Origin of the sequence: Kineococcus sp. TRM81007, assembly GCF_022669155.1 — a bacterium.
In the GTDB taxonomy this organism is placed as follows: Bacteria; Actinomycetota; Actinomycetes; order Actinomycetales; family Kineococcaceae; genus Kineococcus.
In genome coordinates this window covers 1-57401 of the sequence record NZ_JALBVB010000041.1, presented here as the reverse complement: position 1 = coordinate 57401, position 57401 = coordinate 1, and the positions used below count along the sequence as shown (strand labels likewise).

52 protein-coding genes, 1 tRNA gene and 3 pseudogenes (1 of these 56 running past the window's edge) are annotated in these 57401 nt (G+C 70.0%); 24 read left to right on the top strand and 32 right to left on the bottom strand.

Annotation, left to right across the window (positions count from 1 at the left end):
- The 3 genes in view from MN205_RS06395 to MN205_RS06385 are tightly spaced (each overlapping or abutting the next) and all read left to right on the top strand, a layout consistent with a single transcriptional unit that may run on beyond the window.
- Nucleotides 1-190, top strand: the 3' portion of a protein-coding gene (locus MN205_RS06395; RefSeq protein WP_242125434.1) for a hypothetical protein. The gene continues 329 nt to the left of window position 1, outside the view; 190 of the gene's 519 nt are visible here — the last part of the coding sequence; its start codon lies beyond the left edge, outside the window; it ends in the stop codon at nucleotides 188-190.
- Nucleotides 187-1050 (top strand): DUF2637 domain-containing protein, encoded by an 864-nt coding sequence (locus MN205_RS06390; protein WP_242125432.1) that lies wholly within the window; start codon nucleotides 187-189, stop codon nucleotides 1048-1050. Before MN205_RS06395 ends, MN205_RS06390 begins: the two co-directional genes overlap by 4 nt.
- Entirely contained in the window at nucleotides 1047-2405 is a 1359-nt protein-coding gene (locus MN205_RS06385) for a hypothetical protein (RefSeq protein WP_242125429.1), read from the top strand. The genes MN205_RS06390 and MN205_RS06385 overlap by 4 nt, the downstream gene beginning before the upstream one ends.
- A 186-nt stretch (nucleotides 2406-2591) precedes the next feature.
- Here the strand turns inward: MN205_RS06385 and MN205_RS06380 are convergent, their stop codons facing one another.
- From MN205_RS06380 to MN205_RS06330, 11 genes are all read right to left on the bottom strand, one after another.
- Nucleotides 2592-3407: a hypothetical protein gene (locus MN205_RS06380; protein WP_242125428.1), complete on the bottom strand. Its 816-nt coding sequence runs from the start codon at nucleotides 3405-3407 to the stop codon at nucleotides 2592-2594.
- Nucleotides 3328-9609: a hypothetical protein gene (locus MN205_RS06375; RefSeq protein ID WP_242125425.1), complete on the bottom strand. Its 6282-nt coding sequence runs from the start codon at nucleotides 9607-9609 to the stop codon at nucleotides 3328-3330. Before MN205_RS06375 ends, MN205_RS06380 begins: the two co-directional genes overlap by 80 nt.
- Nucleotides 9609-9833 carry a hypothetical protein gene (locus MN205_RS06370; protein WP_242125422.1) on the bottom strand — a complete coding sequence of 75 codons (225 nt, stop codon included), beginning with the start codon at nucleotides 9831-9833 and terminating at the stop codon, nucleotides 9609-9611. The genes MN205_RS06375 and MN205_RS06370 overlap by 1 nt, the downstream gene beginning before the upstream one ends.
- Before the next feature lie 90 nt (nucleotides 9834-9923).
- Nucleotides 9924-10373, bottom strand: coding sequence for a DUF4913 domain-containing protein (locus MN205_RS21655; protein WP_242125420.1), 450 nt, complete (start codon nucleotides 10371-10373; stop codon nucleotides 9924-9926).
- A complete protein-coding gene (locus MN205_RS06360; protein WP_242125418.1) occupies nucleotides 10370-12154 on the bottom strand; it encodes a type IV secretory system conjugative DNA transfer family protein in 1785 nt (594 codons plus the stop codon). The genes MN205_RS21655 and MN205_RS06360 overlap by 4 nt, the downstream gene beginning before the upstream one ends.
- The gene (locus MN205_RS06355) at nucleotides 12151-13536 is read right to left on the bottom strand and encodes a hypothetical protein (protein WP_242125416.1); all 1386 of its coding nucleotides are present in this window, start codon (nucleotides 13534-13536) and stop codon (nucleotides 12151-12153) included. Before MN205_RS06355 ends, MN205_RS06360 begins: the two co-directional genes overlap by 4 nt.
- An 83-nt stretch (nucleotides 13537-13619) precedes the next feature.
- Entirely contained in the window at nucleotides 13620-15155 is a 1536-nt protein-coding gene (locus MN205_RS06350) for an SCO6880 family protein (RefSeq protein ID WP_242125587.1), read from the bottom strand.
- Nucleotides 15152-16213, bottom strand: coding sequence for a hypothetical protein (locus tag MN205_RS06345; RefSeq protein ID WP_242125585.1), 1062 nt, complete (start codon nucleotides 16211-16213; stop codon nucleotides 15152-15154). The genes MN205_RS06350 and MN205_RS06345 overlap by 4 nt, the downstream gene beginning before the upstream one ends.
- A 113-nt stretch (nucleotides 16214-16326) precedes the next feature.
- Nucleotides 16327-17184 carry a hypothetical protein gene (locus MN205_RS06340; protein WP_242125414.1) on the bottom strand — a complete coding sequence of 286 codons (858 nt, stop codon included), beginning with the start codon at nucleotides 17182-17184 and terminating at the stop codon, nucleotides 16327-16329.
- Nucleotides 17184-17486, bottom strand: a complete 303-nt coding sequence (locus MN205_RS06335; RefSeq protein WP_242125412.1) for a hypothetical protein — start codon at nucleotides 17484-17486, stop codon at nucleotides 17184-17186. The genes MN205_RS06340 and MN205_RS06335 overlap by 1 nt, the downstream gene beginning before the upstream one ends.
- Nucleotides 17486-18082: a hypothetical protein gene (locus tag MN205_RS06330; RefSeq protein ID WP_242125410.1), complete on the bottom strand. Its 597-nt coding sequence runs from the start codon at nucleotides 18080-18082 to the stop codon at nucleotides 17486-17488. The genes MN205_RS06335 and MN205_RS06330 overlap by 1 nt, the downstream gene beginning before the upstream one ends.
- 270 nt (nucleotides 18083-18352) lie before the next feature.
- Here MN205_RS06330 and MN205_RS06325 point away from each other — a divergent pair, with 270 nt between their 5' ends.
- Complete coding sequence (locus tag MN205_RS06325) at nucleotides 18353-18655, top strand: hypothetical protein (RefSeq protein ID WP_242125408.1); 303 nt, start codon at nucleotides 18353-18355, stop codon at nucleotides 18653-18655.
- Nucleotides 18652-19680 (top strand): hypothetical protein, encoded by a 1029-nt coding sequence (locus MN205_RS06320; protein WP_242125406.1) that lies wholly within the window; start codon nucleotides 18652-18654, stop codon nucleotides 19678-19680. Before MN205_RS06325 ends, MN205_RS06320 begins: the two co-directional genes overlap by 4 nt.
- 835 nt (nucleotides 19681-20515) lie before the next feature.
- On the opposite strand, the gene MN205_RS06315 is transcribed toward MN205_RS06320, so the two are convergent.
- The 7 genes and pseudogenes from MN205_RS06315 to MN205_RS06285 all read right to left on the bottom strand — a co-directional run bounded on the left by MN205_RS06315 (nucleotide 20516) and on the right by MN205_RS06285 (nucleotide 25902).
- The gene (locus tag MN205_RS06315; protein WP_242125404.1) at nucleotides 20516-21745 is read right to left on the bottom strand and encodes a competence protein CoiA family protein; all 1230 of its coding nucleotides are present in this window, start codon (nucleotides 21743-21745) and stop codon (nucleotides 20516-20518) included.
- A gap of 218 nt (nucleotides 21746-21963) precedes the next feature.
- A pseudogene (locus tag MN205_RS06310) lies at nucleotides 21964-22203 on the bottom strand (transposase); the annotation flags it as partial.
- A 244-nt stretch (nucleotides 22204-22447) separates the two neighbouring features.
- On the bottom strand, nucleotides 22448-22888 hold the full coding sequence (locus MN205_RS06305; protein WP_242125401.1) for an excalibur calcium-binding domain-containing protein: 441 nt from the start codon (nucleotides 22886-22888) through the stop codon (nucleotides 22448-22450).
- Complete coding sequence (locus tag MN205_RS06300) at nucleotides 22885-23175, bottom strand: hypothetical protein (protein WP_242125399.1); 291 nt, start codon at nucleotides 23173-23175, stop codon at nucleotides 22885-22887. The genes MN205_RS06305 and MN205_RS06300 overlap by 4 nt, the downstream gene beginning before the upstream one ends.
- Nucleotides 23176-23394: 219 nt before the next feature.
- Nucleotides 23395-24552 (bottom strand): DUF1524 domain-containing protein, encoded by a 1158-nt coding sequence (locus MN205_RS06295; protein ID WP_242125397.1) that lies wholly within the window; start codon nucleotides 24550-24552, stop codon nucleotides 23395-23397.
- A 336-nt stretch (nucleotides 24553-24888) separates the two neighbouring features.
- Entirely contained in the window at nucleotides 24889-25221 is a 333-nt protein-coding gene (locus MN205_RS06290; protein ID WP_242125395.1) for a hypothetical protein, read from the bottom strand.
- 216 nt (nucleotides 25222-25437) lie between these two features.
- A complete protein-coding gene (locus MN205_RS06285) occupies nucleotides 25438-25902 on the bottom strand; it encodes a restriction endonuclease (RefSeq protein WP_242125393.1) in 465 nt (154 codons plus the stop codon).
- Nucleotides 25903-26164: 262 nt separating this feature from the next.
- Here MN205_RS06285 and MN205_RS06280 point away from each other — a divergent pair, with 262 nt between their 5' ends.
- Together MN205_RS06280 and MN205_RS06275 are read left to right on the top strand one after the other, a co-directional pair.
- A complete protein-coding gene (locus tag MN205_RS06280) occupies nucleotides 26165-27076 on the top strand; it encodes a hypothetical protein (RefSeq protein ID WP_242125391.1) in 912 nt (303 codons plus the stop codon).
- Nucleotides 27063-28619 (top strand): DUF262 domain-containing protein, encoded by a 1557-nt coding sequence (locus MN205_RS06275; RefSeq protein WP_242125389.1) that lies wholly within the window; start codon nucleotides 27063-27065, stop codon nucleotides 28617-28619. The genes MN205_RS06280 and MN205_RS06275 overlap by 14 nt, the downstream gene beginning before the upstream one ends.
- A gap of 150 nt (nucleotides 28620-28769) precedes the next feature.
- On the opposite strand, the pseudogene MN205_RS22300 reads toward MN205_RS06275, so the two are convergent.
- Nucleotides 28770-29616, bottom strand: a pseudogene (locus MN205_RS22300) (transposase family protein); the annotation flags it as partial.
- Between the two features lie 190 nt (nucleotides 29617-29806).
- On the opposite strand from MN205_RS22300, the gene MN205_RS06265 reads away from it, so the two are divergent.
- Nucleotides 29807-32008, top strand: a complete 2202-nt coding sequence (locus MN205_RS06265) for a hypothetical protein (protein ID WP_242125384.1) — start codon at nucleotides 29807-29809, stop codon at nucleotides 32006-32008.
- Between the two features lie 185 nt (nucleotides 32009-32193).
- Here MN205_RS06265 and MN205_RS06260 read toward each other — a convergent pair whose 3' ends face one another.
- Nucleotides 32194-32361 (bottom strand): hypothetical protein, encoded by a 168-nt coding sequence (locus MN205_RS06260; RefSeq protein ID WP_242125382.1) that lies wholly within the window; start codon nucleotides 32359-32361, stop codon nucleotides 32194-32196.
- A gap of 107 nt (nucleotides 32362-32468) precedes the next feature.
- Nucleotides 32469-32732 (bottom strand): hypothetical protein, encoded by a 264-nt coding sequence (locus tag MN205_RS06255; protein ID WP_242125381.1) that lies wholly within the window; start codon nucleotides 32730-32732, stop codon nucleotides 32469-32471.
- Between the two features lie 253 nt (nucleotides 32733-32985).
- Here MN205_RS06255 and MN205_RS06250 point away from each other — a divergent pair, with 253 nt between their 5' ends.
- Complete coding sequence (locus tag MN205_RS06250) at nucleotides 32986-33567, top strand: hypothetical protein (protein WP_242125379.1); 582 nt, start codon at nucleotides 32986-32988, stop codon at nucleotides 33565-33567.
- Here the strand turns inward: MN205_RS06250 and MN205_RS06245 are convergent.
- A complete protein-coding gene (locus MN205_RS06245; protein WP_242125377.1) occupies nucleotides 33546-34136 on the bottom strand; it encodes a TetR/AcrR family transcriptional regulator in 591 nt (196 codons plus the stop codon). The genes MN205_RS06250 and MN205_RS06245 overlap by 22 nt on opposite strands.
- A gap of 97 nt (nucleotides 34137-34233) precedes the next feature.
- On the opposite strand from MN205_RS06245, the gene MN205_RS06240 reads away from it, so the two are divergent.
- From MN205_RS06240 to MN205_RS06230, 4 genes are all read left to right on the top strand, one after another.
- Complete coding sequence (locus MN205_RS06240) at nucleotides 34234-35154, top strand: alpha/beta fold hydrolase (RefSeq protein ID WP_242125375.1); 921 nt, start codon at nucleotides 34234-34236, stop codon at nucleotides 35152-35154.
- Nucleotides 35155-35332: 178 nt separating this feature from the next.
- A complete protein-coding gene (locus MN205_RS22295; RefSeq protein ID WP_374115857.1) occupies nucleotides 35333-35836 on the top strand; it encodes a transposase family protein in 504 nt (167 codons plus the stop codon).
- Complete coding sequence (locus MN205_RS06235) at nucleotides 35742-36650, top strand: ISL3 family transposase (RefSeq protein WP_242125373.1); 909 nt, start codon at nucleotides 35742-35744, stop codon at nucleotides 36648-36650. Before MN205_RS22295 ends, MN205_RS06235 begins: the two co-directional genes overlap by 95 nt.
- The gene (locus MN205_RS06230) at nucleotides 36647-37042 is read left to right on the top strand and encodes a transposase family protein (protein ID WP_242125371.1); all 396 of its coding nucleotides are present in this window, start codon (nucleotides 36647-36649) and stop codon (nucleotides 37040-37042) included. The genes MN205_RS06235 and MN205_RS06230 overlap by 4 nt, the downstream gene beginning before the upstream one ends.
- Before the next feature lie 533 nt (nucleotides 37043-37575).
- Here MN205_RS06230 and MN205_RS06225 read toward each other — a convergent pair.
- Genes MN205_RS06225 through MN205_RS06210 form a run of 4 tightly spaced genes read right to left on the bottom strand, consistent with a single transcriptional unit; the run spans nucleotide 37576 to nucleotide 40377 of the window.
- On the bottom strand, nucleotides 37576-38124 hold the full coding sequence (locus MN205_RS06225; RefSeq protein ID WP_242125369.1) for a hypothetical protein: 549 nt from the start codon (nucleotides 38122-38124) through the stop codon (nucleotides 37576-37578).
- A 56-nt stretch (nucleotides 38125-38180) separates the two neighbouring features.
- Nucleotides 38181-39335, bottom strand: coding sequence for an MAB_1171c family putative transporter (locus tag MN205_RS06220; protein ID WP_242125366.1), 1155 nt, complete (start codon nucleotides 39333-39335; stop codon nucleotides 38181-38183).
- Nucleotides 39335-39865 carry an ImmA/IrrE family metallo-endopeptidase gene (locus MN205_RS06215; protein WP_242125364.1) on the bottom strand — a complete coding sequence of 177 codons (531 nt, stop codon included), beginning with the start codon at nucleotides 39863-39865 and terminating at the stop codon, nucleotides 39335-39337. Before MN205_RS06215 ends, MN205_RS06220 begins: the two co-directional genes overlap by 1 nt.
- Complete coding sequence (locus MN205_RS06210) at nucleotides 39862-40377, bottom strand: hypothetical protein (RefSeq protein ID WP_242125362.1); 516 nt, start codon at nucleotides 40375-40377, stop codon at nucleotides 39862-39864. The genes MN205_RS06215 and MN205_RS06210 overlap by 4 nt, the downstream gene beginning before the upstream one ends.
- Before the next feature lie 238 nt (nucleotides 40378-40615).
- Here MN205_RS06210 and MN205_RS06205 point away from each other — a divergent pair, with 238 nt between their 5' ends.
- The 4 genes and pseudogenes from MN205_RS06205 (at nucleotide 40616) to MN205_RS06195 (ending at nucleotide 43228) form a co-directional block, all read left to right on the top strand.
- On the top strand, nucleotides 40616-41707 hold the full coding sequence (locus tag MN205_RS06205; RefSeq protein ID WP_242125358.1) for a transglycosylase SLT domain-containing protein: 1092 nt from the start codon (nucleotides 40616-40618) through the stop codon (nucleotides 41705-41707).
- Between the two features lie 22 nt (nucleotides 41708-41729).
- The gene (locus tag MN205_RS06200) at nucleotides 41730-41939 is read left to right on the top strand and encodes a helix-turn-helix domain-containing protein (RefSeq protein WP_242125356.1); all 210 of its coding nucleotides are present in this window, start codon (nucleotides 41730-41732) and stop codon (nucleotides 41937-41939) included.
- Nucleotides 41936-42127 (top strand): annotated as a pseudogene (locus tag MN205_RS22290) (Arm DNA-binding domain-containing protein); the annotation flags it as partial. The gene MN205_RS06200 and the pseudogene MN205_RS22290, both read left to right, overlap by 4 nt.
- Before the next feature lie 51 nt (nucleotides 42128-42178).
- Nucleotides 42179-43228: a site-specific integrase gene (locus tag MN205_RS06195; RefSeq protein ID WP_242125355.1), complete on the top strand. Its 1050-nt coding sequence runs from the start codon at nucleotides 42179-42181 to the stop codon at nucleotides 43226-43228.
- On the opposite strand, the gene MN205_RS06190 is transcribed toward MN205_RS06195, so the two are convergent.
- Both MN205_RS06190 and MN205_RS06185 read right to left on the bottom strand, forming a co-directional pair.
- Nucleotides 43202-43274: transfer RNA gene (locus tag MN205_RS06190), tRNA-Thr, on the bottom strand. The two genes, MN205_RS06195 and MN205_RS06190, sit on opposite strands and share 27 nt — an antisense overlap.
- 90 nt (nucleotides 43275-43364) lie before the next feature.
- On the bottom strand, nucleotides 43365-44171 hold the full coding sequence (locus MN205_RS06185) for a formate/nitrite transporter family protein (RefSeq protein ID WP_242125352.1): 807 nt from the start codon (nucleotides 44169-44171) through the stop codon (nucleotides 43365-43367).
- A 170-nt stretch (nucleotides 44172-44341) separates the two neighbouring features.
- Here MN205_RS06185 and MN205_RS06180 point away from each other — a divergent pair, with 170 nt between their 5' ends.
- Complete coding sequence (locus MN205_RS06180; protein WP_242125350.1) at nucleotides 44342-45868, top strand: mannitol dehydrogenase family protein; 1527 nt, start codon at nucleotides 44342-44344, stop codon at nucleotides 45866-45868.
- Complete coding sequence (locus tag MN205_RS06175) at nucleotides 45865-46608, top strand: HAD family phosphatase (RefSeq protein ID WP_242125347.1); 744 nt, start codon at nucleotides 45865-45867, stop codon at nucleotides 46606-46608. Before MN205_RS06180 ends, MN205_RS06175 begins: the two co-directional genes overlap by 4 nt.
- Before the next feature lie 52 nt (nucleotides 46609-46660).
- On the opposite strand, the gene MN205_RS06170 is transcribed toward MN205_RS06175, so the two are convergent.
- Nucleotides 46661-48199: an alpha-N-arabinofuranosidase gene (locus tag MN205_RS06170; RefSeq protein WP_242125346.1), complete on the bottom strand. Its 1539-nt coding sequence runs from the start codon at nucleotides 48197-48199 to the stop codon at nucleotides 46661-46663.
- A 44-nt stretch (nucleotides 48200-48243) separates the two neighbouring features.
- On the opposite strand from MN205_RS06170, the gene MN205_RS06165 reads away from it, so the two are divergent.
- Both MN205_RS06165 and MN205_RS06160 read left to right on the top strand, forming a co-directional pair.
- The gene (locus tag MN205_RS06165; RefSeq protein ID WP_242125343.1) at nucleotides 48244-48591 is read left to right on the top strand and encodes a GNAT family N-acetyltransferase; all 348 of its coding nucleotides are present in this window, start codon (nucleotides 48244-48246) and stop codon (nucleotides 48589-48591) included.
- 28 nt (nucleotides 48592-48619) lie between these two features.
- Nucleotides 48620-49717, top strand: a complete 1098-nt coding sequence (locus MN205_RS06160; protein ID WP_242125341.1) for a LacI family DNA-binding transcriptional regulator — start codon at nucleotides 48620-48622, stop codon at nucleotides 49715-49717.
- A gap of 42 nt (nucleotides 49718-49759) precedes the next feature.
- On the opposite strand, the gene MN205_RS06155 is transcribed toward MN205_RS06160, so the two are convergent.
- Nucleotides 49760-51715 carry a serine/threonine-protein kinase gene (locus MN205_RS06155; RefSeq protein WP_242125339.1) on the bottom strand — a complete coding sequence of 652 codons (1956 nt, stop codon included), beginning with the start codon at nucleotides 51713-51715 and terminating at the stop codon, nucleotides 49760-49762.
- A 241-nt stretch (nucleotides 51716-51956) separates the two neighbouring features.
- Between MN205_RS06155 and MN205_RS06150 the strand changes: the two genes are divergently transcribed.
- On the top strand, nucleotides 51957-53414 hold the full coding sequence (locus MN205_RS06150; RefSeq protein ID WP_242125337.1) for a trehalose-6-phosphate synthase: 1458 nt from the start codon (nucleotides 51957-51959) through the stop codon (nucleotides 53412-53414).
- A complete protein-coding gene (otsB, locus tag MN205_RS06145; RefSeq protein WP_242125335.1) occupies nucleotides 53411-54202 on the top strand; it encodes a trehalose-phosphatase in 792 nt (263 codons plus the stop codon). Before MN205_RS06150 ends, otsB begins: the two co-directional genes overlap by 4 nt.
- Before the next feature lie 24 nt (nucleotides 54203-54226).
- On the opposite strand, the gene MN205_RS06140 is transcribed toward otsB, so the two are convergent.
- Together MN205_RS06140 and MN205_RS06135 are read right to left on the bottom strand one after the other, a co-directional pair.
- Nucleotides 54227-55414 (bottom strand): cation:proton antiporter, encoded by a 1188-nt coding sequence (locus MN205_RS06140; protein ID WP_242125333.1) that lies wholly within the window; start codon nucleotides 55412-55414, stop codon nucleotides 54227-54229.
- A 60-nt stretch (nucleotides 55415-55474) separates the two neighbouring features.
- Entirely contained in the window at nucleotides 55475-55957 is a 483-nt protein-coding gene (locus MN205_RS06135; RefSeq protein WP_242125331.1) for a cation:proton antiporter regulatory subunit, read from the bottom strand.
- Between the two features lie 385 nt (nucleotides 55958-56342).
- Between MN205_RS06135 and MN205_RS06130 the strand changes: the two genes are divergently transcribed.
- A partial coding sequence (locus MN205_RS06130) for a sn-glycerol-3-phosphate ABC transporter ATP-binding protein UgpC (RefSeq protein WP_242125580.1) occupies nucleotides 56343-57401 on the top strand: 1059 nt, incomplete at its 3' end.

Below are 57401 nucleotides of genomic sequence, written 5' to 3'. Positions count from 1 at the left end.
CGCCCAGCTCAACGGGCTCGGCGAGCCGCCGGTGTGGCTGGCCGACGCGGTCGCCCTCACCAGCCGTGCGGTGCAGCGCCTCGACGAGAGCGCGCAGCAGCTCGCCGCCGCCACCCGCTCCGCGCAGCGCCCGGCACGCCGGCGCACCACCCCCGATCAGCCCCGTCCGCAGGAAGGACCGACCTCGTGAGCACCGCGAACGCCGACGACTGGCTCACCCACCGCGCCTCGGCGTCCCGTTCCCCGGCCGCGTCGTTCGACGTGCTCGCCGAACGCGCCGCCGGCGTCGGGGTGGCGGTGCTCATCGTCACCGGGTTCGTCTCCAGCTACACGACCCTGCGCGACCTGGCCGTCGAGGTCGGGCAGTTCCCGGGCTGGCTGGCGCCGGTCGTCCCGCTGTCCTTCGACGTGGGGATCGTCGTGCTCAGCTTGAAGGTGCTGCTGGCCGCCCGCGCCGGGCGCACCGCGCCGGTGCTGCGCGCCCTCGTCCTGATCCTGTCGATCGCCACCGTGCTCGCCAACGGCGCCTCCTCCCCCCACCTCGTCGGCCGGCTCCTGCACGCGGTGCCCTCGGCGATGTTCGTCGTGTGCTTCGAGACCGTCGTCACCGCCGCCCGCCGCCAGGCCCTGCGTGAGCGCGGCAGTGACGCCACCGACGCGCGCTTCCGCCCCGTGCGGTGGGCTCTGGCGCCCCGGCAGACGTGGACGACCTGGCGCACCAGCGTCCTCACCGACCCCGCGGAGCCTGCACCCGCCGTTGCGCGCCCCGAGCCCACGCCGCTACCCGCCGCAGAGGCAGCGCTGCCGCGCCCGCTCCCTCAGCCGACAGCACCGGAACACCCTTCCCGCCCGCGACCCAGCACATCCGGGAAGGCGGACCGCCTCTCCGTCGCCGCGGCGATCGTCCGCGACCAGCCGGACGTCACCGCGGCCGCCCTGGCGCAGGCACTGGACGCTGCCGGTTTCCCCGTCTCGGTGCGTACCGCCCAGCGCATCCGGCAGGAGGCCCGCGAGCAGCTCGCCGTGCCCGACGAGGCAGCCACGCCGTGATTGGCAAGGTCACCAAGGGCAACGGCGTCCGCAAGCTGCTGTGGTACCTGTACGGCCCCGGCCGCACCAACGAGCACACCGACCCGCATCTCGTCGCCGCCTGGAGCGATGACCTGCAGGCGCTGGAACCCGCTTTCCGTGGCGGCCGGCACGACGTCCGCCCGCTCGCCGACCTGCTCGACCAGCCGCTGGCCGCCCTCGTGCGCCAGCCGTCGACGAGCGTGTGGCACTGCTCCCTACGTCTGGCTCCAGAGGATCGCCAGCTGAGCAACGCCGAGTGGGACCACGTCGCCCGCACCGTCCTCGACCGCGTCGGCCTCGCCCCGCGCGACGACGCCGACGGGTGCCGGTGGGTCGCCGTCCGCCACGCCGAGGACCACATCCACCTCGCCGTCACCCTCGCCCGCCAAGACGGCCAGCCCGCGCGCACCCGCAACGACTTCTACGCCGTCGGTGCCGCCTGCCGAGACCTCGAAGTCCACTACGACCTGCGGCGCACCGCACCCCGCGACCGCACCGGCCCCCGCCTTCCCACCCGCGCCGAGACCGAGAAGCACCAGCGCGCGGGCCGGCGCGAGACCAGTCGCGACTTCCTGCGCCGCGAGGTCCGCCTCGCCGCGGTCGCCGCCGACGGTCCCGCGGACTTCTTCGACCGACTGCGCCGCGTCGGTCTGCTCGTCCGCCCCCGCTACAGCACCCAGGACCCCGGCCAGGTGACGGGCTACTCCGTCGCCCGCCCGGGCGACCACAACAGTTCGGGCGCGCCGGTGTGGTTCGGCGGGTCCAAGCTCGCCGCCGACCTCAGCCTGAGCCGCCTTGAGCAGCGGTGGACGAAGCCGCCCGGCGTGAGGAGAACCGCCAAGGGAATCACCACTGACTTCAGCAACGAGGACTTCGAGCGGCACGTCGTGGCGCTTCGCTCCACGATCCGCCGACTGCGCGCCGGTCACTACGCGCCGAACGACATCCAACACATCCGCCGCTCGGCGATCACCCTGGCACTCGTCCTTGCCCGCTCTCTCGAAGGAATCCGGGGAGGGCCCTTGACGCAGCGAGCCGATCACCTTGATCGCGTGTCACGCGCTTCGCGCAGACCCAAGGCCGCGAGACACGATCATGTGATAGTTGCAGCGCGTGCCCTCATCAGAAACCCGATCAGCCGAGCGAACGACCTCACCTCGATTGTCGTCGAGGTACTCGACACCGTCGAGCACCTGGTCGATACCCGAAAGAAATTCGACGGGAATAATCAGCGCCATCTTACATCTTCACTCCAGGACAAAAATGCCACACGCGCTCGCCGCAACTCATTCCTTGGCGAAAAGGGTCACAAGATTAGCAGCATAGGCAAGTAGCAGAGTGAGGAACTGTCAATAGCGGCTGATCGCGCCGCTACTGACAACGCCTCAGTGGGCCATCAGCTTGGTTCGAAGCAACCGACGTCGCCATCGGAAGGTTGGCGCTCCATCCTTGGCCATGGCCGCAGCCTCGAGCCACCGCGACTACTCCGCAGGCCGTAATGAAAAGAGCCTCAGGCATGCCTACGAGGCCGTATCAGATACGGTGGATCGCAGCTGGCTCAACGTCTCGATCACTTGGTCGAGCGCTTCCATCAAGGCTTCTTTCCTGGCGGCAGTGTTCTCCTGGTCCAGTTGCTCGTTCGCTGATTCATCGACCAATGCCTCGTCGGTGGCCGCCTCGTCGGCTGGCGCTATTCCAGCTGTGTAGGTGTCGAGAGCCAGCGGCTGTTCTCGTGTCCCCAGATGACTGCGGCGGACCATCGATCTCAGCTTGCGTAGGGCTAGCCTTCGCTGGACCTCCTCGAGCTCTACCGCGGCCGGCACCCAGCGTGCCTCCGCGTTCTCCGCGGTGGCGGCCGCTTCAGCAATCAAGCAGGCGATGACAGCGCTGATTTCTTCGTCGAGGTGGACGGCGATCTCTAAGAGCGGCGTCATCCTGAGGTCAGCCTCACTCGGCGCATCGTCACCGAAGTAACGTCTCAAAGGGCTTCGGGCCGTGGGATCTTCAAGATGGTCCAAAGCAGTGAGGATTCGATCAAAGTTCTCCATCGGGTAAGGTCGGCGCATCGCTGCACGGTGGGACCATAGTAAGCGGATCTCCTGAGCTGCTCGGGATTTCGCTGCTAGAGCTTCGTGCTCGCCGCTCGCTTCATCCGCAGTGACGATCAGTTCAGCGACGTAGTGCGCCATCCAGCGCCCCAGGACGTCCCAATCCTCCATGGCAGCGGCCAGTTGCTTGCCGAGTTCAAGGATCTTGTCAGTCGACGAACTCAACGTCGGTCCCGTCTGCTCGAAGGAGGAAGAACTTGATGTGGGGTTGGCGAGCTTGCGTGGCATCGTCCTCGTCCGCGGGTCGGTACCTGCTGTCGATGCTTCTGCTGATCCTGATCGAGACGATGAGAGCGCGCTGCTCGCTGGTCAGCAGTTGCGCTAGCGCTGAACCGCGGATCTGGATCCGGTGTCCGGAGGAACCCCGCTCGGACCCGGTGCTCCACACTGATGTCGTGACCTGATGTCCTCGTGCGTTCCCCCATTCGCGCAGGTCGCGATCCGCGGTGAGCTCCAGCGCTGCGACGACCGTGCCGGACGGCCGCGTGGGGGGCCAGTTGATGCCGGCCGCGTTCGGGTCATGGGTGTCGATGCCTGCACCCGGGTGGCTGTCTTCGACGGCGTCCAAGACGCAGTAGTGCTTAGCAAGATCAGTAGGGATGTCATCGTGGTCGGATTCGCTCGGCAAGTGGATGGCGTGCAGGTCGGGTGCGGTGCGAAGGGCGGCCACGAGAGCGCGAGCAACACCCTGCTCGACGAGTGCGCTGCGTACCGTCACCGTTTCGTAGCGGTCCCAGAAGGTCGCGGTCCAGTTCCCGTCGAGGGTCACCCACCCGTCGCTGGGCGCGAGAATTGGGGTGAACCGAGACGCAGGGACGTCGCAGAGCCACTCACTCCTGCTCAGCTCGGAAGAACCGGCCTGCGAGGAGGGGTCGGTGCGCGCGAGATGGGCCGGCACGGGGTCGCGGCGGTCGAAGACCCACCGTCCGTCGTGGCGAGTGGGGACGTGGTCGTCGAGCCACTGCGCGAAGTCGTCCCGGTCGTCCTTCGACGACCGATAGACCGGGTAGTGGCGTGCGAGGTGTCCGGCGACTTGGTAGAGGGCGTGAAGGGCGAGGTAGAAGTCGAGATCTTCCTCTTCGGGCCAGCTGAACTTGTGCACATACGTGCCGCCGTCGCCGTACAACTTCAGCCCATGGCGGTGGTCGTCGTCAATGCCACCCCTGAACGGCGATCTCCACCTGTCGACGATTACCTCGTCGACCAGCTGCAGGACGCGCTGGCCGGTGACGCCGAAGGCACGACCCAGCTGACCACACCAGTGATCTTGGAAGTCCATGAAGAACGAGAAGCGCGTGTCAGCCTCCGACCTCCCTGACAGTTGTGGTTTCTCACCGGCTAACGACGGGTCCGCGGCGGTGCTAGGTCCGTCCAGCCGCACCGACGTCGCCATGGGTCGCGATCCATACTGCTCTTCGACGATCACAGCAGGACGATTGATCGTAATCAGGTGCTGGAGCTCTTCCGGTGTCAGGGCGATGTCACCGACCTCGTGCAAGCGCCTTAGCACGTCGCGAGCGCTGTGCTGCAACACAGCGTTCGGAGGATCAGTGAAAATGATGCGGTGCAGCAAGGGAACCAGCGGTGTCACCTTGATCAGACTGGCGAGGGACCGGTGATCATCACAGGCGCGCGCCAGGGCCATTACGGTCCACATCAGCGCGTGCTTGTCGTAGAAGACGAGACCTGACCCGACGAACGCAGTCACGTCCACGTCACCGATGGCGCAACGCACCAGCGACTCCACCAGGTCCGTACAGCCAAGGGCCACCCAGAGCCGGATGGTGTGCGCAGCGTTCCAGCGCGTGGTCTTCGCGGGGTCGCCAGCGGCGCACCACACGAACGCTGCGATGCACACGGCCAGGTCTTCAGGAGGAACAGGTAGGTGCTCGAAGGATCCGTCGCACGCGTCAGCGGCTGCGACCTGCGAAAAGCTCTCGAGCGCATCGGTCAGAACCGCAGCGTTGTCTGACGGGTGTGCCCGGCTAGTCAACCGGGCGACGAGCTCGTAGCACTCGCGCGAGGTGAGCAGCTCGGGCACGGAGCCGAGCTGGCGGAGCGCCTCCGCACCCACCGAGGCAGGCGTACGGCCACACAGCGACTCGACAGCCTGAAGATCGATCGGGTCGTACCCGCTCGCGGTCATCTTCTTGGCGAATCGCTCGACAAGCCGGTCGATCAGCTGTGCAACTGCTCCACGCGCTGCTTGCGGCAGTCGGCCAGGTCGCGCGGCGAGCCGCTCGATGACCCCGTTGTAGTCATGGGGCTGCATCAGGGATGAGTCCGCGGCTGCCTCAAGCACCGTCCTCAACCTGTTTAGCGGACATCTCGCGGCGTGGTCCAACAGCAGCTCCTTACGAAGCCACTCGCGCCTACCATCACCGGCCACGCGTACTGCAGCGTCCCAACTGGCGGGTGTGGTCAGGTCGAAGTCGGCGAACAGCTCAGCAGTCAGAAGCTCCTCGGGATCCGATCTAAAAGCATCCGCGGTGATGTGAGATGAGTCGGCGGTTCCGCCGAGTGCAGTGGAGCTCATCGCTGATCCACTGGACTTGAGGGGCCGGAACCACTCATCGATCACAGCCTCAGCATCCGCGCGTGCTGCACTCCCAGGCGGGCCAAGTCTGTTGAGGTGGGCGTGGCTGACTTCAGCTCCCATCGGGAGCATGCCCAGGGCCCACCGCGGGTCAGCGCTGGTGGGAGCAGCGTCACTGCTGGTCAAAGCGCGCGCGAGCTGGCCAAGGGATGCCACCCGGCGGTCGCGCCAGCGTGCGGCTATCGCGACACCGGCGGCAGCGCTAAACCCCTGAATCTGGGGGAGCACGTCGATCGCGACGGTGGAGTCCCCACCCAGGTAGGACTGCAGGCTTTCAGCGACTTGCGCCAGGCGGTAAGCCTGTGCCGGCTGCTCCTGGGAACCGCACGCGTGCTCGGCGATGCGCCCCAGAGCCCTCCAGCGGTCGTGCACGTCCTCCCCGAGGCGGGAGGTGATCTCCAGCGCCCTGTCGAAGTCGGCACGCGACTCCTCCGGATCGAACGCGTAGGTGGCTCGCGCGAGGGACACCAGCGCTTCATAGCGTTCTTCGGCCGGTGAGTCATCTCTCTGCAACGCGTCGCGCAGCAGAGCAGCCAGCTCCACGTTCAGCTCGTGCAAGTCCTCGCAGCGTGAGCTGATGCGCACCACGTCAATGACCGTGGCCCAGGTGAGGTGCCGGAAGTTTTCAGTCGCCCAACGATTGAAGAAGTCATTGCGCTCGACGCGTACTGGCAGCTGGGACAGGAGACGGACAGCGAGGCGGGCGATGCTGTTGATCAGCAGACGCGGAGTCTCGTAGTCACCGTAGGTCTTGAAATCAGCCCCGGCGAGAGCGTCGAACTGGCTTGAAAGTGCAGCTGCGTCGGGTGCCTCTCTGGTGACCGCTTCCACGTACAGCCTCATCCACCGAGTGAGAGGAAGGACGTTGGAGGTGAAGTCCGCCAGTTGGCGGGTGCGGGGTGCTCCGCTCGCCTTCCAATCCTTGCGCACGCCTGGCGGGGCGATGGATGAGACATCGAGCTCTTCATCGCGCAGCACCGAGTCGAGGGTGAAGGCGAACAACAGGCCTCGTGTTCCTGCACCGTGGTCGAACCAGCTACCGGCATCGTGGCCCAAAGTCGCGGGCAAATACCGCATTATGATTCTACGGGCTTGCGTCATGTCCACCACACCGTGGCGCGTACCTAAACTCAAAACCCATGCGATGGGGAGTGCGCCCATGCCAGCGCGGTGGCCAGCACCGAGTCCGGTGAGCTCCTCGGCGCCGAGGTTGATCGGAGCGCGGTGCTTCTTGAGCATCCGGATCGTGCGCCGAACCGCTGCGGGTCCCAGCAGGACGCCTGCTTCGAGCGCGACACTGACCACCGCGAGCTGCAGGCGCTCGACCTTGCCTGCGGCGACGGCGAGCTCCTCGAGCTCTCCGACCTTGTTGCGATCGACGAGGCGGCCCGCAACTCGCCGTCCCACTTGATACGCCACCCACGAGGGGGACCAGGCGCCCAGGAAGTCCACACACGCAGCTGCACCGGAGACGGTTAGGATTCCGTAGGCGAGCTCGGCGATGTCGTCGTCGGAGACTTTATGATCTTCGCCCCTGGCGACGGCCTGCCGGATCCACTGCCGCATCCAGTCCTGAGCGCTGCGCAAACGGTTCCTGGCCAGGTGTACATCACCGGTGGCGGCCAGCAAGGCTCCTTCCATGTGCAAGTGCGAGCCCGGCCACTCGCCAGCCAGCGCTCGGCCTGCCAGGAGGGAGTCGATGGTCTCCCCGTCGAGGAACTCCCCAGCCAGGTCCGTGTTGCCCCTGATGAGCTTCACGCGACGCGTCTCCCCGGCGTGCAAGCCACCAGCGGTCCATGCAAGTCGGGCGGCATCAACCTCGCGGCCGTCGCGCAGCGCGGCCTTGAGGGCGAACTGAGCGCGCTGGTGAGCGATCTCGCGTTGCTCTAAGTCACTTGCGGCGGCCAGACCGTCGGATGACAAGGCTAGATCCACGAGCTCTCGGACCAGACCTGCCTCGTAGAGCAACTGAGGCAGTGTCGCCGACAGGTACGGGTGCACTTCGGCGAGCGGGCGGACGTCTCCGATCAAGGACAGCAGCGCGTCTCTGCTTGGACGAAATGTGGAACGGAACCACGTCTCGGTCGGCTCGTCTCGGAACTGAACGGTGTCCTGATCGAAGAATATGGATCGGTCGAACTCGGCGGCGAAGGAGCGGATGAACGTCGGCTCGACGCCGGCGATCGCGGCGAGTACGTCGACGGGAATGCGAGGACGCAGCGCTGCCATGGCTCGGCAGAGGCGGTCGATCTGGTCGGCCGCTCCACCGAACTCCTCTCGGATCTCATTCAGTCTGCGCGTCATCAGGTCCGCGAAGAGGTCGCTACCGTCGTGCTGCACTTCCCCCAGGGATTGCAAGACACTCTCGACGCTCGATGCGTTCTGCATCACCAGGGCCTGCACCCGCGGGTTGCCATGGGTGAGGCGATGGAATTCTGCGCCGTCGGCTTTACTTGCCGGACCGAAGCGGCTCGTCAGGTGAGCGGTACTGTGCTCCTCGTTGAAGCCGCGCAGAGGCACATCGATGCAGGCGGGCGGCGGGTTCAGCAGGCTCCGGCGCTCGGTCCGGCACAGGATGAGGAGGCGGGTGCATGAAGGGAGGTCTTCTCGGATGAGGTCAGAGACGAACGCTGCGGTACCGGCATCGCCAGCTGCCATCACCGCGTTGTCGGCAGCGTCGATGACCAGAAGGAGGATCGCTTCAGGCGAATTCTCGGCCACGGTACGTGCGGCGGTGGCGACTCGATCCAGAAAGATCCGCATGTAGGCGCGTGAGTTCGCGGTGTCCGACGGAAGAACCGGTCCGCACAGGCCTTTCGCGGCCAGCTCGTTGGAAAGTTGCAAAAAGGCTTGGCGGTGTTCGTGCCGCCTACTGCTCAGCCGGCGGTACGTCCCAGCGCCGAAGCAGTCGTAGACCAGTGTCACCGACCCTCGCGGTAGCGAGCCTCCGATGGTTGACGCAAGCACGCTCTTGCCCATGCCCCCGGTGGCGTGAGCCAGCACCGGCGCTGACGCGTCGACGAGAATCTGCGCCAACTCGGCGACCTGCGGCAGCTCGATCACTGGTGCAGGGGTGTCGATCAAGTTCGGCGCAGGAAGAAGATCATCTTCAGTTGCTTGAAGAGTGCTCAGGACGGTCGTGCGGGTGATGATGGGATCGAAGCCTGCGATGGACGATGCGCGGGTCGAAACCATTTCCCGCAAAAGCAGATCGTGCGCTGCAGCAGCTCCGGGTAGGAACGACGAAACCTGGGATCGAAGTTCCTGGCGCAGGCTTACGAGCCCGGGTTCACGGTCGCGGAGAATAAGCCGACTAACGAAGGAGCGCGACTGCTCGTCGGTCAGTGACGTTCCTAGTTGTTCTCGGATGTATTGAGCGGCGCGAGGGGCGAGTGCATCCCGTCCTGTTTGGATGTCTTCCAGCGCTGTCCTTACCTGGTCAGCGAGCGGAGGTACGGATACGAACTCGAACCACACCCGATCGGCGGCGCTTGGATACTCCTCCAGCACCGATCGATACTTCTTGGCAAATCCGATCAGGGTTTTTCGGAGGTATGAAGAGGTGCGTTCCTTGTCAGGGGCCTCGGTGGAGTGCTTCAGTTGTTTGTAGATGACTTTGGTTGCGCTGCCGAGGGCAAGGGACCCCCAGTACTCGGCGAGATCGACTACCTCATCGCCGCTCGTATCGGCCGTATCGTCAGTGGAAACGCCCTCGATGACGATGGCGGCTAGGTCGGTACCAGGCTGCAACAGTCGAAGGGCTTGCCGGGCAGCCCAGTGGTAGTGGAACTGATCTCCATCTCGACTATCCCTGAGAAGATCCGCCTGTGCCATCAATTTAGAGCAATCTCGCGAAGCGGGCGCATGCATTTTTCAGGAAGCAAGCCGAGCTTCGGCTTGCTGTCGTCCCATAGGACCGTCGACGCAATAGCGTTATCCTTGCGGACGGTGGTGGGCGCCGAAAAGAGATTCTTCATCGCCTGGATGCGCACATAGGTCTCGGCGCTCTCCATGTCGTCCTTACTCAAGGTGTGAGCGCCCGCGTAAGCGGTGGCCAAGACATGGAGCCTGGGGGCAAGCGGCGACATGTGCTGATTGTGTCAGCAGCACCACTCGATCGCGTAGCGCCCTAGCCTTACGGACTCGTCTTAGATCGCATCGATGGGTAAAGGGCGCAGCCCCTCGTGTCGTGTGATCGAGCACTGCGCGAACGGCCCCCTCGACCCCAGCAGAACGGTGAGCTGATGGTCGAGGTGATCACGGAGCCAGATCGCCATGCCGGTGTCCGGGTCGCGGCGCAGCGCCTCGAACGCGTGCCACAGCGCATTCAGCCGGACGACGGCCTCGGGGTGCTCGCGCCAGCGGGCGCACCAGCGCCACTCCCCACCGAGCGGGCGCGTGAAGGTGGTGGCGAAGTAGTCCTCCACCCACGCGTCCAGGCTGTCGTAGGCGACGGGCACACCGGTCCGGGCGGGCTGACCGCCAGGCTCAGGGAACAGGGCGTCGAGCTCGTCGACACGCAGCTCGAGGCGAGCGATGCGGGCCGCCGTCTCCTCAGCAGCCCAGTCCGGCTCACCGTCGGCAAGTGCGCCGCTCACCGCGGACCCGCCGTGACGGCGTCGGCGGTCGCCTTCTCCAGCGCAGCAGTGATCTCCGCGGCCCGCGGTCCCCGGTAGTACGGCAGCAACGTCAGCCTCGCCACCCGCAGCCCCGTCGCGAGCAGCAGGGCCGTCCCGCGATCGAGTGCCCGGACGTCTTCCGGCGGCAGGATCCGCTGGCGGCGCAGCGACGTGGAAGTGCTGCGCCGGCGGTCGCCGTCGGAGAAGGAGCGGACGGTCACGTCGTGGTCGCCGATGAGGCGGGAGACGTCCTCGGCGAGCTTGGCATCGTCGATGCCGGCCCCGAGCAGCTTCACCGTGGCCGCCGACCACAACGTGTCCATGCCCGTCTCCCCCCACACCCGCACGCCCTGGCGGTACGACTGCAGGATCGTCAGCGGCACGATGCCGCGGGAGCCGAGGTGGCTGTACAGGTCGGGCAGGTCGGAGATGCGGCACACGTTGGCGGCCTCGTCGAGAACGACGACCATCGGCGGGTCCAGTCGCCCACCGCGGCGTTCCGCGGCACGTACCCCGTCGCGCATGACCCGGTCGGTCAGTGCCGCCACCAGCGGCCCGGCGGCGCCCGCCCCGTCCTTGGACAGCAGGAACAGTGTCTGCCGCGAGGTCGCGAAGCCGGCGGTGTCCAGCTGCGGCAGGTCTGTGGCCGGTGGGGTGACCCAGGCCATGATGGCGTCGTCGCGCAGGCACTGCGCCGCGGTGCGGGCGGTCTCGTAGACGCCGTCACGGGTCTCCGGAGCACCGTTCTGCCGGCCGGTGAGGGAGGCGGCGATGGCGTGGTAGCCGTGCTCGCGCAGCAGCGCGGCCGGGGTGGGGATGACGGGGTCGTTGAGCCACTCGTAGACGTCGTGCAGCGTGCGCTGCGACGCCGCGGCTGCCAGCAGCAGGGCGGTCAGCAGGTCGTGCGCGGCGGAGCTCCAGAAGTCGCGGGCGGACTTCTCCCCGCGGACCTCCTGCACGAAGTGCCCGGCCAGCCGGGACGCCTCCTCCACCGACGTCACAGCCGTCAGCGGGTTCCACCACCACGTCTGCGCGGTGCCGGTGATGGCCTGCGGGTCGAACGTCCACACCGCCTCGCCGGTGTCAGCGGCCCGCAGCGTCGCGGTCGCGGCCCACAGGTCGGACTTGTTCGACGTCGCCACCACCGCACCGGGCGCGTCCAGCACCGTCGGAACGGCCAGGGAGGTGGTCTTCCCTGCCCGGGGTGCCATGACGGCCAGCAGGACGTCCTCCCACGACGCCCGCACCGTCCGATCGCCCCGTCGCCGGTGCGACGTTCCTGCCAAGACGCCAAGGGTGATCCCGAGGGCAGCCCCGGACGGTTCCTCCGCGGAGGCTGCCAGCGACGGCCGCAGCGACCGGGCCCGCTGCACGCTGGCCGGCGGCAACAGGTTCGCGAGGTCGCGCGGTCCGGCCAGGCCGTGCGGGCTGGTCGTACCGACCGTCCGCCGCCAGGCGAGCACGAGCCCCACTCCGAGCATTACGACGGCGACGACGGCCGTCAGCACGCCCGCCCACACGACGGCCGCTGGGGCCGCCGGCCACAACCGGGGCGGCCCCTCGGTCAGGAGGGCCCGTGCGAAGTCCACCCCGAAGGCCGGTCCCTGCCAGCCGTGCCCGGTGATCCAGCTCGCGGCCGCACCCCCCGACCACGCCGCGCCAGCGAGGACGACACCACCCCAGACGGCGGCGACGAGCAGCATCGGGAAGCGGCTCTCCGGCGGCAGGAACCCGCCGGAGGGTTCGAGCGGGCGGCTCACGCCTCCTCCTCCCTCTGGACAACGGCCCGGTGGCTGCTATCGGTGTCGTAGAGGGCGGGTTCGTTGCCGACGAGTTCCATCTCGACGGGGATGCCGACACGCTGGCCGGTCTTGAGCAGGTACTTCCCGCGGCCGGGGTGGCGGGCGCCGGTCTGCCAGGACTCCGGCGCCGACCACGACGAGACCATCGACACCTCGCGGCTGGACAGCGAGACGACCCGGGTGACTTCTTCCAGCTCCCGCGGCGGCAGGCCGGCCAGGACCGTGATGGCGTTGCGCTCGATGAATCCACGGGCCTTGGAGCGGTCCTCCTCGCTCGGCAGCGCAGCGAGGTCGTCGAGGGAGTGCGTGGCCATGGCGTGCGCGACGTCCCGGCCGCGGTAGACGCGGGTCAAGGCGTCTGCGTGGTCGACGAGGCCGGGCGCTCCGCGCAGGGCTCGCCAGAGCTCGTCCATGACGGCGAAGTACCGCCGGCGCGGGGCGAGGCCCGCCTCGGCCAGCGCGGTGGAGGCGTCGATGACGGCGAACCCGTAGGACCAGGTCGACAGCATCGCTGCGGCGACGAGGGTGTCCCCGGACGCGGCGACGGCGGAGATGTCGACGCTCACGGCGGGTGCGTCGAGGTCGATCGGACGAGAGGTCGGGCCGTCGAACACGCCCTTGAGCGATCCCTCGCAGAGCAGGTTGAGGGTCTGGCGCAGCTCCTTCGTCTCGGCGCGGTAGGCCGGTCCGTCGTCCACCTCGGCGGCGGCCACGAGGCGGTCCGGGCTCTCCCGAATGACGCACAGCACATCCGGGATGGTGGGGTCGACGCCGTCGGGCAGGCGGTCGGTGAGCAGGTCGACGGCTGCACCGAGGACGGTTTCCTCGCCGTTGTTGACGCGGTCGTGGCGCCGGACGAGCGAGCAGAGTGCCAGGGTGGCCGACAGGCGGCGTCCGCGGACCTCCAGGCGGAGGCGTTGCGCGGCGCTGCCGGACAGGCGCGTCAGCGCGGCGCCGAGCGGCCCGGCGTCGAGGGGGTTGATGCGGTCGAGGCCACGCCCCACCCGCAGCACCTGCCCACCCGCGGCGGTTACGACGGATGAGTAGTCGGGTTTGAGGTCGCCGAGGAACAGCGGCCGGACGCCGAAGGCGAGCATCCCCCGGGACAGCCGCTTGAGCATGGCGGACTTGCCGGTGCCGGGCTGCCCGAGGACGGTGAGGCCGCGGTTGGTGACGAGGCCCGCGTCGAGCCAGGCGAAGGGGTCCATGCAGACGACCTCGCCCCACATCATGTGTCGGCCGACGGGAACGCCCACCGAGGGCGAGCCGGAGCCGGCGACGAAGGGGAACAGCCCGCACGCCTGCACGGTCGTGGCCTGGTACTCGGGGGCGCTGGCCACGTGCGCCACACGGCCGGCACGTGGTGCGCGCCAGCCCCACGCTGGTGGAACGGCGCGGGCTCGGGGTTGGGGGCGGAGGAGGTTCATCGGGTGCTCCTTCCCGCCACGAACGGCGGGTAGATGCCAGCGGGCAGGGTGGTCGCGAAGCCGACGGACTGGGCGCCGAAGAGCCGGCGGACCTGAACCTTCGACTGGTCGGCCCGCGACTCGAGGTCGGCGACGGCCGCGGGCAGTTCGTCAAGGTCGGTCACGGTGACGGTGACGTAGAGGCTCATGACGACGACGCCGGCGCCCATCGCCTCCTCGCGGGCGGCGGCGAGGGCGCGTTCGTGGTCGGCCTGGTCGCGGGCGGTCGCGTCACGGCCCTGACTGCGCCGGTACGCCTCGCGGAACTCGGCGGCGTTCACCTGCCCCTCGAGCATCCGGGCGGCGGAGCCGGCGCTCATCGGCTTGTAGAGCATCGTGACGCGCTTGGGGTACCGCGACGGGGACATCAGCCGGACGAGGACGTTCGACGTCACCTGCTGGCGCGGGGCCTCGTGCCACGACCAGGACACGGACGTGCCGGAGTCGTGCCGGTAGTGGTCCCAGGCTTCCTCGGCCGCGACGGGGCCGGCGGTCTCCCAGGACAGCGGACCGCCCTCCTCCACCGTCGTACCGGTGCCGATGACCGACTCGACGTCGCCGCGGCTGGCCGGGTCGAACGCCACCCGCACGCACCCGGCGAGCTCGGTCGCGGTGCAGCGGGCGAGCACGGTGACACCGCACTCCCCCAGTGCGGATTCCATCCCGGCGAGGGATCGGGACACCTCGGCGGCCTGGTCGGCGAGGTCCTCGAGGCGGTCGCCGGCCCGGGAGGGGTCGAAGGTGATGGAGACCCGCGTGTCCACGTCGGCCGACGCGGAGGGCGATCGGGCCACGAGTTCGGCCATGAGGTCCCGGGCGTCGGCGGGTGCGTCGGCGTCGAGGCGCTGGGTCACGTTGCGCGCCAGCGTCGACCCGGGCTCGGGAGCGGTGTCGACGGTCACGGCGACCCAGCGGACCAGCGGGTCGAAGCCCCGCGAGGCCAGCCACGAGTGCCAGTTCGCCACCCACGCATCGGCGTCCGCGCCGTCGACGAGCCACGTCGACGTGGACGCGCACCGCAGCGTCGCGGTGAGCAGCCCCGAAGAGCGGTCGCGCACCAGACCGAAGCGGCCGCCGCGGCCGTCCTCGACGGACAGCAGCTCCGTCGAGGCGAGGACCCCGGGGAGCTGCCAGGCGGACGGGTGCTCGCTGACGACGCCGGCGCGCAGGGAGGTGTAGCCGCGGGCGACCGCCCACCGCCACTGGCAGCGGCGGACGACGAGATGGCTGAACGGCACGCCGTCGACGCGCAGGCAGGTGACGGTGGCGACGAGCGCGCACGGGACCGCGAGGACCAGTCCGGCCCGCACGCTCACGGCGAGGCCCAGGAGCGGGACGACGGCGCAGGCCAGGACGACGAGGGTCGCCGTGGCGCCGAGGCCGAACAGCCCGATGCCGCGGGTGCGGCGCCAGCCGCCGTACGTGCGGATGCCGTTCGGGTCGGTGGCGGCACGGGCACGGGTGGTGGTCGAGGGCTCGGTGGTGGCGGTCATGCGCTGCGGTCCGTCCCGTCGGAGCGTTCGGTGAGGGTGGTGGCGGCGGTGCTGCCGGCCTTCTTCGTGAGGTCGACGGCCTTCCCGGCAGCCGCGACGGCGACCCCGGCGACGCCCGCCGCTGCGGACGCGCCAGCTCCGGCGGTCGCCGCGGCCCCGGTCGGTCCGCCGCCGAAGGCCCCGAGGTCGCGGGTGATGTTCTGCGCCTGACCGGTCGCCGGGGTGGAGGCGGACGCGGCAGCACCGGACCGGGACCGCAGGGCGCCTCCCACCTGGACCCCGGTAGCTGTCGCCCCCAGCCCGGACGCCGCTGCGCCGGCGAGGCTGCCGGAGTGGCCGGCACTGCCCGTCGCCCAGCTGAACAGCTTCATCAACACGGGCAGGGCCGCGACGGCCAGCACCATCATCGTGAGGCCGACGATGACCGTCCGCGGGTCGGTCCCCTCCCCGGTCATCACCAGCGCCGTCGCGTACACGAGCGCGGCGACGGGCTTGAAGCAGACGAGGGCGAGCATCCAGCCGAGGAGCTTCATCAGCCAGGGACGGCCGAACTGGGTCGCGTTGCCCGCGGCGGCGAGCACCAGAGTTCCGGCGAGGACGACGACCGCCCCCTCCCGGAAGATCATCAGCACGGCCTGGACGAGGCCGGCTAGCATGGCGATCAGGCCCAGGAGAATGACGGCTCCCGCCGAGTTCACCCCGGTGAGGCTGGCGAGCTGGACCAGCCGGTCGGCGATGCGACCGCTGGCGGCCTTGTCGAGGACGTAGACGGAGAACGCGTCCCCCGCCTGCAGGGCGAGAGCGGGCCCGGTGATGCCGATGCCGGCCCACAGCGCGAGCGTGACCAGACCCCGGCCGACGTCCAGGAGGGGCTCGGCGCGCCGGGTCGCGGCCATCCGCACGCCCTGCCAGATGGCGCTGCCAGCAGCGACGGCGATGGCGAGCCACCACACGTACTCGCGCAGCTGCACCGCCGGGGACCCGGCGAGGTCGATCGACGGGACCTCCAGCCACCAGCCGACCGTCGTCTTGATGACCCAGGTGGCTCCGTCGCGCATCGCATCCGCGAAGGCGCTCCCGGTGGACTGGGTCGCGGCCGTCGCCGCGGAGCTCACGAGCCCACCGACAACGTCCGTTGCGCACCCCAGCGGGGTCGTCGGAGTGCACGGCATCAGCGGACCCCCAACGACGCGGTCGGAGCCGACGGCGAGAAGGGCACCATGTCCTCGGGCACGTTCGGGAGCTGGCTGAACGCCGCACTCCACGTCCCGGTGGAGGGCGCCACCACCTTCCAGTCCTCGACCGTGGTACTGGCAGTGGTGCTGCGCACCCGCGTCATCACGACGTCGAAGGCGAAGGGCTGGAGGACCCCGTTGGCGTCCGGCGCCTGCTCGACGATCTGCACGGCGCGGTTGCCGTCCGGCAGCGCGGAGACTCGGTACCCGAGGAACGTCGCAGCACCGGGCGGCAGCGGTTCCCCCTCGGCCAGGCCAGCCGTGCGGCGGGCTTCGTCGTAGTCGCGGCGGACCGACTCGGTGAGCTGCGCGGCTGCCGGACCAGCTACCTGCTCCCGCAGGGCGATGTCGAAGGACGACGGGCCGGGTGCTGCACTGGCCCGGTAGACGAGGTGCACCGCCGCCAGCGCGGCGCCGAGGTCGGAGTCGGCGAAGCCCGCGGCGCGCTCGTTGTCCAGCGTGGTGGGGCCGGCGACCGGTGACACCGGGAACCAGACACCGTCGATCTGCTGCCAGCGCAACTCGCGCTCGGAGGAGTCGGCACTCGCGCTGGGCGCGGGGGCCGGAAGCCTCGGCGTGTTGTCGTCGGTCTGGAACGCCAGGACTGCCGTCGTCAGACCCACGACGATGGCGGCACCGGCGGCGATGAGGCGCCGACGGGCGGGACGGTGGGTGGTCCGTGTCCGTGACGTATCGGCTCGTCGCGCGTAGACCGCGGCGACGTCGGCGTCGGTCAGTTCCCGCGGACCGTCGGGTGGCGCCCCGGGACGGAGCTGGATGACGCGGGCGACCATCACGCCACCGTCGCCGACACGATGCTCGTGGAGAACGACACCACGGTCAGTCCGGCGAGCACCCAGGGGATGCCGGACGCCCCGTCGGCTGCCATGGAGGAGCGGTTCCGCCGTCCGACGGCCATCATGATGCCGCAGGCGATGAGGCCGACGATGCCGGCGATGAGGCCGCCCCACTTGCCCCACCCCAGAAGGGTGGAGATCTTGTCGCCGACGCCTGGGGGCGCCACGGCCGGCGGGTTCGGGATCGCTCCCTGAGCGACGGCGAGGACGTCTCCGGCGTGCACGAGGTCGAGAACCATCACTGTTCGACTCCTGTCGTGAGTTCGGCCGCGTTCGAGGCGGCCAGGGTGGTGGGGTGGCGGTTTGTGAGGCGCCGCAGCAGGTCGTCGACGGCGCGGTCGTAGCGGGCAGACCGTGACGGGGGCTCTGCGGCGTCGTAGCGCCACCGCAGAACGTGGGGCAGGAGCACGATGTCGGTGACCACCGACGCGAGGAGGCGCAACCTCGCACGGGCTGCGACCGGCATCGGTCCCCTGCCGTCACGCACCATGACGAGGAACAGGTCGTGCCCGTCCACACCGGCGAGTTCCAGTCGGTGCAGGCATCGCACCGCCCTGCTCGTCCCCCACGCCGTGGCGCTGGCGACGACGACGTAGGCGGGGTCGACCACGGCCTGGTGCGACAGCGACTGCGTGAGTGTCGTCTCACGCAGCGCTGGGCGGATCGACGGGTGGTTCGCCAAGGTGGTTGCCCCGCATCCCCCGTGGGCAGGGACGAGAAACCCGAACGGCGCCTGCGCTGCAACGGACCGGGCACCAGCTCCGTGGAAGTTCCCCTCTGGAAGCTTGAGGGCGGCACGCTCGCCGAGTTCCCTGCTCTTGTCATTGGTTGACACTGGACATAACCTCCAGCCACATGAGTTGATATCCCGGACGTTAGCGGAACTCAATCGGTTGTGTCACCGCCCAGCACACGGCGCACCGAACCGGACGCAGAACTGTGGACGGCGACCGCTCCGGCGCCGTGTGGATGAACCGGATCGAGGAACACCCGACGGCACGTGCCGGTCCTGCGCGGACGAGGCGATACGAACGGCGACCGACCGCCCGCTGTCGTCCGGAAACGTGACGTCGCCCACACCGAGAGACGAGGAAGGACCCCGCAGATGCCCTACTCCCCCGACGTGAACGTCGATCGCGCCCGCGCACTCCTGACCGACCTGGTCGAAACGTGCCCCGACGCCCTGCAGCGCCTCACGTACGCAGCGGCCCTGTCCCACCTGGAGGACGTGCACCCGCCACGGCCCCGCGCGGCAAGCCCCTCGGACCGGGACGTCGAGCACGACCTGCTGCGCTCCTGCCTGCTGGCGGTCGTCCGGCTGACTGAGCACCCGGACCCGGTCGAGCGTGGACGAGCCGTCCTGGCGCTACAGGAGCTGACGACGCCGTTGCAGGGGATTTGGGCGTGAGTGCCGAACTCGCTGCGACCGAGGTGACATCGCGGCTGGCCGACCTGGCGTTGCGGACGACGGCGGTGGAACCGACATCCCGAGGTGTCGATGCCGCTCTGCACGGACGCGCCGCGACCCTCGGGTTGGCCTGCCAGATCCTGGAAGACGCCAACAGCAGGACACCGACGCGGGGCCGCGCCCTGCGGGAGGGCAGGTTCAGCCCTCAGCTGGGCCTGCAGATTGCGCTGCACAGCACGGTGGGGCCGACTCCCCGGCAGAGCCCGCTCGACGTGCATGCGTCCTCGCGCCCGGGTTCGCTGCCCCGGGCGTGGGAGGCCATCGGCGCCCTCGCCACCGAGGCCCACCGCCACTGGTCCACGGCGGCGCAGCTGCCCCGCGTTGAGGTCGGCCGCTCCGCGGCCGGCGACGCCGCCGTCATGGTGCTCGCTGTCGTCCACCTCGATCCGCACCTGCACCGTGCTGCCCAGCGCGCCGGGCGGCACGACGTCGTCGACGCGCTCGACGCAGGCCGGGGTGACGGGCTCGCCTTCCACGCCGAGCGGCTGCTGCGGTCAACGCCGACGGTCGCCTGGTCAGCCGCCGCCGCGCCGAAGCTGGAGGACCTCCACGTCGTCCCCGTCTCGGACGGCGCGAGCTTGAGCGCCGGCTTGCGCCGCATCGGCGAGCAGCTCGACGCCGGAGCCGCCATCAGCCCCCAGCACACCGCGCTGCTGCTGACCGCGCAGATGCGGATGAGCCTGATCCTGGCCGACCACGCCCGCGTCGGCGCTCGAGCCACGGGCGATCCGCGCCTGCTCGTCACCGCCGAGACCATGACCACCCACGCCCACCGGCTCGCCGAGACGGGGGGGGCGCGAGGACGGCAACCTGCGCGCGATGTCGCCGACGGACCCGCGCCCGGCGCTGCAGGCCGGGGAGTGCCTGCGCCACCTGCACGCCACCACGAGGCCGACCCGACAGGACATCGAGCGACTGGCGCAGCAGGTGACCGCACTGGTGCCTGCGCTGCACCGCGCCGTTGACCGGCAGGTCCGCGCGGGCGCGTGGGTCACCGCGTCGATCCCGGAACACTCGAACGGACAACAGTTCTGGCACATCGCCCGCGGTCTGCACGCGCCTCAGCTCAGAGGCGCCCTGTCTATCCTGGCCGCGTCAACGACAACCCTGACCATCGCGCAGGTCAGCAGACGCGGACCCGACCAGAGGCGGACACCCGTCGTGCCAACCCGCTGACGGGTATCGCATCCCACTGCCTCTGTGCGCGACCCCGCCCCTCACCTTACCTCCGTCACACCAATCTCAGCAGAAGAACCATCGTAATGTTCGCCTACTCGCACCGACCGCACTCCCCGCACGAACGGGTCGAGCGCCCCGGACGCGGTAGAACTCGCCCGACCTTGGCGACCGCGCTAGTGACCGGCCTCATCAGCGCGGGCATCGCGACACCTGCCTCGGCGGCCCCCTCCCCCGGACGGAACGTGGCTCCCATTCAGTGTCAGCGGCGCTAACGAACACGCACGGCTGCACTTATCGGGCCTGGCCGGCGGGGGTCAGGTCATGACCCTCTTCCAAGTTTCGAATGGTGGCGCATCGACCTCGGCGTCTTCGTGGGAGCTAACGTCTACTGCACAGAAGAAGATTCTGTGCCGCTCGGGCGGCGACCGTGGATGACGAATTGCTCGTGCCGGCAACCCGGTCGGCGCTGCCCACCGAGACCACGGACAACGCCACGACACCAAATGTCACAAGCACAGAAGCATCGCAGTAGTGTGCTGCGGACGGTAGGCGCGACGGCAGAATACTCGTGGACCAGTGCTCACCGTCAACAGCATTCACCGGTGCCGATGCAGCACCGTGTCAGCCTGCGCGCTCCCACCGCTCGACCCCGGCCCGCTCGAAGCGTCGGATCAGCCCGGCTCGTTGCATCAGAACCAGCACTTCCTCGAGATTTGACGTGTCGGGCAGGTCGAACATCGCTGTTGGCCCGTTGAGGTAGATCCGCTGTGTCAGGTATGCCAGGAACTGCACCACCTTGCGGTACGGCTCGCCGATCACGGCCAGCCAACTCCAGTCCTGGCGTGCGCTCCACTCGTCGGCCTCCGGGTGCAGCTCTCGCCATTCTGCCGTCGACCTCGGCCACCTGGCCGCTTCGACGACTGCGGCCGCCGAGGCGGATCCGCCGGCACCCTCATGCTGTGCCAAGCCGCCTCGGGCCAGGTTGTTGTCCGGTGGCATCACAGCAACCTCGTGGACCGGCCGCAGCGGCAGGGCTGCTCTGGTGACTCGCGCCAGAGCAGCCTGCCGTCGCACCGACCGCTCGCGCGCTACCCGCTCCCTCTGGACCCGTGCCGCTCGCTCGCACTCGAGCCTCTCGCGCGCCTCGTGCTCGACCTGCTCGGCGCGCTGGCGCAGCACCCGCTCGTGCTCGCGCTGAGCGGCCAGCAGGTGCGGTGTCCAGAACCCGTCAGCGGGCAGGCGGCACTGCGACAGCGGGGCCCACGCCGTCTCGGTGTGGCCTTGCACGCCGATCTCGACGTCGCCGCTCTCGACGTCGCCGCGAACGCGGAGCGCGATCCCGCGCACCGCCTGCTCGCGCGCCGCGGCCGCATCCACCAGCGGCCCGTACAGCCACGTCACGTGCCGCACCCGCCGCCGGTACTTCTCGTCGCGCTGTAGCCACGCGCGGTCGTTCAGCGGCGACAGCTGGACCTCGATGCTGTGCGCCACCCCGTCGACGAGCACATGCAGGTCCGCGCGGCCGTCGGAACCCATCGTGTGCTCGGCCCGCCCGCTTAGCCCCTGGTCGGTGAGCCAGTCCAACAGCACCCGCTGGTAGCGCACGTGCTCGTAGGATCGCTCGGCTCGCGCTGGATCGCGCGCCAGTGCGCACGAGCCCACCTCGCCGCGGTGGCGGAAGTGCGGCCGCAGCACCGCACCGGCGGCCAGTAGCAGCGTCCCGCCGCATCCCCCGGCGAGCGTGCTGCACCAGAAGCCGTTCGCGTGCTGCAGCCGCAGCTCGATCGCCAGGTTCCGATCGGCCGGCGCTTGCCGGGCCAGCGTGCCGTCCGGGCCGTCGACGACGGCCATCCTCAAGTGCGAGGGGTGCTCCAACTGCGGTGTCTGAGTCGTCACTCCAGCTAGGCTCGAGACGGGCTACGACACCATCGGGGTGCCGCTCACCCATCCAGCCCAACAAGCTTGGCGCTCGGGTGGCAGGACCACCCGGACGGCGCACCCAAGGCCCCTGCCGCGCTCTCCACCGAAGCACACCCGACGTGTGGATCGACGTCTTGCAACGCCTCCTGTCAGTCCACACCCTGCCAACTGGCACCTTCAACGAGGCCCTCGGACACGCCCAGCACTACCCCGCGCTGCTCGTCTTGCGCACCGCCGAGGTCCTCGCAGCGCACTTGGGCAATGACACCATCGACCTGGCCGCGGTCGATGAGGTCCTGCCTGCGCCAGCGGTACAGACACGACTGCGCGATGCCGAGCGACTCAGCGACGTCGCTCACGGTGCGGCCGGCAGCGAGCAGCACCAGCGCCTGATGCCGGCGGGTAGGACCTAGGCATGAGTGATCTTCTCGGGTGTCCGAGTGGTGCCGTCTCTCGACACGCGAGTCCGGAGAAGTGGATCATGATCAACCTGTCCGGGGAACCGGGTCAAGCTCCGGATTCTGATCGATGCCCTCGTGGATCCACCAACTCCTCGTCCCTGCGACGCGCATGAGTTCACCGCGCTGTCGGCGTGCGCACGGGCGAGAACGATGGGCGTGCGCTTCGCACCGTCTACTCGCAGCCGATCCCGTCGCCGTCGCGGTCGAGCTTGCTGCTGTAGCCGGGATCCCCCGCCCGGATTGGGTCCGCACCAGCAGCACGCACCGCGGTGCAGTTGGCGTAGTACACCGCCCCACCACCGGAGCCTGAGCCGCTGCCGGAGTCACCGCCGGCTTCGGGTGCGGCGGGAGCGTCGACGTAGACCGTGGGCGCCGGGGCGGTCACCGGCGGCGGCGCCGGTGCGGTGCTCGTTTCCGGCGGTGCAGTGATCACCACCGGCTCGGCAGCAGCGGTGCTCGTCACCGTCGGCAGCGGGGAGGCGGCCACGGTGCGCGTGACCGCCGGGGTGGGCGCGTCATCGCCCAGGGCGCCCAGGCCGGCGCCGCAGGCACCGAAGAGGACCAGGCAGCCGACGCCGACACCGGCCAGGGTGAGCTTGCGGGCGCGGGTCATCGCGTCACCGTCACAGCCGGCGGGGTGATGGTCTGCACCGGCGGGGTGATCACCACGGGTGGGGCCGGCACGGTGGTCGTGGCCGCCGGCGGCGTCACCGTCACCGTCACCGTCGCCGCCGGCGAGGGCGTGGCGGTCACCGTGGTGGTCGGGGTGGGACCGGCATCAGGGCTGGTGGCGGCGAAGCCGGCGGTGCAGCCGACCAGGGCCGCGAGCAGACCCACCGCGATGGTGGCCAGGACGAACCCGGCCCGCCGGGGTCGGGCGGGCGGTGCTGGGTGGGACATGCCGCTCCATCGCGTCTCGATCGCGTGCCGTGCTGCTGGCGGTGCTGCTCGTGCTCACCGCAGTCTCACAGCCACACCGTTGCGGTGGGGCAACTTCAGCGAAGTCGCCGCACCGCCCTGTGCGCGCTGGCGCGCCACCACGGCGCGATCTTGATCGCCACGCTCACCACCACGTGCCCCACCTCGCTGAGCGCACCAGCGCGAGGTGAGCGCGCGGTCCTACTCGCAGCCGATGCCGTCTCCGTCGCGGTCCAGCTGGCGGCTGTAGCCGGGCTCACCGGTGCGGATCGGATCCGCACCGGCAGCGCGCACCGCGTCGCAGTTGGCGTAGGAGACGGCCTCGTCAGCCGGTGCCGGCTCGGGCACGTCGGCGGAGGGCTGCGCGTCGGCGGAGGGTTGGGCAGTGGCAGTGGCAGTGGCAGTGGCGGTGGGCTGGGCGGGCGCGGTGACGGTGGTGGGCACCGGCTGCTGCGGGCAGGTGGCCAGGACGGCGGCGATGGCGTCCTTCTCCGCAGCAGTGACCCACAGGCCCCAGGTGGCCTTGATGGCCACCTGCCTCGCCACGTAGCTGCACCGGTAAGCACGGTTCGGCGGCAGCCAGGTGGCCGCGTCCCCATCGCCCTTCTGTCCGTTCAGTGGCCCGTCCACGGCCAGCAACTCCAGGCCGTCGTTGGCGAAGGCGACCCGCGTGGCGTCGTCCCACTGCTGCGCGCCCTTCTGCCAGGCGTCCGAGAGGGCCACGACGTGGTCGATCTGCACGTCGGAGGAGGTGTCCTGCCCGCGGGTGAAGGCGATGGTGGTGCCGCTGTAGGGGTCGGCCAGGGTGCCGGTGGCCACGACGCAGTCGCGGGTGCCGGGCTTGAACGTCTCGGCGTCCAGGTCGCGGGCCAGGACGTCGTTCCTCGTGTCGCAGCCGTTGTGGTCGGTGTCGACCCAGCCGTCGCCGAAGGCCTCGCGCGAGTAGCCGGTCTTCGGGGCGCGGCCCTTGACCTGCAGCGTGTCCAGCAGCGCCAGGGCCGTACCCGCCAGCGCGGTGCCGTCCTCCGCAGTGTTCGTCTGTGCAGGGGGCGCGGTGCTGGGCGAGGCGGACGGTGTCGTCGCCGTCGATGCCGCCGGTGCCGGGGACGCGGAAGTGCTCGAGGTGCTCGCGCCCGCGGCTTCCTGCGGCTGCTCCGGGGCGGGTGCACAGGCCACCACGAGCGTGAGAGCGGCCGTGCTGAGCAGTGCCCGCCCGGCCCGGTGCCACCGCCTGCCGGCTGCAGCCGATCGCAGCGTGGCCGGTCGCACCGTGGCCGACCGGGCCGTGGCCGGTCGCGCGGTGGCCATGGCGGCCTCGCGCCCGGTGTCCGGCCCGTGGAGCGGGCTGCTGGGCTTCATGCGGGCTGGCTCCTGCCACTCGATCCTGCACGGGCCGAACGCGTCCAGGGATGCGCTCTACCCGGGTGTCCGGTCCTCCGGCTCTGTGCTCGTACGGTCGCACTGCGGGCAGTGCCCCACCGCCAGGTACCAGGCGCCGTCGCCCTGGTGGCGCCACCAGGTCCACCACTCGCTGCACTGCCCGCAGGTGGGGCACACCTGATGTGGGAAGGCGTGGGTCTGCTCCAGGGTGAAGGGCCGGCGGCCCTCGGGGTGCTCGTGCCCGCGCCTCATGCCCGCCTCACCATCCCCCGCTCTCGGACGTCACGGTGTGGGTGCTCCTGACGTCGTGGGTGCTCATGCCGGCATCCGCAGCCGCCATCCGGACCAGGCGTGGTCGCCGTCGTGCTCGAGCCAGCCGTGCTCGCGCAGCCATGCGGTGCGCTTTTGCCACACCCTCGCCCCCACACCCGCCTCGCGGGCCAGCACCGCGGCGGTGAAGGTCGGCGGGATGCGGTCCTCGAAGTCCGCCGCCGCGGCCAGCGCCCAGACGATCGCGCTCATCGATTCGCGTGCCGGGCGCAGCATCACCTGCCGCGGCACCGCTCCTACCGCGGTGTGCACGGCCTGGGCCCAGCGCACCGCTGAGGGCACCATGTCGCGCGCCTCGCTCGGCAGCAGCCGCGCCACCGGCTCCGTCGGGACCTCCTGGGCGCCCTGCGCAGGGACTGGTGCGAGGGCCTGGTCGGGGATCACCGCCAGAACATCGGCATCTGCTCCTGCCGCCTGTAAGGCCCCAGATGAGATTGCCACCGTGTCGCGGCGTCAGTACCTAACGCGGTCGTCACGACCGTGTCGCCACATGACATCAGCGAGGCGCCGTGGACCTGCCGTTGGTACCTACCGTCAGTGGCTTACCGGCCATCCAGGCCGCCAGGTCCCGGCGGTCGAGCAGGTGCACGCGCCGCTGCTGGCGGCCAGAGCCTGCGCGGGGCGGGAGTAGGAGCTGATGGTGACATACAGGGCGTGATCAACGGGGTGGCGAGCGCTGACGTCGACGCCGAGGTCACCGGCTCCAGCGTTGTCGCTGACCTGGTGCCACCCGTCGCGATGCAGCAACCGGGCCACCACCTGCTCGAAGTCAAGCCCGCTTATGCCGTCGGTAGTGGCAAGTTGGCGGTCCAGCGCGTCCTGGTGCGCTGCGAGCCGGCGAGTGCTCCGGCGCAGTGCCACGACCCGCCAGGTCAGCACCACGACGAGTAACGCACCGGCCAGGGTCAGCAGGAGACTCCAGATCGCCAGCCAGGCGCGGACCGCTCCAGCGGTGCCGGACAAGGCGAGGACGGTGAACAGGGCGACGGCGAACTTCACCGCGTCGTAACTACCGCCGGAGTGCTCCGTGCGTGCCACGTCCTGTGACCAGCCGCCATCCGCCGCTGTTGAACCTGCCACATCTGCACCAGCTCACACCCACGGAGGCGATGCGGTTCCCGCCGAGCTCCAGCTTCACGACCTCAGGGCCAGACGAGGGCGTTAGCGCGGCCCGGATGCGCCCGACGACGCCACCACGGTCGGCAACGTCGGCCATCCCGTTTGGCTGACAGGTGACCTGTAGCAGGGCAGACTGCTGGCAATGAGCAGCGTCCCCGACAGCGATGACGCCGACGAAGCCACGGCCATTACGTCGGAGACGGTCGTCGGTCAAGCTGGCTATCAAAGCATGCTGACGGAACTGAGGCGAGTGACAGGAACAGACTTCGCCCGCTCGGAGAGCCGATACCGAACGTTCATGACGGGCGTCGAGTCGGGGGTACAAGAGTCTAAGTTCTTTGACGCCCTATTGGACATCCACGCGAAGCTCTCGAGCGAGCGCATAGTCGGAAGCATAAGCAGCGTCGAGGCATGGGCCAACGGGGAGCAGAGCTTCCGAATAGTTCCGAAGACGTGGCCTTCCGTGATCGACAAGCTCTATCGCATTAACATCGAAGAGAATGCACAGTACTCGCAGCCGCCACTCGTACCCACCATCATGGAATCGGCACAGAAGAAGCCTGCGTCAATGCAACGATGGATCACTCCTGAGTGCGCCCATGAAGTCGCCGACGATCTGATTCGCACAAAATTCGTCGTTCCATTCGCGGACGGAGTCGTCGACGTCAGCGAACGCATATCTGCGGCGACGAATGAGTGTGGACTGCCACGCTTTATTCGCTTCCATGCGAAAGACTCGGGGTACCATGCGCGTCACCATTATATCCTAATACCCGTTCCTGGTTACGACGGGCAGGAAACGACTGTGGCACTCGAAGTAAAGGTGCTAACTAAAGCACAGGACACCTTGGGCGAGCTGACTCACCTGCTTTATGAGAAGAAGAGGACGGGGCAGCTTGAGTCCGTAGCAAAGCGCAAATTGGCTTGGCAGTTTGAATCACCGGATTTCTTAGCATCCTACATCGGGCACGCCGGCCACTTCGTCGAGTCCTCCATCGTGGACCTCAAGAATCGGCTTCTGGGATTGAAGGGTTACGAAAATGGACAATCCTGAGCCGCGGGCACAGTACCTGAATATCGTACTCCGCCAAATCGCTCGAACTGCACTCAGGATTCCGCGTTTTCAACGTCACTTCGTCTGGGATGAGCGAGACGTCATCGAGCTGCTGGGCAGCATCCAGAGGGGATACCCCATAGGCAGTATTCTGACCTGGCGAGTCGAAGCTGGCGACAACTATTTTTCGGGTTTTCGACACGATCCTTTTCCTGTTGCAGACGATTCGGTCGCAACCTTTGAAGTTGTCCTCGACGGAGCACAGAGGCTATCGAGCCTCTACGGCTGTCTTCGAAATGCGGAGGCAAATCCGATATATCAAGTCGTCTTCGACGCACGCTCCGGGACCTTCTTGCACGGACCCAGCGCACTGGCAGATCCGTGGCAGATCCCCATGGATTCACTGTTCGATAGTCGGCGGTTTTTGGATGTCCAAGCAGCTATTGCCGACCTAGAAGATGGCGAGGAGCTCCTGCCGCGAGCCCTGGAGTTGTATTCCACCTTCCAGGACTACCAAATTCCTATCATCGCAATTTCAAATGCGGTGCTAGAGGACGTCGTGGAGGTCTTTCGCAGAGTCAACAGTAGCGGAACCCCACTGTCGTCAGTCGACTTCGTGCGGGCCCTGACATGGCAGTCCAGCTTCGACTTGGAAGAAACCTTCGACGTCTTCGCGGAGAGGTACCAAGGAACACCGCTTGAAGGAATTACGGAAGACTTCCTAGTACGATGCCTTTCGATCGCAGCAGGGTTGTCACTGGACGCTCGCGACGTTCGGCAGCTAAAAACACTGTCGAATAGGCCGGATGGACTCACGCGAGAAATTTCCGAAATGCAGTCTGCACTCGATAGGGTGGCGGACTTCCTGGCACGCCTACAAGTCCGCGGCATGCGCGAGGTCCCGTATGACGTTCAGCGACTGTTGCTCTTCTCGCTGAAGCTGTACCAATCGCCAGTTACTGACCAAGAGCTAGAGGAATGGTTCTGGCGATCGACCTTCGCCGAGGAGCACCAGAGCAAGCCCGAATCCTACGTCACTCGCCTTGTACGAGAGATGCGCGCCGGCAACTATGCTCCGACTCTTGAGGTGCGAAAGGTCATTGAGCCCGACCTCTTCGTGAAAAGAAGTCGTCGCGCTGGCTCTGCTGTTGCGACCGGCTTCGATCTGCTATTGCGCAATGCAGGTGCGCGCTCGCTGCTGTCCGGTGATTCCCTGATGGAAGCAGACGCGCTACACGGCTTGCTCTTCAGTCGAAGTGAGCTAACGGGCTTGACGAGCGAAGCGCCCTCAAGAGCTGGCCTCCTTGCCAACCTTGTCCTGCTGAGCTCGGCGGACGCCGACGAATGGCGAGTGCTACGTAGGAGCATGAGCCTTAGCGAATTGTTCGACCTGTGCAACGATCGGACGAGTCAAGCATCTGAGGTGTGGGAGTCGCAGGGACTAGGCGCAGCACTGGATGAGTCTCCGGCATTTCTGCTTTGGCGTCGCTCCGTTGCGCTGTTGACTAGGCAGGTCCCGGAACTCAGTAGCCGAGCGCTTTAACGTTGGACCGGCACACGCTCGCTTCCTTTTCCACGAGGGGCATCTTTCGTGCCGGTAGAGTCGCCGAGGAGCGCACAGGATTGGCTCACTCCCCCGTGGTGCCACAGTGAGGTTTTCTCCCCGGGTTGGTAGCTGAAGGCGGGTGAGGACAAGGCGGGTGAGGACGAGCGCGGCGGCTGCGATCTTGGTAAGGGCGGCCGGGTCGAGCGTGACGTGCTCCAGGGCCCTCCAGTGGACCAGCAGGCAGATGGCCCGCTCCGCGGGCGCCCGCAGTCGGCGTGGCAGCGGTTGTAGATCCGGGCGGTGCGGTCCAAGCGTTGGCCGCCGGCCAGGCGCCGGTAGGGCACCCGGACACCGATCCCGGCACCGATGTATCCCTTGTCCGCGAGGGCCGGCAGGAGGCTGTGCCGGTCGGGTCCCAGCCGGCAGAAGGGGTAAAGCGCGGGCAGGACGAGTTCGCGGGCGCGGGCTAGGTCATGGCGGGCGCCGGGACGGACAGCGGAGATCCACAGGGGGTGCCCGGCCGGGTCGGCGAGGACCTGGACGTTGCCGCCGTGGCGGTGGTGTTTGCCCGAGTGTCAGGAGTCGTTGCCACGTTCGGTGCGGGCGGCGACCCGGTCAGTGGGGATGAGGGTGCCGTCCAGGCAGATGTGGGTCATGTACGTCTGCCGCGCCGCGAGGAGGACGTCGTGCAGCTTCGGGGCGTGAGCGGCGATCACGTCGAGGCCCTCGTGCAGGTAGCGGTACGCCGTGGCGATGCAGACGTGCGCGTCGTGGGCGAGATCGGCCGAGCCGGCGCGGTGGCGCAGCCAGCGCAGCACCAGCAGCACGGCTGGTGCACCGTGGCAGCGCGCTGCCAGGGCCGTCGGTCTCGTCCGTGGCGGGCGGCGGCGATCCAGCCGGTCACCGTGCGCAGGGTGGGCGCGGGAACGTCGAGGCGGGCACGACGAGAGACGGCGGGCTCCCGGGGTCGAGAAGGGTGGGGCTTTGGCGAGATCCACTTCCGCCTGGGAGCCCACTTCCACACCCTTGGCACCGCTCTGACCTGCGCCCACACCTCACCGCCGCCGTCAGCGGTCAAGAAGCTGATGAGAAAACCTCACTAATGGGAAGGAGGTGAGCCGCAGAGTGCACGGCTCAGTTGGGGTCTCCGTGGAGCTCAAGTGTCGATGCGCCATCATCAGACCATGACGGATGCCCCGACCTTGAGCCGCGCGGAGCTTGGGCAGTTGCGTCGCAATCTCGTCATCGAGCAGAAGAGACTGTTCAGGGAGCTCGTTGAGGATTTTTCAGACGTAAATCCATTCGATGTTGCCGCCAATATCCAAGGGCCGCACGTGTCGGCGAGCTTCATGGCTATGCGGCTCGTATCAAGTGGAGTTCGACGACTAGCCGCTCCTTCGGAGCCTGGACGGGCCAAGCAAGCCGCAACGGTTCTCGAGGGCCTAGCATTCGTGAGCGACGCCATACGCCGCGTTGACCTGCATCTCGTGGGCGAATCGGCCACAGCGGACGCCCTGCACAAGTTCATCGGCCCAACCACTGTGGTGCCTCGGAGCATAAATGACCTATTTGACTCAATTGGTGTGCGCCTAGGATACGGCGCTCACTTCTTTACACATCCGAACCAGTTGGCCTCCGAGATCACAGCAAGCGAGTACCTGATCGAGGATTGTCTCGGGGTAACTTCGGTTGTTGCGATCAGAATTATCGAAGCCGTGGCGGCGGCGGTCCTCTATGGGCCCTCGACCGAGGATAAAACCAACGCTCAAGACTCCTTCAAGGTGAACTTACAACAAGTCCACCAGATGACCACGTATGCACTGAGAATGGCTCACGGAGGTGACTACGCGCTTCACATGGGGCAGATTGAGAATCTCCTCTACGCCCTATCTGAACCAATCCTGAAGGAACCCATTGACCTAACCCTAGAATACTTGACAGATCCGTATCACTTAACTCAGCAAGTCTTGTTGCCCATGCGTCACGATCAGGCATCGGGAGAGTGGTACTGCTTCGGGCCTTATATGTTGCCGTATGCACTGGAGTGCCTCATAGCAGCGACCATTAAGGATGCAGCCAAGTCGGACTCTCGAGGTCCTTTAATTCTCGAAGAGCGAGCGAGCTCTCTCGAAGCGGCGGTCAGCGCCTATTTGAAGGATGGACTAGGAAGACAGTCGAAGATATGGGCCGGAATCAGTTATCACGACCTTAGCAGCGGGCTCAGACTTGGCGAGCTCGATGTAATTGCCCATGTAGATGACTTCTTGCTTGTCGCGGAATGCAAGTCGGGAGTATTTTCGATGACGGATCAAAAATCCGTCAGCAACTCGCTGGATGAGCTAGCACGGAAACCAAGCTCTCAGCTACAGCGCTTCGCCGAGGCTTGGAAAAGCCATGGCTCGCATGGTATTGAGTTCCGCGACAAGGAAAATAATCCGCTCAGTCGCCAGGAGCGTAGATCATTGGCCGCCGCCCTAAATGCACCTTTAACTGTTCAAGCCGTCGTGACTCTTGATGATCTGGGGGTGATGAGTAGTTTCCCCTCCATGCTCGGCAGGCTGCGGGGGCGTCCGATGCGAAGTGATGCCGCGACTCCCATCTCTTTCGGCTTGACGGACTTGCTGACCGTATGTCAGGTATTGAGGGGCCCCTACTTGCAGAACTATTTCTTGCAAAGACAGTACTGGGCCCGCACCGGGAGCATCTTCTGGGAGGACGAAGCTGGGCTTCTCAGCATATATTTGAGCTCACGACTAGGGCAGTCGACCGCGACTCTAGAGACTGCTCAAAACTTCGGGCTCGAGTGGCGAAAGAGCGACCCAAAGAAGCCAGTGGAATCGAAGTTTCAGTCGATTTATGTATGGCGAGAGAAGAGATCCCAAGGGATCGAGGAGCCACCCCCAGCTCTCCGCATGCCCCAACGCCTAAGGGCCCTAATCAACGACATTAACGCCTCGCAGCGCAAACACTGGACAACGGCAATGGCGATTCTTCTCTCTCGAGATGCAGATTGGGAAGGCAGACTGAGCGCCACGCTCGACGAGTTGGATGCCGAGGTGACCAAAAATTCTGGACATACTTTGAGGTTGCTATGGGTCGGCGCATCCCTGCTCTATCTGGACTTCAGTGACAGTCGCCTGGCTGCCGCACGGACTACCGACAAGAAGCTCGATGCCGCCCTGGAGATTTCTAAGCGCCAGTGCATTGTAGCGATCAGCCAGCCCGGAGGCAGAGGATCCGTGACCATTCGCGTACATGGACGCCCTGATGTGGCATTTGCGGGCGTCGATGTGGTCAGTCTAAAAATTCCCGAACTGACGCCTGAAATGCAGTATGCCTTGTCCGAACTGCTTGTCAATGGGCGCGTTAACGCAAAGGATGGCTAACGCAAGATCAACGAGTCGCCCTGCGCCCGCATTCCTTACGTTCAGCACGCGTTGGTTGCTGCTGCATCGGTGGCGATACATGCCACTTGGTGACCTTGCCGCGCACTGCGCGACATCACGGCCATAGCGCCGTCCGTGCAGTCCGCGACAGCTGTCACTGGCTCCTCAACGACGTGAATGGCGGATCACTGCGTCAGGACCTCGAAGCCGTGCCGATCGCGAAAGGCGCGGGAAGCATCCTCGCCTATCCACTGCACCTGCCAGTCCTCACCTATGAAGACGAAGACGCCTCGATCGAAGCCATCGAGCGTCGAGGTCAGGTCGTCACCGGAGCTGACGAAGTGGCTGGTCAACTCATTGAGCCTTTGCCAGTAGCGGCTGGCCGCTACTGGCAAAGGCTCACTACCTGCCGCGCCCGCTGCTGGTTCATGTCTAGGTCTTCTCCTGGCTAGATGGACGATCAGCTCAACGCAGCAATCATCGCCACCGCCATGGCGACGATGACCCCAATGCAGACGACCAGCATCAACTTGGCCCAAGCATCAGCCTGGCCCCGCAGTTCGTCGTCGGTGAGAGGCCGTCGATGAGGGGGCGCGACTGCCTGGCGCGCCGGCCTTGACTGCCCCGGACGCGCGTAGTGCTCCCGCTTCAGACGCGCGGCCTCGGCATCGTTGTTGGCCTTCATCGTCGCTGCCTGCTGCGCCCGCTGCTGGTTTATGTTCATGTTTCCTCCTGGCTGGATGGACGATTAGCTCAACGCGATATCAGCACCCACCGGCAATGTCTTCACCGACGACGTCTTCTCTCGAGCCCCTGCCGATTCGTTCAGGCCCTTCTGACTTCCCTCAATGAGGCTTTTTCAGTAGTGTCGTGAGGAAGCTGCTAGGGGCGGGAACCGGAGGAGTTGGGGCACGTACGGCCTGGCCGGTCACGATGGTGGCGACCAAGCTCAACCGCCGTACCCGTCAGGACCCTACGTGCTCTTCTATCGTGCCAGCCTCGACGTCTCCCGCGACCTCGCCCAAGCCGTCGCCCGCCTGCTGTCCTCTCACCGCGCTCGGATCGGCACTCGCCGAGGACGTCGCGTGCTGGGCTGCTTCGCTCAGGCGGTGCTGCTGCTGCGGTTCATGTGCCAGCGCGCTGCGGTCGCCGACTTGGCCCGCGACAATGCGGTCAGCTTGAAGACCGCCTACCGCTACCTGTACGAGGCTCTCGATGTGCTTGCTGAGCAGGCTCGCGAACTACCCGAGGTCGTCGCCGCGGCGGTGAACGCAGGAAGCGATCATCTGCTGCTCGATGGCACCCTCATCGACACCGACCGCGTCCACGACTCCGGTGGTCAGCCGGATCGTTGGTACTCCGGGAAGCACCGCCAGCATGGCGGTCTCGTCCAGATCGTCACCGATGCCGACGGCCGGCCGTTATGGGGGTCTTCGGATCTGCGGGTGGGAAGGTGTGGCTACCACTTCCACGTCGACGACCGAGATCTCAACTCGCCAGGTCCGGCCGCCCACCTATCCGGTGAGGACCGTGCAGCTCATCCCTCGCGAGGGGAGTGAGTGACCGCGGTCCGGCACCCGGCGAGGAGGCGGGTGACCATCTGTCGGGCCTCATCCCTGCCGTAACCCGGCCCGGGGATGGACAGGTTCCCCACCGCGCGCAGCAACGTGAACGCGGTGACCTGCGGGTCGACCTCCCCGGCGTCCTGGCCGGCTGCAAGCAAGGACGAGCACGCCGGCACCAGCTCCTCGAGGATCAAGGCGTGCAGATTCGCCAGGCTCGGGTCTTCTGAAAGCAGGGCCTCGCTGAGTCCGTGCTTGGTGACGAGGAAGTCTACGAACGCCGCCATCCACCGCTCCAGCGCCTCGGCTGCGGGGATCGGCTGCTCGAGCAGGGACGCCGCGAGGGCCGTGCACTCCTGGACCTGGTGGCGGTAGACAGCGCCCACGAGGTCCGCGCGGGTGGGGAAGTGACGGTAGACCGTGCCCACACCGACCCCGGCACGTTCGGCGATGTCCCGCACCGGTGCCTGCACACCGTGCTCGACGAACGCCGCCGTCGCCGCGGTCAGCAGCGCCTCACGGCTGCGCTGCATGCCGGCCTGGCGTACTCCGGTCGTGGTGGCCACCACGCACCCCCTTGCTCGCGGAACGATGTTCCGCTAACTTTGGCGGAACGATGCTCCGCCAGTGTGGCAGAGCCGGTCCCTCCTTCTAGGACATCCCATGCCTGAAGCCCTCGACCGTCAGCTCATCGCGGTCAAGCCCATCACCGTTCCCACCACCGGCCACGGCATCGAACGCAGCCTCGATCTGCAGGTCAAGGTCACCGCACCCGCCGAGGGTCAGGACCTGCCCGTCATCGTGTTCTCCCACGGCAACGCCTGGTCCATGGACGGCTACGAACCCCTCGTCGACCGCTGGGCCGGCGCCGGGTTCGTCGTCGTCCAGCCCACCCACCTGGACTCCCGCCGCAACCGCATCGGCTTCGACGACCCCCGCTTCTCCGACATCTGGCGGGTCCGCATCGCCGACCTGCACGCCGTCCTGGACCACCTCGGCGTCGTCCTCGACCAAGTCCCCGGACTGCCTCCCCGCGTCGACGCGAGCCGCGTCGCCGTCGTCGGGCACTCCTGGGGCGGTCAAAGCACCGGCGCCCTGCTCGGAGCCCGCGTCCTGGACGCCGACGGCACCCCGGGTGAGGACTTCACCCACCCCGCCGTGAAGGCGGGCGCGCTCATCGCGACCACCGGCACCGGTGACACGCTGACCCCGTTCGCGCTGGAGCACCTGCCGTTCATGCGCCCGGGCTACTCCACCATGACCACCCCCGCCCTCATCGTCACCGGCGGCAAGGACCGGTCGGCGATGTCCACCCGCGGACCAGACTGGTTCACCGACGCCTTCCACCTCAGCCCCGCCCCCAAGCGGATGCTCACCATCACCGACGGCGAGCACACCCTCGGCGGCGTCGCCGGCGAAGCCGTTCGCGAGACCAGCGACGAGGACCCCGCCCGCGTCGCCCTCGTCGCCGACGCCGTCGCCGCCTACCTCCTCGACGCCCTCAGCGGTGACACCACCGCCTGGCGGGACCTGCAGGAGCAGGCCGCAGCGAGTTCCGGCGCCTTCAGCATCGACAGCAAGTAGCTTCCACGCGGCCGGGCTCAACCGTTCCCGCGGCGAGCCCGGCCGCGGATCTTCCTGGCCCGGCCACTGACCAACGAACGGCTGCATCCTGCACTCCTCCTGCAGCCCCACCACCCCCGCCCACACCACCGGGCCATGCTCCGTCGCCGATCAACTGCTGGGGCTGCAGAACCTGCACTTGCTCACCGTTGAGCGCCTCAACCCCGGCACCGACGCCGAGCATTCGCGCGGGCTGCTGCGCCTGACCGTTGAGACCGAACGACCCGAGGTCGTCGCCTGCCGCGACTGCGGAACCCTCGCCGCCGACCACGGCCGGCGCGAACACCGACTGGCCGACGCACCCTGCTTCGCCACACCAGTGCAACTGATCTGGCGCAAGCGACGCTGGCGCTGCCGCGAACAACGCTGCCCCACCGGCGTCTGGTCCGAGGAGCACCCCGCCCTGCCCGCGCGGGCCAAGCTCACCGCCCGTGCTGTTGAGTGGGCCGTGCAGACGCTGCGGTGGGACGACTCCACCGTCTCCGCCCTGGCCCGCCAGCTCGGCTGGGGGCACCTCCCGCTTGCGGGGGGAGGACTGGCACACCCTGATGGACGCCATCCGCACCCGAGCCCACCAGGACCTCAACGACGAACCCGCCCGCGCCGCGCGGCTGGCCGGAGTGGACACGCTCGGGGTCGATGAGCACATCTGGAAGCCGTCAGCCCGCCACCGCGACCGGGCGGTCACCTCCATCGTCGACCTGACCCGCGACCAGGACGGCCGGATCCACGCCCGCCTGCTCGACGTCACCCTCGGCCGCTCCGGGCCGGTTTACGCCGATTGGATCCGAGCCCGAACCCGCGAGTTCGTCGACGGCATCACCCACGCCTCACTCGACCCGTTCCGCGGCTACGCCAACGCCATCCGCACCGAGTTGCCCGACGACACCGTGACCGTCCTGGATGCCTTCCACGTCGTGAAGCTTGCCTCCACCGCGATGGACGAGGTCCGCCGCCGCGTCCAGCAGGCCACCTTGGGCCGGCGCGGGCACAAGAAGGACCCGCTCTACCGCATCAGGCGGCTGCTGAGCACGGCGCGGGAGAACCTCACCGACCGCGGCCGAGCCCGGCTCGAAGCCGCGCTGCAGGCCGGTGACCCCGGCTTGGAGGTGACCGTGGCCTGGCACGCCTACCAGGAGCTGCGGTCGATGTTCCACGCTTCCACCCCGGCTGCGGGGCGAGCCACCGCGAAGCGGGTGCTCGATTCCTTCTACCGCTGCCCGATCCCGGAGATCGCTCGCCTTGGGCGGACGTTGCGGTCGTGGCGGGCGGAGGTGCTGGCCTACTTCGACACCGGCGGCATCAGCAACGGCGGCACCGAAGCCATCAACCTCATCATCGAGAAGACCCGCCGCCTGGCCCACGGCTTCCGCAACTTCGGCAACTACCGCATCCGCATCCTGCTCGCCGCTGACGGCACCCGACCCTGGCGACGACAACGACGCGGGTCAGGGTGAGCTACCCCCCCGCAGATCCGAAAAGCCCGTTATGGGTCTCACCCGTCGAGCCGGGCGGCACTCACGATCTGAGCGCTGCACGCATCCATGCTCTGCCACTGCTCTACGTGGCCGCTGGCTGCGGCGTTCCGACGCTGGCTGACAAGGCCTACACCGGTGCCGGAGCCGGCATCCGCGTCCCCGTACGACGTCCTCGACGTGGGCAGGTACTGGATCGAAGCACGCGGGGGTGGAACTCCTACGTGAACTCCACCCGTGCCTTCGTCGAGCACGGCATCGCCCACCTCAAGACCCGCTGGCGGGCGCTACGCCGCGTCAGCCTCTGCCCCTGGCGCATCTCCGCAATCGTCGCCACAGCCCTCGTTCTCAGTCAATTGGAGAACCGCTACTGACAAAGGCTCATTGTCGAGCCAGACGTCCCGCAACAGGTAGTGCGGCGCGGACCAGCGCCGCCACCACAGGTGCCCGCCCGTACACGTTCAGCCGGTATCGATGCGGGCAGTACAAGACCGCCCGCCGGCCGTCGGCGTGGTGAAGGTGCGCACCACGGACCCGGCACGCCTCCACACGCTCGTCGCGTGGTGGCCTCTGATGCATCGGCGGGCTCTAGGACACCACCTGATCGTGCCAGGAGATCGTTCTCTCATGGCGCGATCGTGAGCGGCTAACCCATTCTCGACGCTGCGGATGTGTGGCGTTCCTACCTAGCCACAGGTCCGAAGGGCCACAAAGCGGCGACCGGGCTGAGCGCCTCTTGCGCGTCACGTCTCGAAGCCGCAATCCCGGCACAGCTGCCGCCCACCACCTTCCATCGACCGCGCCCGGTCCACCCCGTGGGTGCCGGCGGAGCCGCGTCTGCTGAGCAGACGCATATCTTGCTCCGCCGCGTCAGCGTCCCTACCGGCTCCACTCCGCGACGTCGAGCTCAGGCGATGCCCGCGACGACGCCGAGGACCGCACCTACGACCGCCCCTGCTGCGAGCTGCGCCGGCGTGTGCGCCGAGGTCACCAAGCGCGCCCAGCACACCGCCGGCACCAGCACGAGCATCGGCACCAGCCGCACGTCCAGCACCACGAGCAGGACGACCGAGCCGGTGACGACCATCGAGTGCATCGAGATCTTCCACCAGCGCGAGACGACGGCCGCGATGACGGCCATGAGCACCATGACGCCGAGGAAGACCAAGGAGGAGGCGGAGGCACCCAGCGCCCAGGTGACCACCCACGCCAGGACGACGAGACCGGTCACGACGGCCAGAAACCGCGGCCGGTGCCGGCGGTCGCGCAGGAACTTGTCGCCGTAGCGGCCCGAGCGGCGGCCGGCCCAGATCAGCAGCCCCGGCACGACGCCGACGAGCAGGCTCGTCACCAACCCCAGCGCGAGCCCTCGCGGCCACGGCACGGTAGTCATGGCGCCGACGACCGGCGGGACGGTCACGGCCAGGTTCCACGGCGCCAGGACGTCGTTGACCACATCGGCCAGCCGGCGGCCACGTGGCGAACGGACAGCAGCCGTGCGCTCCGGCGCGGTCACGCGCGCACCGCCTGTCCGGCCAGCCGCCGGCCACGCCGCAGCCGGCGGTACTCGGCGGCCACCGCGAGCAGGTGCGCGGTCTCATCGGCCATCGTCGAGCGGACGTCATCGGCCATGGCACCCGAATCACCCGTACGACGGCGCACGCAGTTGCGCGCATCGTCGACGAGCGCGACGAGGTCGGCGGCGTCACCCGCCACGCCGCCGGCGACCACCGGACGGCCGTGGCCACGGGCCCGCAGCAGCGACCGGCCGTCGAGGACCTCGATGACCATGCGGTAGCGGTAGAAGTCCGTGCGGCCGTTGACCAGCCGCCACGGGGCGAAGCGCCGCGACGCCAGCGCCACCTCGGGCGCCACGGCCACGACGTCCCGCCACAGCGGGTAGAGCCGGAGCATGTGGCCGGCTCGCCGGGCCTCGTCGCGCAGCCGGCGCGCCACCGCCACGAGCCCGGACGCCGACGCACCCAGCGTCAGCAGCACCGCGGCCACGGCCCCGGTGGCCAGGCAGACCTCACGGGTGACCTCGACGAAGCCGGCCGCGTCGGTGGCCATGAGGGCGACCTGGCCGGCCACCCGAGAGGCGACGTAGAGGAGACCGGTCGCGGCGGCCAGGGCGGTCAGCCGCACCCCCGCACGCGCCTCGAGGTGGGGCTGGCGGCGCAGCCCGCGCCAGCCGCGGAGGATGGCCGTGAAGCACCACGCCAGGTACAGCGAGAAGCTGCCCACGAAGAGCGCCACCGGCAGCTCGTAGCCGTGGTCGATGATGAGGTCACCGCCGTAGGGCACGGCCTGGACGACGAAGGACACGGTCATGGTGGTGGCGACCGCGAGCACGAGGGCGATGTCCAGCCCCAGCGGCAGCCGCTTCTGCCCGGGGCCGAGAGTCAGCCGGAAACCACGGAGGATGGCGAAGACCCCGAGGACGACGACGAGGCGGCCGAGCAGCACGTCGAGCTGCGGCACGTCCACCGCGTCCGCGACCCGCCCACCGATCCACGGAGTGGCCAGCAGCACCGCGACGCCGAAGGTCAGCAGAGCCAGGGCGACGGCCCGCCGCTCCCCGTTGCCGCCCGGCGCGATGTCGCGGGCGCGCAGCAGTGCGCTGAGCAGCAGGGGCACGGCGACGAGCGGGAAGAGCTGCTCCAGCATCAGGCGGCCGGGCGGGGCCCGAACGCCGCCGCGAGGACCGCGTCGGGGCCGTCCAGACCGGGCTGCGAGGCCGGCTCCGGACCGGAGAGCGTCTCCAGCAGCATCCAGGCCATGACCTCCGCCTGCCGCTCCTGCGCCGAGGTGTAGGTGGAACGACCCAGTACGGCCCGCACCGTGGAGGGGTCGATGTCGGGGAAGAACTGACGGATGAGGTTCGGGTCGACGACCTCGTCGGTGTCGTCGTGGCCGAGGACGACGTGCGCGAGCTCGTGCGCCAGCGTGTGAGCGCGCCGGACCCCGGTGGCAGCGGGCGCGATGAAGATGTGGTCACTCGCCTCGCCGGCGACCCACGCTCCGCACAGCCCGACCGCAGCCGGTGACGACTGGATCGTCAGCGGCCGCCCGCGCCGGTCCCGCACCAGGTCGACGAAGCCCTCCAGCGTCGTCCCCGGCGGGATCGCGAGCTCCTGCAGCGTCGACCGGCACTGCCGCCGGGTGGCCCACAGCCGCACACCGTCTCCTCTCGTCACGAGCGAGGAGGGTCACCGCCACCGAGGTCCGGATCCTCCGGGAGACCCTCCAGCTTCCGGACGCGGTCGACCATCTCACCGAGGGCCTGCAGGCTCTCGCGGCTCAGTCCCGACGTTCGGAGCGCGACCTTTCGTACGTCACCGTCACGCAGCAGCGCAAGCAGGGCGAGCTGGTCGTGGACGCTGTCCGTCAGCTCGTCGTCGAAGAAGAAGCCGGGCGGGACGCCGAAGAAGCCGGCCAGCGCCTCCAGGTGCCGCAGCGTCGGGTTGTCCCGCTCCCCCTTGCGCAGCAGCCACAGGTAGCTGGCGGAGATTGACGGGCCACCGCGCTCCCGGATGGCCTTGGCGACGTGCTCGTAGCTGTACTCGCCGCCCTTGGCGGGGTGCACGGTGCGGAAGAGCAGGTCGACCTTCTCGGCCAGCGTGCGGGGCCGGGATGCGGAGACGTCCGGCGCGGTCCGCGGAGTGCCGTCCTCGTCGTCCGTACCGCCACGAGGGCGTACGTCCCCCATGTGTCGTCCACTCCCTCCCACAGCCGCGCCTTGACATGTGTCCACGCTGGTCTATGGTTCAGACCAGAACGTCGACTGTTGTGGACGATCGACTCACCACGGCATCCACGGTGCCGAACCGTGGCGCTTGGTGCCCGACCTGTCCTCCCCGTCCCATCCCGTCCGCCGACACCACCCGGCTCGGGAGCACGGACGGATCGACTGTTGAGCGCGTCACGCTACCGGGAGGAGCCCCGCCGTGAGGACGATCGCCGCCGCTCTCACGGCGCTGATCTGCGGCGTCGTCCTGCTCGGCGGGGCACTCCTGGGCGATGCGCAGGACGCGCAGGCCGTCACCGGGCAGGCTCTCGACGTGGAAGCACTGCCCGAGGCGGCGCGCGACTCGCTCGGCGACCTCGAGGCCGCCCGCGACACCGCCTGCCCCGAGCTGCCCCTCGTGTGGCTGGTCGCCGAGGTCCAGGCGGAGTCGAGCTGGAACCCGCACGCCTACTCCCCCGCCGGTGCGGCCGGCCTGCTGCAGCTGATGCCTTCCACGTGGGTCGACGGCGGAGGTGGGGACGGCTGGGACGTCGCCGGCGGCCCCAGGGACGACCACCCCGTGTGGACGCCGCGCACCCACTTCGCCGTCGCGCTGCCCTGGATGTGCCGGAACCTGCGGACGATGACCGAGCACCTGCAGGCCACCGGCAAGGCCCTCAGCCCGCTGGACGCCCTGGCCGTCTGCCACATCGCCGGGTGCTTCCGCGTCACCGGCTCCGCGACCGGCATCCCCACGCCGGGCGAAGCCGGCTGCGGTGCGCAGTGCGTCCGCGAGGTCACCGACTACCTCGACGCCATCCACGGCTACGTCGAGCAGTACACCGCCGCACCGGCTCTCACCGCCGCCGGCGCGGCCGCCGCGTTCCCCGGCGGGGCGAGCGGGTGCACCGTGCCCGACCCCACCGGCACCGGCGGGTGCGTCACCCCGGCGACGGCGTGGATGCTCGCGCAGTTCCGCACCACGTTCGGCAAGCGGTCCACCTCGTGCTGGGACGCCCACGCCTGGAACCCGACGTCCGACCACCCCAAGGGCAAGGGCTGCGACATCTTCTACGGCACCCCCGGGAAGTTCCCCGGCCAGGAGGACGTCGCCCTCGGCTGGCAGGCCGCGATCTGGCTGCAGACCAACGCCGACGCCCTGCGCGTGTCCTACGTCATCTGGCAGGGCCGCATCTGGTCGCGCGCCCGGTCCGACGAGGGCTGGCGCGCCTACACCGGCGGCGGGGTCTACGACGCGCAGGACGCCACCGGCGGCCACTACGACCACATCCACGTCTCGATGGCCGAGTGAGCACAGGAGAAGGAGACCCACGATGACGCGACCGCAGTTCAACACCGACGAGATCCGCGAGCTGCCGCCCGTCGTCGACGTGCCGACCGCAGCGAAGGTCCTCGGCATCGGCCGCACCGCCGCCTACGAACTCATCCGCACCAACGCCTGGCCGACGCCGGTCGTGCGGCTCGGCAAGCTGATCCGGGTCCCGTCGGCACCGCTGCTCGAACTCGTCGGTGTCGTGCGGTGAGAAAGGGGCACGTCACCCAGCGACACGTCGCATCGTGCCCGCGCGATCAGAACGGCGAGCTGCAGCCGCACCGTTGCCGGGGACCGTGGAAGTTCACGGTGGACTTCGGTCGCCGCCCCGACGGCGGACGCCGGCAGGTGACTCGATCCGGCTTCTCGACGAAGCGCGAGGCGCAGCAGGCGCTGGACGCGGAGATCGAGAAGCAGCGAGCCGGCATCGCCTCGGACCACACCCTCACCGTGCAGCGGTTCCTGGACGACTGGCTGCGGGGCAAGCGGAACCTGCGTGACACGACGCGACGGAACTACGAGACCCACGTCCGGCGCTACCTCACCCCGGCACTGGGGCACTACCGTCTCGACGCGCTGCGCGCCGACCACATCGACACCCTTTACAACGACCTGATGAACGGCCGGTACACCGGCACCGGGACGGCGACCGTGCACCACGTGCACCGCACCTTGAGATCAGCCCTCAACACGGCGCTGAAGCGTCGACTGATCCAGTGGAACCCCGCCCTGCAGGTCGAGCTCCCTGAACACCGCCGCGCTGAGACGACCGTCTGGGAACCGCAGCAGATCGCGGGCTTCCTCGACGCCTGCAGCCACCACCGCCTGTACGCGCTCTTCCACGTCCTGACGTTCACCGGGATGCGCCGCGGTGAGGCGATCGGCACCCACTGGAAGGACGTCGACCTCGACCGCGGGCACATCACCGTCCGCTCACAGGTGATCGACGCAGGCGCCGGCCCGAAGCTGGGAGCTCCAAAGACGCACGCCGGTGCCCGCGTCGTCCCGATCGACGCCGCCACCGTCGACGTCCTGCGTGAGCACCGGGAGCGGCAGCAGCGGGAACGGCGATCCTGGGGCGACGGCTACGTCGACCACGGCCTCGTCTTCGCTCGTGACAACGGCGACCTGCTGCGCCCGGACGCCGTCACCCACCTGTTCATCGACCTGGTCCGCAAGGCCGGTGTACCCGTCATCCGGCTGCACGACCTGCGGCACACGCACGCGAGCCTCGCCCTGGCTGCCGGCATCGACGTCAAGATCGTGAGCGCCCGCCTCGGGCACTCGACGAGCGCAATCACGCGCGACCTCTACATGCACGTCGTGCCGGAGCTGGCGCGCACGGCCGCGGACACCATCGCGGCGGCCGTGGCGTACAGCCGGAAGCCCGATGTGGTCCCGATGTGGTCCCGCCAGGCCGACGAAGGCGACGAGCGGGCCCCTCCGGAAGGCAAAACCGCAGGTCAGGCAGTGAGCCGGCAAGGGGACTTGAACCCCTAACCGCCCGATTACAAGTCGGGTGCGCTACCAGTTGCGCCATGCCGGCATGCCGGCCCTCCACGGCCGGCACGGCGATCCTAGCCGCTGTCCTGCTCCGCGAGCCGGTCGTCCGGGGTCACCGACCGGGCCGGTGGCGTCAGGAGTGCTCGCGCTGCGCCTCGGCGATGCGGTGCGGCACCCGCAGCATCCGCAACGCGGTGACGAACACCAGCCCGCCGACGAGGTTGCCCAGGATCGACCAGCCCAGGCGGGGCCACCAGTCGAGGTACCCGAAGGGCGCGCCCGCGTGGATCGCCGCGAACACCAGCAGCGAGTCCAGGACGGAGTGGAAGAGCTGCCCGCCGACGAGGAGGGCGCCGATCAGGATCCCCGGCACGATCCGCACCCCGACGCTCTCGGTGGAGTGCTGCATGCGCGTCATGAGGGTGATGGCCACACCGGCGAGGACCGCGAGGCAGAAGGACTCCAGATCGATGGGGATCGTCGCGTAGTGGGTGCCGGACTCCACCACGGTGTCGTGCAGGTCGGGCAGCGCGGTCACGACCACCCAGGTGATCACCCAGCCGCCCAGGAGGTTCGTCACCAGCGTCACCGCCCACAACCGCAGCAAGGCGGCGACGGTGCCCTCGCGCGCCACGACGGCCGTGACGGGGACGAGGAAGTCCTCGGTGAACAGCTCGCTGCGCGCCAGCAGCAGCGCCACGAAACCGATGGAGAACGCCAGACCCCCCAGCAGGTGACTGCCCGTGGCGTGCAGCACCAGCAGGTACGCCAGGACGCCGGTGCCGACGTCGATGCCGCCGAGCAGCCCCGTGCTGACCATCGGCAGCAGGGGGCGCGTCAGCCGGTCGTGGCCCTCGCTGACGAGGCGGTCGAAGGCGTTCTCGACCTCCGGTTCGGGGCTGGGCGGTGCCTGCGTGGGATCGGGGGTGTCGTCGGACACGCGTGCTCCTCAGGTGCCGGTGGGGCGGCTGGCGTCCGCCCTCCGACCGCAAGTACCCGTTCGGTGGCGGGCGATGCACCTGGGCGCCCCCGGTTTGCGCGCGTCCGGAGCGGGTACGACACGAGTGCTCCAACCGGCGGGCACCACGGGCACTCTTGTGAGGAGCGACGTTGATCGATGCGCCCACCCCCGGTCCCGACCGGGCCGTCCCCCTCTCGGACAGCACCCTGCACGACCTCCCGCGCGCCGTCTCGGTCCCCGGCTACGACCGCACCGCGCTGGTCCCCTCCGTCGTCCACATCGGTGTCGGCGGTTTCCACCGGGCCCACCAGGCCGTGTACCTGGACGAGCTGGCCCGCCGCGGCCACCGCGAGTGGGGCCTGGTGGGCGTCGGGATGCACAGCCGGCAGATCGGCGAGGTGCTCCAGGCGCAGGACCGGCTCTACACGGTGGTCGAACGGGGCGCCGAGGAGGAGAGCGCCCGCGTGGTGGGGGTGCTGACCCGCTACCTGCTGGCCGCGGACGACCCCGGCGCGGTGCTGGACGTCCTGGCCGACGAGCGCACCCGCCTGGTGACGCTGACCGTCACCGGCACCGGTTACCGGATCGACCCGCACAGCGGCGAGTTCGACGCCGACGACGACGCCGTCCGCGCCGACCTGGAGCACCCCGAGCGCCCCGGCACCGTCTTCGGCCTGATCACCGGTGCCCTGGCCCGGCGCCGCGACGCCGGCACCGGCCCCTTCACCGTGCTCTCCTGCGACAACATGCAGCACAACGGGGCGGCCGCCCGCACCGCCGTGCTGTCCTTCGCCCGGCTGCGCGACGAGCGGCTGGGTGACGACCTCGCCGGCTGGATCGAGGAGAACGTCACCTTCCCCAGCTCGATGGTGGACCGCATCACCCCCACCACCACGCCCGAGGAGCGCGACGCGGTCGCCGCCGCCACCGGGGTGGACGACCGCTGGCCGGTGATCACCGAGCCGTTCACCCAGTGGGTCGTGGAGGACTCCTTCTGCGCCGGGCGCCCCCCGCTGGAGGAGGTCGGGGTCCAGTTCGTCGAGGACGTCACCCCGTACGAGACGATGAAGACCCGGCTGCTCAACGCCAGCCACTGCGCGCTCGGCTACCTCGGCCACCTCGCCGGCTACCGCACCATCGACGAGCTCATGGCCGACGACGTCTTCCGGGAGTACCTGGAGCGCCTCATGGGCGAGGAGATCGCCCCGCTGCTGCCCGAGGTGCCGGGCATCGACCTGGCGGAGTACCAGCGCTCCCTCGTGCAGCGCCTGTCCAACCCGCGGATGGGCGACCAGCTCCTGCGGCTGTGCCGGCGCGGCTCGAGCAAGATGCCGAACTACGTCTTCCCCTCGATGCGGGCCGCCCTGGAGGAGCACCGGCCCCACCAGCTCCTGGTGCTCGCGGTGGCGGGCTGGATGCGGTTCCTGCGCGGGTACGACTACGCCGGGCAGGACTTCCCGGTGGAGGGTCCGATGTCCGAGCGCCTCGTGGGCCTGGCCCGGGAGGGCGACGTGGAACCCGAGGCCCTGCTCAGCGAGAGCGCGGTGTTCGACAGCCTCTCCCGCGACGAGCACTTCGTCGCCTCCGTGGAGGTGGCGCTGCGGGCCCTGGAGGAGCAGGGACCGCGAGAGGTGATCAAGCTGTACCTGACGCTCGACGAGGAGGGGGCCGCGTGACCGCGCGTTCCACGGGATTCGACCCCGCGGGGGTCACCACGCTGCTGTGCGACGCCGACGGGACGTTGTTCCCGTCGGAGGAGCCCGCGTACGCCGCCTCCGCGGACGTGACGAACCGGTTCCTCGCGGAACTGGGCGCCGAGCGGCCGTACTCCCCCGCCGAGCTGCAGTCCATGACCAACGGGAAGAACTTCCGCGCCGCCGCGCAGGAGCTGGCCCGCGGCTACGGCCGGGACCTCGCGGCCGGCGACCTGGAGCACTGGGTCGCCGAGGAGAAGGACGTCGTCACCGCGCACCTGCGCACGGTGCTGCGCGAGGACCCCGCGGTGCGCGACCCGCTGGCCCGGTTGGCGGAGGGCTTCGCCCTCGCGGCCGTCACGTCCAGCGCCTCCTCCCGCCTGGACGCCTGCCTGGACGTCACCGGCCTGGCCGGGTTCTTCGGCGCCGGGCGCCGCTACAGCGCTGAGGACTCCCTGCCGGAGCCCACGAGCAAACCCGATCCCGCGGTGTACGTGCACGCCCTGAAGGACCTGGGGATCACCCCGGACGAAGCCGTGGCGGTGGAGGACTCCATCAACGGGGCCCTGTCCGCGGTGGCCGCGGGGGTGCGCACGATCGGCACCGTGCAGTTCGTGCCCGAGCAGGAGCGGCAGGCCCGCACCGAGGCCCTGCGCGAGGCCGGGGCGTTCGCGGTGGTGTCCTCCTGGGAAGAGGTCGAGCAGCTGCTGGCCCGCACCTGAGCACGGGCCGGGGGTCCGCACCGGCCCCCCGGCCCACCGCACCCGGTGGGGCTCAGCCCACCAGCGGCAGCTGCATCGTCGCGAAGGAGTGCGGCGGCAGCTCCACGGTGAGGGTGGAACCCTCCAGGCGGACGCCGGCGAGGGCGCGCGGCTCGACCGCCGTCTCCTGCCCGGGCACGTTGTGCGCGGTCAGGTCGACGGCGGTGAGCACCTCACCGGTGGGCTCGCCGACGGTGCGACCGCGCAGGTCCACGGTGAGGGTGACGGGCGCCTCGGTGTCCAGGTTCGTCAGCGACAGCAGGGCCACGTCGTCGCGGACGGACGCGGAGGCGGAGAAGGTGCGCAGCTGCTCACCGTCGATCTCGCGCGCGGGAGCGTCCCCGAGCAGGTGCAGCGGCAGGGTCGCCGCCCCCTGGTGGCGGCGGTTCATCCGGAACACGTGGTACGTCGGCGTCAGGACGAGGTCGGCGCCGTCGGTGAGGACCACCGCCTGCAGCACGTTGACGGTCTGGGCGATGTTCGTCATGACGAGCCGGTCGGCGAAGCGGTGGAACACGTCGAAGTGCAGGCTCGCCACGAGTGCGTCGCGCAGGGTGTTCTGCTGGTACAGGAACCCCGGGTTCGTGCCGGGCTCGACGTCGAACCAGGTGCCCCACTCGTCGCAGACGAGGCCGATGGTCTTGTCGGGGTCGTAGGCGTCCATGACGCGCGCGTGGCCGCCGAGGACGCGTTCCATGTCCTGCGCCTTGAGCATGGTGCGGTAGTAGTCGTCGGTGCCGAACTCCGTCGCCGAGCCCTTCTGCTCCCACGACGGCCCGGTCCACGTGTAGTAGTGGAAGGAGAGCGCCTGGATCGGCGAGCGCCCGTGGCGCTCGTCCATGCCTCTGCCCCCCAGGCCGCTGACGGTCTTCATCAGCGCCTCGGTCCAGGCGTAGTCGTCGTCGCTGGCGCCGGCGGCGACCCGGTACAGCCGGTTGTCCTCCTGGTCGCGGCAGTACGTGGCGAACGTGCGCGCCTGGGCGGCGAACTGCTCGGCGGTCATGTTGCCGCCGCAGCCCCACGCCTCGTTGCCGATGCCCCAGAACTTCACCTTCCAGGGCTCCTCGCGGCCGTTCTCGCGGCGCAGCCGCGCCATCGGGGAGTCCCCGCGGCGGGTGAGGTACTCCACCCACTCGCTCATCTCGCGCACGGTGCCGGAGCCGACGTTGCCGGAGATGTACGGCTCGGTGCCCAGCAGCTCGCACAGCGCCATGAACTCGTGGGTGCCGAAGTGGTTGTTCTCCTCCACGTCGCCCCAGTGGGTGTTCACCATGCGCGGCCGGTCCTCCTTGGGGCCGATGCCGTTCATCCAGTGGTACTCGTCGGCGAAGCACCCGCCGGGCCAGCGCAGGTTCGGGATGTCCAGGGCCTTCAGGGCCTCGACCACGTCCAGGCGGACGCCGGCCTCGTTCGGGATCTCGGAGTCCTCACCGACGTAGAACCCCTCGTAGATGCAGCGCCCCAGGTGCTCGGCGAAGTGGCCGTAGACGTGCGGGGAGATGACGGGGCCGGTCACGTCCAGATCGACGACGGCGCTGACGGCTGCGGACACTGTTCCTCCAACGTTGTAAGGGTCCGGCCCTACCGACGCTACCGGTGCCCGGGAAGCACGTCAGCCCCCGGGGCGTTCCCACCGGGGTGAGCACCCCCGCCGACCGCCTGTCCGTCACCCGCGACGACGCCCGCCGGCGCTGGGAGGGCCGCCTGGACGGCGAGCTCGTGGCGATCGCCGACTACGTCCCGCGGCGGGACGAGCGCGGCGAGGTGCTGGCGCTGGTGCACACCGAGGTGGTGCCCGAGCACCAGGACGAGGGGCTGGCGAGCGCGCTGGTGGACGCGGTGCTGGAGGACGTGCGCGAGCGCGGCCTCCGCGTGGTGCCCGCGTGCTCGTTCGTGCAGCTGCACGTGCGGCGACACCCGGAGCGGTACGCGGACCTCCTCTGAACCCCTCGGGCACGGCAGGATGGGTCCCGTGCCGCAGGAGCCCGAACCCGCCCCCACCGTCGAGCGCACCGTCCGGCGCCGCGCCCGGCGGGCCACGGCCCCCGGCGTGGTGACCCTGCACGACGTCGCCACCGCCGCGGGGGTGTCCCTGGCGACCGCGTCCCGGGTGCTCAACGGCAGCAGCCGGGTGGTCGGCGAGCCGCTGCGCGAGAAGGTCCTCGCCGCGGCGGCCCGGCTGGACTACTCCCCCAACGCCCAGGCGCAGGCCATGGCGCGGGGCCGCTCGAACATCGTGGGCCTGGTCGTGCACGACATCGCCGACCCGTACTTCTCCACGATCGCGGCCGGTGTCATGCAGCGGGCCGCCGCCTCGGACGTCATCGTGACGCTGGCCGTGACCGGTTCGTCGCCGGACACGGAGGTGACGCACGTGGCGGCGCTGCGCCGGCAGCGGGTGCGGGCGCTGCTGCTGGCCGGCAGCCGCTGGCAGGACGAGGAGGCGACGGCGGCGCTGCGCGACGAGCTGAACGCCTTCCGCGCCGGCGGTGGCCGGGTCGCCGCGATCAGCCAGGACGTGCTGGGCGTGGACACCGTGCTCATCGACAACCACCGGGCGGCCCGCCGCCTCGCCGAGGAGCTGGTCGGGCTGGGCTACCGGGAGTTCGTGCTGCTGGGCGGCCCGCGGGGCGTGGCCACGGCCGTGGACCGGGCCTCCGGCTTCCGCGCGGCCCTGACCGAGCGCGGCCACCCGCCGGTGCTGGACCTGGAGTGCGCGTTCACCCGCGACGGCGCCCACGGCGCGCTCGGCGAGGTGCTGGCCCGCGGGTTGCCGGCGTCGGGCGGGCGGCCGCCGTGCGTGCTGGCCGCCAACGACGTGATGGCGGTGGGTGCCATGGCGGCGGTGCGGGAGGCGGGGCTGGACGTGCCGCGGGACGTGGCGGTGGCCGGGTTCGACGACATCCCCACGCTGCGCGACGTCAGCCCGTCGCTGACGACGGTTCGCCTGCCGCTGGCCGAGATCGGCGGCCACGCCTTCGACCTGGTGGACGAGACGGCGCCGCAGCGGCGGGTGGAGCACGTCACCGGCCGGGTGCTGGTGCGCGAGAGCACCCCGCCGCTGCGGTGAGCGGGCCCCGCCGGGAGGCGGGGCGGGCCGCCCGCGAGGGGCCTACTGCAAGCGGTCGAACGGCGACTGCGCCAGCGGCCGCCAGTCCGGGGTGTCGCCCTGCAGGACCATGACGGTCGCGGCCAGCGCGACGAGCAGCAGCACGCCGATCGCCACCCCCGTCTCGCGCTCACCGCGCAGCACCGAGCGCACGGCGGTGCGCGCACCGCGCTGCAGCGACCGGCTGCCCGGGCCGAACCACGCGACGAGCGTGCCCGCCAGGCCGCCGAGCGCCAGCAGCCTCGGCGCCCCCGGGTCCGCGCCCAGCGGCCAGCCCGCCACCGTGCCGCCGATGAAGACGACGCTCACGCCGACCAGCAGCGGGACGATCGAGGCGAAGGCGGTGGACACCGCGGCGCGCAGCACGTGCCACGGCGTCGCGGCCGTCACCGCCAGGGCGTCCGTGGAGCGCGGCCCCGCCTCCCAGCGCCGGCGGAACAGGGCCGAGGACGCGCGGTCCACCGTGCGCGCCACGACACCGCCGGCGAACGCGAGGACCACGCCGGCCGTCGGCGCCACCGCGAACACCCCGACGAGGGCGAGCAGCCCGGCGAACAGCGTCCAGGTGCGCTGCGGGCGCGCCGGCTGGCCGTTCGTGCCCAGCCGCGGCGCGCGGGGGTCCTGCTGAGCGGGGCGGCCCGCGCCCGGCCGCGGGGCGAACGGCGCCGGCGGGGCCGGGCGGCCCGCCGGCGGGGGGACGCTCCCGGGACCGGGCACGCGCGGGATCCAGCCGGGCGGCGCCTGCCGCCCGGCCGGTCGCCCGGGCGCTCGCGGCACCGGGGTGGTGGGCGGGGCCACCGGCGGCAGCACGCGCGTGGAGTCCGCGGGCTCGGGGGCCGGCACGGGCGGCACGGGCGGCAGCACCGTCGTCTCCCCCGCCGGGGCGTCCGGCCCGATGAGCGAGGAGAAGCGCGAGGGCCGCTCGGTGCGGCCCGGCCCGGCAGCCGGCACCGCCGTGGTCGCCGCGCCCGCCGCCGTCGCCCCGGGCTGCGGGCCGGTGGTGGCGCCGTCCAGCGCGCGCAGCAGCTGCTCGGGGTGCGGGCGGTGCACGGGGTTGACCGCCAGGGCGGCCAGCAGCGGCCCGCGCAGGTCGGCGGGCACCCCCGCCAGGTCCACGTCGGCGCGCCGCACCCGGTCCAGGACGACCTCCATGGGGCCGGTGCCGAACGGCGGCCGCCCGCTGGCGGCGTAGGCGACGGTGGCGGCCCACCCCCACCAGTCGGTCGCGGTGGACACGCGCCCGCCCGCGACGACCTCCGGGGACAGGTACCCGGGCGTGCCCATGACCAGCCCCGTGGAGGTCAGCCGGACGTCGTCGGCCACGTGCGCGATGCCGAAGTCGATGACGACGGGGGCACCGTCGAGCAGCAGCACGTTGCTGGGCTTGAGGTCGCGGTGCACCACGCCGGCCGCGTGGATGGCCTCCAGCGCCTCGGCCAGGCCGTGGCCCAGGTCGCGCAGGCGGCCGCCGCGCAGCGGGCCGCGGGAGGAGACCACCGCCTCCAGCGACGGGCCCGGCACGTACCGCGTCACCAGGTGCGGCCACGGGGAGTCCACGTCGGCGCTGATGACCTCGGCCACGCGCGGGGAGCGCACCCGCTCCAGGCTCTGCACCTCCCGCGCCAGCCGCGCCCGGGCGTCCGGGTCCGCCGCGATGTGCGGCTTGAGCACCTTCAGCGCGACGGCGCGGTGCTCGTCGTCCAGGGCCAGCCACACCACGCCCATGCCGCCCTCGCCGACCACCCGGTCCAGGCGGTAGCCGCCGAGGCGGTCGCCGGGCGCCGGCGCGTGCGCGGCGGGCCGCCAGCCGGTCGCCGGGGTGCGCGGGTCGGCCCCGGGCGCCGCCCCGGGGAACCGGCCGTCGAGGTGCGGCGCCGGGCGGTCCCACCGGTGGTCCTCGAGGGCCTCCCGCGGGCGCGCCGGCGCCTCGTCCGGGGTGCGCGGGAAGGGGGTGACCACGCCCCCCACGGTACGGCAGCGGGCCCGCCGCGCCGAGGTGCGCGCACGGGTCGGGACGCCCGCGCCCGCCCGGGCGGGCGCGGCACCGGCACGAGCGCGCACGGGTCGTGGAGGGGGCGTGCGCGGGACGTGGGCGAGACGTGGACGGGCCGTGGACGGGCCGTGGACGGGCCGTGGACGGGTCCGTGCGTGACCTTGCGGGTAGGGTCGGCGGCAGCGACCCCGAGGAGGACCATCCCCCATGTCCGGAGACTACGACCTCGTGGTGGTGGCCAACCGGCTCCCCGTGGACCGCGTCGAGGAACCCGACGGCTCGACGTCCTGGCGGCGCAGCCCCGGCGGCCTCGTGACCGCGCTGGAGCCCGTCATGAAGCGCGAGGACGGCGCCTGGGTCGGCTGGGCCGGCACCTCCGGCGACGCGCCCGAGCCCTTCGACGCCGAAGGCGTGCGCTGCGTGCCGATCCCCCTGTCGGAGGAGGAGGTCGAGCACTACTACGAGGGCTTCTCCAACGGCACCCTGTGGCCGCTCTACCACGACGTGATCGTCGCGCCCGGCTACCACCGCAGCTGGTGGGACGCGTACGTGAAGGTCAACGAGCGCTTCGCCGAGGCCGCGGCCGGGCAGGCCGCGCAGGGCGCGACGGTGTGGGTGCAGGACTACCAGCTGCAGCTGGTGCCGCGGATGCTGCGCGAGCGCCGCCCGGACCTGCAGATCGGGTTCTTCAACCACATCCCGTTCCCGCCGTTCGAGATCTTCGCGCAGCTGCCCTGGCGCAAGGCGATCATCGACGGGCTGCTCGGCGCGGACCTGGTGGGCTTCCAGCGGGCCGCGGACGCCAGCAACTTCGCGCGCGCCTGCCGTCGCGCCAGCAACCTGCCGGCGCGCGCCGGCCGCATCCGCCTGGACGCGGAGGGCGGCCGGGAGGTGCGGGCGGCGTCCTTCCCCATCTCCATCGACTTCCAGGCGCTGGACGAGCTCGCGCAGCGCGAGGACGTCAAGGCGCGCGCCGCGGAGATCCGCCGCGACCTGGGCGACCCCGAGCACCTGCTGCTGGGGATCGACCGCCTCGACTACACCAAGGGCATCCTGCACCGGCTGAAGGCGTTCGAGGAGCTGCTGGCGGACAAGCGCGTGGACTCCGGCGAGGTCTCGCTGGTGCAGGTCGCCACGCCCAGCCGCGAGCGCGTGGAGCAGTACGTGCAGCTGCGCCAGGACGTGGAGGTCGCGGTCGGGCGCATCAGCGGGGCGCACTCCACGATCGCCCACACCGCCGTGCACTACCTGCACCACTCCTACGGGCGCGAGGAGATGGCCGCGCTGTACCTGGCGGCCGACGTGATGCTGGTGACCGCGCTGCGCGACGGGATGAACCTGGTCGCGAAGGAGTACGTGGCCTCCCGCCACGACGAGCGCGGCGTGCTCGTGCTCAGCGAGTTCACCGGTGCCGCCGACGAGCTGGGCGGGCAGGCGCTGATGGTGAACCCGCACGACATCGACGGGCTGAAGGAGACGGTGCTGCGGGCGCTGCGGATGCCCCGGCGGGAGGCGGCGCGCCGGATGCGTGCGATGCGCCGCCGCGTGGGCGACCACGACGTGCAGCGCTGGGCGGCCTCGTTCCTGGAGGCGCTGGCGGAGCACGCCCCCGACCCGCGCGGCACCGCGGCGGAGGTCGCGGCCAGCGCGGAGGCGTCGGCGTGAGCGGGCCCGGCACCGAGCTGGACGCCGGGCTGGCCGGCGCGCTGGAGGTGTTCGCGGGCCGCGGTCGGGTGCTGGTGGCGCTGGACTTCGACGGTGTGCTGGCCCCCATCGTCGACGAGCCGTCGGCGGCCAGGGCGCTGCCGGAGGCGTCGGCGGCGCTGGCCCGCCTGGTCGCGACCACGGACGTGGCACTGGTGTCCGGCCGGGCGCTGGACGACCTGCGCGCCTGCGCGCAGCCGCCGGACGGCGTGCTGCTGGTCGGCGGGCACGGCACCCAGTCGTCCCTGGACGGCGACGCGCCGCCGCTGCCGCCGGAGCGGGCGGAGCTGCTGGCCCGCCTGGTCGAGGAGCTGGACGCGCTGGCGGCCGGCCGCGAGGGGGTTCACGTGGAGCGCAAGCCGATGTCGGCGGTGCTGCACACCCGCCGCGCCGCGCGCGACGTGGCCGCGGAGGTCACCGAGCGGGCGCTGGCCGGGCCGGGGGCGCTGCCGGGGGTGCACGCCCTGCGCGGCAAGGAGGTCGTGGAGCTGGGCGCCGTGGAGCTGGGCAAGGGCGCCGGGGTGCGGCGGCTGCGCGAACGCCTCTCGGCCGAGGGGGCGCCCGTGGAGGCGGTGCTGTTCGCGGGCGACGACGTCACGGACGAGGACGCCTTCGCGGTGCTCTCCCCCGGCGACGGCGACGTGACGGTGAAGGTCGGCGACGGCGACACCGCGGCGGCTCAGCGGGTGGGCTCGCCGCAGGACGTGGCGGTGCTGCTGGCGCGGCTGGCGGACCTGCGCGCTCGCTGAGCCCCGCGCCCGCCCCCGGTGGGCTCAGCGGACGGTGAGGGCCGCTGCCCGGTCCCGCTGCCGACGCACCCACCAGCGCCCGAAGGGGTCGGCGTAGCGGGCCAGCACCGGCCCGATCACGGCCATCGACAGCACGTACGCGGCGGCCAGCGCCGCCAGCTGCGGGTCCAGGCCACCGGCCGTGGCGAGGCCGGCGATGACGATGGAGAACTCCCCGCGGGGGATGAGCGCGGCGCCGGCGCGGATGCGGCCGGGCACCGCGATGCCGATGCGGCGTGCCGCGACCCAGCCGGTGACGAGCTTGGTGGCCACGCCGAGCACGACGAGGGCGAGCGCGGGCAGCAGCACCGGCGGCAGGCTCGTGGGGTTCGTCGTCAGCCCGAAGGAGACGAAGAAGACCGCGGCGAACAGGTCGCGCAGCGGTTCCAGCGAGCGGTGCGCCTCCTCCTCCAGGTCGCTGGACAGGCTGATGCCCAGCAGGAACGCGCCGACGGCGGCGGACACGTGCAGGGCCTCGGCGATCCCGGCGACCAGCAGCGCCAGGCCCAGCACGCGCAGCAGCGTGACCTCGGCGGTGCCGGCGGAGACGAAGCGCGAGACGTACGAGCCCCACCGCAGCGCCACGAACAGCGCCACGACCAGGCAGGCCAGGGCGATGAGCACCGAACCGGTGGCCTGCCACACGCCCGAGGCGGCGAGCACGGCGGTGAGGATCGGCAGGTACACGGCCATGCCGAGGTCCTCCAGCACGAGGATCCCCAGGACGCTGGGGGTCTCCCGGTTGCCCAGGCGGCCGGTGTCGGCCAGCACCTTGGCGACGATGCCGGAGGAGCTGACGGCGGTGATGCCGAACATCGCCAGCGCACCGACTGGCCCGTAGCCCAGCAGCAGGCCGGCCGCGGCACCGGGCAGGCCGTTGAGGAAGAGGTCCAGGACCCCGACCGGCGCCTGCCGCTTGAGGTTGCCCAGCAGGTCCCCCGCGGAGTACTCCAGCCCCAGCAGCAGCAGGAGCATGACCACGCCGATCTGCGACGCCGCCTCCAGGAAGCCCTCGGGGGCGTTCAGGGGGAGGACGCCGCCGGCGCCGAAGGCCAGGCCCGCCAGCAGGTACAGCGGGACGGGTGAGATGCCGAGGCGACCGGCGAGGCGCCCGACGATGCCGAGGCCGACGATGATCGCGCCGAGCTCGATGAGCAGGGCCGCGGCGTGCACTTGCCGACCAGCCTCCCCGTGTCCCGTGGGCCCGCCGGCCCGCTCCGTCCCGTGGTGGACTCAGCCGCGGGCGAGCACCTCGGCGGTAGCGCGCACGCCCTCCTGGGTGCCGACGACCACGATCTTGTCACCCGCGCGGAACCGCTGGGACGGCGCCGGGGACGGGATCAGCTCGCCGTCGCGCACGAGGGCGACGACGGAGGCGCCGGTGCGGGTGCGGATGGCGGCGTCGGCCAGCGTCCTGCCGTCGTAGGGCGAGCCGGGCTCGACGTAGACGCCCTCGGTGGCCAGGCCGTCGATCTGCTCGCGCAGGCGGGCGAGGCGCTCGACGACGCGCTGCTGGCCGAGCAGCTCGGCGAGCACCTCGGCCTCGTCGGGCTCCAGGTCCACGACGGAGTGGCAGGCGTCGGGGTCGTCCTGCGAGTAGACGAGCAGCTCGCGCTCCCCGCCGCGCGTCGAGATGACGCCGACGCGCCGGCCGCGCGAGGTGGTGAAGTCGTGCCGCAGCCCCACGCCGGGCAGCTTGGTCTCTTCCAGGTCCACGGTAGGGAGTGTCCTCCAGGGCGAGGGGAGCCCGTGACAGGGGCACCGGCTGTCCCCCGGACGCCGCAGCGTCCACCGTGCTCAACGCGGGGAGGTTCCCGCCGCATCCCGTCCCGCGCGCACCACCGGCCACTCGGGTGTGGTGCTGGTCACAGTCCTTGCCGGGCGGTGGTTCGTGGGGCAGTATCCGAGGCACCGCGACGCCGCGACCACGCAGGCGACGACGCCGCGGGGGTCGGAGTCGCGGGTGACTCCACGGGCCGTCGGCCCGGCGAAGCTCCCGCCGCACCGGTCACAACTCCACACCGCCCGGGAGCAGCAGCGACCGGGTCCGTTCCACTACGGATCGTCCGGCACGTACCTGCCGGTGGAAGGACTGATGACGATGGCCACGGTCACGTTCGACAAGGCGACCCGCATCTACCCCGGCGGCGACAGGCCCGCCGTGGACGCGCTGGACCTGCACGTCGAGGACGGCGAGTTCCTCGTGCTGGTCGGCCCCTCCGGCTGCGGCAAGTCCACCTCGCTGCGCATGCTCGCCGGCCTGGAGGACGTCAACGGCGGACGCATCCTCATCGGCGACCGCGACGTCACCACGGTCCCCCCCAAGGACCGCGACATCGCGATGGTGTTCCAGAACTACGCGCTGTACCCGCACATGACGGTCGCCGACAACATGGGCTTCGCCCTGAAGATCGCCGGCACCCCCAAGGACGAGATCAAGCGCCGCGTGCAGGAAGCGGCCAAGATCCTCGACCTCGAGGCGTACCTGAGCCGCAAGCCCAAGGCCCTCTCCGGCGGCCAGCGCCAGCGCGTGGCCATGGGCCGCGCCATCGTGCGCCAGCCGCAGGTCTTCCTCATGGACGAGCCGCTGTCGAACCTGGACGCCAAGCTGCGCGTGCAGACCCGCACCCAGATCGCCTCCCTGCAGCGCCGCCTGGCCGTCACCACCGTCTACGTCACCCACGACCAGGTCGAGGCCATGACGATGGGCGACCGCGTCGCGGTCCTCAAGGACGGCGTGCTGCAGCAGGTCGACACCCCCCGGCGCATGTACGACCACCCCAACAACGTCTTCGTCGCCGGGTTCATCGGCTCCCCGGCCATGAACCTGCTCAGCTTGGACGTCACCGACGGCGGCGTGCGCCTGGGCGACTCGGTGTGGCCGGTGGAGCGCGCCTCCCTCGCCGCCACGGGCGACAAGCTCACCCTGGGCGTGCGCCCGGAGGACCTGGAGCTGTCCGACCGCGGTCTGCCGGTGCACGTGGACGTCGTCGAGGAGCTCGGCGCCGACGCGTACATCTACGGCTCCCTGGCCCAGCCCGGCCAGGAGGACCACCAGGTCATCGCCCGCGTCGACGGCCGTCGCCCCCCGCAGAAGGGCTCCACGGTGCACTTCACCCCCAAGCAGGGTCACGTGCACCTGTTCGACCAGCACTCCGGC

Coding starts and splice junctions, on each gene's coding strand:
- MN205_RS06340 (WP_242125414.1), bottom strand. CDS start 17,184: ATGGTCGCCCGCGTCATCCAGCTCCGTCCCGGGGCGCCACCCGACGGT.
- MN205_RS06300 (WP_242125399.1), bottom strand. CDS start 23,175: ATGTCCCACCCAGCACCGCCCGCCCGACCCCGGCGGGCCGGGTTCGTC.
- MN205_RS06240 (WP_242125375.1), top strand. CDS start 34,234: ATGCCTGAAGCCCTCGACCGTCAGCTCATCGCGGTCAAGCCCATCACC.
- MN205_RS06305 (WP_242125401.1), bottom strand. CDS start 22,888: ATGACCCGCGCCCGCAAGCTCACCCTGGCCGGTGTCGGCGTCGGCTGC.
- MN205_RS06200 (WP_242125356.1), top strand. CDS start 41,730: ATGACGCGACCGCAGTTCAACACCGACGAGATCCGCGAGCTGCCGCCC.
- MN205_RS06210 (WP_242125362.1), bottom strand. CDS start 40,377: ATGGGGGACGTACGCCCTCGTGGCGGTACGGACGACGAGGACGGCACT.
- MN205_RS06265 (WP_242125384.1), top strand. CDS start 29,807: ATGACGGATGCCCCGACCTTGAGCCGCGCGGAGCTTGGGCAGTTGCGT.
- MN205_RS06235 (WP_242125373.1), top strand. CDS start 35,742: ATGGACGCCATCCGCACCCGAGCCCACCAGGACCTCAACGACGAACCC.
- MN205_RS06375 (WP_242125425.1), bottom strand. CDS start 9,609: ATGGCACAGGCGGATCTTCTCAGGGATAGTCGAGATGGAGATCAGTTC.
- MN205_RS06325 (WP_242125408.1), top strand. CDS start 18,353: ATGCCCTACTCCCCCGACGTGAACGTCGATCGCGCCCGCGCACTCCTG.
- MN205_RS06220 (WP_242125366.1), bottom strand. CDS start 39,335: ATGCTGGAGCAGCTCTTCCCGCTCGTCGCCGTGCCCCTGCTGCTCAGC.
- MN205_RS06350 (WP_242125587.1), bottom strand. CDS start 15,155: ATGACCGCCACCACCGAGCCCTCGACCACCACCCGTGCCCGTGCCGCC.
- MN205_RS06280 (WP_242125391.1), top strand. CDS start 26,165: ATGAGCAGCGTCCCCGACAGCGATGACGCCGACGAAGCCACGGCCATT.
- MN205_RS06345 (WP_242125585.1), bottom strand. CDS start 16,213: ATGCGCGACGGAGCCACCTGGGTCATCAAGACGACGGTCGGCTGGTGG.
- MN205_RS06255 (WP_242125381.1), bottom strand. CDS start 32,732: ATGAACATAAACCAGCAGCGGGCGCAGCAGGCAGCGACGATGAAGGCC.
- MN205_RS06150 (WP_242125337.1), top strand. CDS start 51,957: ATGTCCGGAGACTACGACCTCGTGGTGGTGGCCAACCGGCTCCCCGTG.
- MN205_RS06295 (WP_242125397.1), bottom strand. CDS start 24,552: ATGAAGCCCAGCAGCCCGCTCCACGGGCCGGACACCGGGCGCGAGGCC.
- MN205_RS06335 (WP_242125412.1), bottom strand. CDS start 17,486: ATGGTTCTCGACCTCGTGCACGCCGGAGACGTCCTCGCCGTCGCTCAG.
- MN205_RS06315 (WP_242125404.1), bottom strand. CDS start 21,745: ATGGCCGTCGTCGACGGCCCGGACGGCACGCTGGCCCGGCAAGCGCCG.
- MN205_RS06380 (WP_242125428.1), bottom strand. CDS start 3,407: ATGCCACGCAAGCTCGCCAACCCCACATCAAGTTCTTCCTCCTTCGAG.
- MN205_RS06275 (WP_242125389.1), top strand. CDS start 27,063: ATGGACAATCCTGAGCCGCGGGCACAGTACCTGAATATCGTACTCCGC.